Raw genomic sequence first — 48,967 nt, forward strand, 5'->3', positions numbered from 1 at the left:
CCCCTGGCCGGCCGCGCAGTCCCCCGCGCCCCTTTTCGGTCGGGCTTCGCCCCTGGCAGGGGCGAAGCCCGACCGAAAAGGGGCGCGGGGAACGGCGCGAGCGACCACCGACCGCGGACGGTCCGGACACAACAGAACCCACCGCCCCGTACGGGGACGGAACCCGCGCCCCCGACGGGGCGAGGGGGTACCGGCGGCGGGGGCCCCGCGCCGTACGGGGTGGGCCCCTGCCGTGGCCGGGCCGCTACGGGTTCAGGGCCTGGCCCTAGCCTTGGCGGGCCAGGTCGGCGGCGCCGACCAAGCCCGCCTTGCCGCCGAGCTGGGCGGCGAGGACCTGGGCGTGGGGCCGCCACTGGCCCCCGATCAGCCAGCGCCGGAACGACTTGCGGATGGGGTCCAGGACCAGTTCGCCCTCGTCCGACACCCCACCGCCGACGATGAACGCGGACGGGTCGAACAGCGAGGCCAGGTCCGCCAGACCGGCTCCGGCCCAGCGGGCCAGCTCCCGGAAGGAGTCGATCGCCACGGGGTCGCCGGCGCGAGCGGCCTGGCTGATGTGCTTGCCCTCGATGCCGTCCACGGTCCCGTCACCGAGCCCGAGCAGCACCTGGGCCCGCTCCGGCGTGGCATTGGCCCGCTGCTTGGCGTAGCGGACCAGCGCCCGGCCGGAGGCGTACTGCTCCCAGCAGCCCTGGCTGCCGCAGCCGCACAGCAGCCCGTCGGGCACCACCCGGATGTGGCCGAACTCGGCGGCCACGCCGAACCGTCCGCGCCGCAGCTTGTTGCCGATGATGATGCCGCCGCCCAGGCCGGTGCCGAGCGTGATGCAGATGACGTCCTCGTGGCCCTGCCCGGCACCGAAGCGGTACTCGCCCCAGGCGGCCGCGTTGGCGTCGTTCTCGACGACCACGGGGAGGCCGATGCGCTGCTCGACCTTGTCCTTGAGCGGCTCGTGCCGCCAGTTGATGTTCGGCGCGAACAGCACGGTGGCGCGCTTGTCGTCCACGTAGCCGGCCGCGCCGATGCCCACGGCCTCGATGCTGTGGTTCTTGCCGACTTCGGAGACGGCGGAGCAGATCGCCTCCGTGACGCCGTCCGCGGTCGGCGGGGTGGGCACCTTGTACGTCTCAAGGATGGTGCCCTCTTCGTCGACCACGCCGGCCGCGATCTTCGTGCCGCCGATGTCGACGCCGATGGTGAGTCCCATTAGTCCCTCGGTTTCGGTCGAACCCCGCCACGGCCAACGGTACCCGAGGGCGGAGGCGGTTCAGTCGAGGTCGATGCGCTCCGAGGGCCCCGGACCGCCGTCGTCGTCCCTCGGGTCCCGGGCGTCGCCCGACGCGGGCCCGTCGGGCCCGGACCGCGGCTCCGGCCCGGCGGCCCCGCCGGAACCGGCCGGTCCGCCGCCGGTCCAGCGGCGTTCGTGGCCGGCGACGGCCGAACGGTAGGCGGCCAGCAGCTCGGAGCCGGCCGCGGCGAGGTGGTCGAAGACCTCGGGATTGCGCTCGATGACGGGCTTGGCGGCGCTCTTCGCCTGGTTGACGAACTGCCGTACGGCGCCCTGCGCGGCGGCCCCGAGCAGCGGATTGTTCAGCTCCGCGACCTTGTCCGCGACGGCCCCGAAGAGCTTGAACAGTTCCTCGGCGGCGGTCCCGGTACCGCCCCCGGACGCCCCCTGCGTCCGGGCCCGGCGGCGCTCCTGCTCGGCGGCAAGGTCCTCGGCACAGGCGTCGGCCCAGGCGTCGTCGTCGAAGGGACGGTCGGTGGCCTCGCTCATGGCGGCCTCTCCTGGAGCGGTGGTGCGGGGCGGGTCACCTTCGACGTTACCCGAACGGGCGCACGGCGTTCAGGGGGTACGGGCACCACGGGGCCACAGGGCGGGGTCGGGGGTGAACCGGATGCGCAGCTCGTCGTCCTGGAGGGCGGCCCCGGAGACGGTGCAGCGGCGCAGGGCGGACGGCAGCGGAACGATCCTGCGGTACGGCCCGGCCGTCAGCAGCAGCTCGTCCCCGCGCCGGACCAGGTCCAGGTCCGGCTTCTCGGCGCCGGGCAGCGGCACCCTCCACACCAGCACCCCGTCCTCGGCGAGCCGGTCCTCGACGGGCCACTCCGGGCGGGCCGGGGCCGCCGCGGCGGGGGCGCCCGGGTCGAGCAGCGCGAGGTCGTCCCGGCCCTGCGGGGCCCGGCCCAGGTGGGGCAGGGTGCGGGCGCCGGGCCACCGGTCGAGGTAGTCGGCCTGGTGGGCGGCGAGCCCGGCCAGCCACGGATCGGCGGAGTCGGCGGGCAGCAGGCGGTTGGCGACGACGGACTCGACGGGGACCTGGTGCAGGGCGAGCCCGAGCCGGGCCAGCCGCAGGGCGTCGTGCCCGGCCGGGCCGGGTTCGGCGACCAGCCGGACGGCGGTGGTGGGGGCCTCGACGACGGCCTGGACGGCGGCCAGCTCCACGTCCCAGCGCGCGGCGGCCTCGTAGAGCCACTGGGCGGGCATCGGCACCCCGGCGAGCTGGGCCAGTACGGGGCGCAGCGCGCGGGCGGCCTGCCGTTCGGCGGGCAGCAGCCGGGCGAGGTAGCGGCGGAGCTGGGCGGGCAGGGCGAGGGCGGACAGCGCCTGGTGCGCGGCCGGCAGGTCCACCACGACCAGGTCGAACCCGGGGGCGGTGGCGGCCCGGCGCAGGGCGCGCAGCAGGGCGAACTGTTCGGCGCCGGGCAGTTCGGTCAGCTCGTCGCGGCCCAGCGGGCGGGCGCCGAGCAGGCCGAGGACGGTGGTGCCGCGGTCCTGGAGGGCGGTCAGTTCCGTGCGGAACTCCTCGCCCGCCTCGATCCGCGCCACCCAGGGCCCGTCCGGGCCGGCCGGGACCGCGGTGAGCCCCTCGGCCACCGTCACGGCCTGGCCGGCGGGGACCGCGGGGACGCCGAGCAGCGCGCCGAGCGGGTCACCGGGGTCGCCGGACAGGAGCAGGACCCGCTGCCCGGAGCGGGCCGCGGCCAGGGCGGTGGCGGCGGCCACGGTGGTGCGCCCGGCGCCGCCGGGGCCGGTCACGAGGAGGGTGTGCATGAGGCAGGCCGTGGGGTGGGGGGTGGGGTCCGGGAGATCGGCGGTCAGACCGACTCGACGCGCTTCTTCAGGCCGGCCAGCGCCCGGTCGATGATGACCTTCTCGGCCTTGCGCTTGATCATGCCGAGCATGGGGATCTTGACGTCGACGGTCAGCTGGTAGGTGACCTCGGTGCGGGTGCCGCCGTCCACCGGGGCGAGCCGGTAGGAGCCGTCGAGCTGGCGCAGCATCTGGGAGGTGGCGAGGGTCCAGCTGACCTCGTCGGAGCCCTTCCAGGTGTAGGCGAGGGTGTGGTCGTCGCGGATCGCGCCGGCGTCCAGCAGCAGGCGGACCTTCTCGGCGCGGCCCTGGGCGTCGGTGGCCAGCACCTCGGCCTCCTTCACCTCGCCGGTCCACTCGGGGTAGCGGGCGAAGTCGGCGATCACGGCCATGACCGCGGCCGGGGCCGCGTCGATCATGATGGTCGAGCTGGTGTGTTCCGCCATCGCGGTGGCTCCTCCGGGGTGTGTTCGGCGAGGAAGGGCGGATCCTCGCGGCCGCCGCGTGCAGGCTACCGTGCGTGCGGACCTCACCACTCCAGGGCCCAGGGGCTTCCGGTCGCCGCGAAGTGTCCGACGTTCACGCACTCGGTCCCGGCGATCCGCATCCGCCGGGCGAGCGGCTGGTGGACGTGCCCGAACAGGGCGTACCGGGGCCGGGTGCGGTGGATGGCGGCGAGCAGGGCGGAGCTGCCGCGCTCGAAGCGGCGGGCGACGGTGTCGTAGCAGAGCTCGGGGACCTCCGGCGGGATGTGCGAGCACAGCACGTCGACCTCGCCGAGGGCCTCGACCTTGGCCGCGTACTCCTCCTCGTCGACCTCGTAGGGGGTGCGCATGGGCGAGGGGAGGCCGCCGCCGACGAAGCCGAAGACGCGGCCGCCGATCTCGATCCGCTCGCCGTCCAGGACGGTGGTCCCGTCCCCTGCGTACTCGGGCCACAGCTTCGGGATGTCGACATTGCCGTAGGTGGCGTAGGTGGGGGTGGGGAAGGCGGCGAACATCTCGGCGTACTGCCGGCGTACCGCGTCCTCGATCATCCGCTCGCGGTCCAGGCCGTCCCACAGCCGCCGGCCGAACTCGCGCGCCTCGGCGAACCGGCGCGCGGTGCGCAGCTCGACGATCTGGTCGGCGTTCTCGACGCCGAACAGGTCGGGGAAGATGCCGCGCGCGTGGTCGGCGTAGTCGAGGAAGAGGACCAGGTCGCCGAGGCAGATCAGGGCGTCGGCGCCCTCCCCGGCCCGGGCGAGGGCCTCGGTGTTGCCGTGGACGTCGCTGACGACGTGGACCCTGGTCCGGCTTCGCGTGCCGGTTTTCGTACCACCCATGCGGCTCACCCTAGGAGAGCGGCGTCGGCCGGGCCAGAGCCGGGCGTAGGCCACGGACCTGCGGTTACTTCCGAGTCATGGAGGGGGTGAACTAGTGTCGATGCGCTACGGACGCGTCATGTGACGCACGGAACATCTGGCCGGTTCCCTCTATCGGGAACCGTCTACCGGTGGGTAACGTCCGGTCGGTCCGCACCGTGGCGATGGCGCCCCAGAGGAGCAGCAGTCTTGCGCGAGTTCAGCCTTCCGGCCCTGTACGAGGTCCCGTCGGACGGGAACCTGACGGATCTCATCCGCCGCAATGCCGCGCAGCATCCGGACGCCGCCGTCATGGCCCGCAAGGTCGACGGCGCCTGGCAGGACGTGACCGCGACCGAGTTCCTGGCGGAGGTCCGGGCCGCGGCCAAGGGCCTGATCGCGGCCGGCGTGCGGCCGGGCGACCGGGTCGCGCTGATCTCGCGGACCCGCTACGAGTGGGTGCTCGTCGACTTCGCGATCTGGAGCGCCGGCGCGGTCACCGTGCCGGTCTACGAGACCTCCTCCCCCGAGCAGATCCAGTGGATCCTCAGCGACTCCGGCGCGGTCGCCGCGATCGTCGAGAGCCCCGGGCACGGCGCGGCGGTGGCCTCCCTGCGGGAGTCGCTGCCCGAGCTGCGCGAGGTCTGGGAGATCGAGCAGGGCGGGATCGCGGCGCTGCGGGCGGCCGGCGAGGCCGTCACGGACGCCGAGGTGGACGAGCGCAGCGCGCTCGCCAACGCCGACGACCCGGCCACGATCGTCTACACCTCGGGCACCACGGGCCGTCCCAAGGGCTGTGTGCTGACCCACCGCAACTTCTTCGCCGAGTGCGGCAACGTCGTGGAGCGGCTGAAGCCGCTGTTCCGGACCGGCGAGTGCTCGGTGCTGCTCTTCCTCCCGGCGGCGCACGTCTTCGGCCGCCTGGTCGAGGTGGCCTCGGTGCTGGCGCCGATCCGGCTGGGCTGCGTCCCGGACATCAAGAACCTCACCGACGAACTGGCCTCGTTCCGTCCCACGCTGATCCTCGGCGTCCCGCGGGTGTTCGAGAAGGTCTACAACTCGGCGCGGGCCAAGGCGCAGGCCGACGGCAAGGGCAGGATCTTCGACATGGCGGCCGAGACCGCGATCGCCTACAGCCGGGCGCTGGACGCCCCGGGCGGTCCGTCGTTCGGGCTGCGGCTGAAGCACAAGATCTTCTCGAAGCTGGTCTACAGCAAGCTGCACGCGGTGCTCGGCGGGCGTGGCGAGTACGCGATCTCCGGCGGCGCGCCGCTGGGCGAGCGGCTCGGCCACTTCTTCCGCGGCATCGGCTTCACCGTGCTGGAGGGCTACGGCCTGACGGAGTCGTGCGCGGCCACCGCCTTCAACCCGTGGGACCGGCAGAAGATCGGCACGGTCGGCCAGCCGCTGCCGGGGTCCGTGGTGCGGATCGCGGACGACGGCGAGGTGCTGCTGCACGGCGAGCACGTCTTCCAGGGCTACTGGCAGAACGAGACCGCGACCGCCGAGGCGCTGTCGGACGGCTGGTTCCACACCGGTGACGTGGGCACCCTCGACGAGGACGGCTACCTGGCCATCACCGGCCGCAAGAAGGAGCTGATCGTCACCGCGGGCGGCAAGAACGTCGCCCCCGCGGTGATCGAGGACCGGATCCGGGCCCACGCGCTGGTCGCCGAGTGCATGGTGGTCGGCGACGGCCGGCCGTTCGTGGCGGCGCTGGTGACGCTGGACGAGGAGTTCCTCGGCCGGTGGGCGCAGGAGAACGGCAAGCCGGCCGGTGCGACGGCGGCGGCGCTGCGCGAGGACCCGGAGCTGCTGGCAGCCGTCCAGAAGGCCGTGGACGACGGCAACGCGGCGGTGTCGAAGGCGGAATCGGTGCGGAAGTTCCGCATTCTGGGCTCCCAGTTCACGGAGGAGTCCGGCCACATCACGCCCTCGCTCAAGCTCAAGCGGAACGTGGTGGCGAAGGACTTCGCGGACGAGATCGAGGCGCTGTACCGGGGCTAGCCTCCGCTCACCTGGGGTCCTCGGCGAGGATCCGGGCCATGGTGCGCTCGGCGAGCGCGGTGATGGTGACGAACGGGTTCACCCCGAGCGAGCCCGGCACCAGCGAGCCGTCGACCACGTACAGCCCCGGGTAGCCCTTGGCGCGCCCGTAGGTGTCGGTGGCCCTGCCGAGCACGCACCCGCCCAGCGGGTGGTAGGTGAAGGTGTCGGCGAAGGGCTTGTTGCCGCCGAACAGGTCGTAGCGGTAGATCGTCACGTTGCACCGGTTGATCCGGTCGAAGAGCTGCTTGGCGGCGGCCACCGCCGGCTGGTTCTGGCTGATGTGCCAGTTCAGCCGGGCCGAGTCGGTGGCCGGGTCGTACGTGAACGTGCCCCGCTCGGGGTTCTTGGTGATGGCCAGGTACATGCTCACCCAGTGCTCGATGCCCATGGGCAGGGGGGCGATCTCGGCGAACACCGGGTTCGCGGCGTTGTCCCAGTCGTCGATGCCGAGGGCCGGCATGGTGGCCTGGTGGGCGCCGACGGTGTCCCAGAGGTGGTTGGCCCGGGCGGTCATGACGTTGCCGTTGGTCCCCCAGCCGGTGCCGACGGCGGGACTGAGGTCGGGCAGGGCGCCGGTCTCGCGGGCGCGCAGCAGGATCTCGGTGGTGCCGAGGCTGCCGGCGCCGAGGAAGAGCTGGCGGCAGGCCAGTTCCCGGGTGCCGACGACCCGCCCGGCCAGGTCGATGCGGCGGACGGTGAGCACGTACCGCCCGTCGGGCTCGCGCCGTACGGCGACCACCCGTTGCAGGGTCTCGATGGTGACGTTGCCGGTGCCGAGGGCGGCGGCGAGGTAGCTCCTGTCGAGGCTGCGCTTGCCGTGGTTGTTCCCGTAGATGACCTCCCCGGCCAGGGCCGACCTGGGCACCTGTCCGGCGGCTTCGCGCTGCATGTAGCCGAAGTCGTAGACGTTGGGCACGAACGTGGTCCGCAGGCCGGTGTTCCGGGCGTGCTTGCGGGAGATCCGGGCGAAGCGGTACCACTCGGTGGACTCGAACCAGGCCGGGTCGATGTCGTTGACGCCGAGCATCTGGCGGGCGCGGGGGAAGTAGGTGCCGTACATCTCGTCGGCGTCGACCTCGGGGAGCACCTCGGAGAAGTACGAGCGGCGGGGCGTGGGCGCCATGCCCCCGTTGACGAGGGAGCCGCCGCCGACGCCGCGGCCGACGTAGACGGACATGTCGCCGAAGTTCACCCGGTCCAGGACGCCGGGGTACGGGCTGATGTCACGGTTGACGACGTCCAGCCAGAGGAAGGTGGCGAGCGGGGCCTCGGTGCGGGTGCGGAACCACATGGAGCGCTGGTCGGGGGCGCTGGTGGAGGGGAAGACCTTGCCGTCGGACCCGGCGGTGTCCCACAGCCGGCCCATCTCGACGACGGTCGTCCGCACCCCGGCCTGCCCGAGCCGGAGCGCCGCCACGGCGGCCCCGTACCCGGAGCCGACGACCACGGCCGGGCTGTAGTCGACGGCGGGCGGCTCGGCGGCTCGGGCCGAGTCCAGGCCGATCCGGGTGAACCCCAGAGCGGCGGCGGTCTGCAGGGCGCCGAGACCCAGGAGGTGACGGCGCGTCAGGTGAGGTGTCATGCGCGCATGATGGGCGGAATCCAGCCGTCCGCCCAGATGCGGTGTTGACAGACATCTGAGTGACAGTCAGACGAGCGTACGCCGGTCGCGCGGGGCGCGGGCCGCCGCGCGGCGGAGTCAGAGCAGGGTGCGCAGGTGCTCGGCCAGGAGGTCCCAGCGCCATTTCTCCTCGACCCAGGCCCGGCCGCGTTCGCCCATGCGGGCGCGCAGGGACGGGTCCTGGAGGAGGGCGGTGATGCGGTCGGCGGAGTCCTCCGGGGAGCCGCCGCGGACCACCCAGCCCGTCTCGCCGTCCAGGACGGCGTCCGGGGCGCCGCCGGAGTCGCCCGCCACCACCGGCAGGCCGGTCGCGGAGGCCTCCAGGTAGACGATGCCCAGACCCTCCACGTCCAGGCCGCCGCGCCGGGTCCGGCACGGCATGGCGAAGACGTCACCGGCGCCGTAGTGCGCGGGCAGCTCCGCCCAGGGGACCGCGCCCGTGAAGACGACCGAGTCCCTCACACCGGTCTGCGCGGCCAGCTTGCGCAGCTCCGCCTCGTACGGGCCGCCGCCCACGATCAGCAGCGCCGCGTCCGGGACCTCCGCCAGGATCCGCGGCATCGCCAGGATCAGCGTGTCCTGGCCCTTGCGCGGCACCAGCCGCGACACGCACACCACGACCGGCCGGTCGGCGAGCCCGAGCCGGGCCCGGACCTCCTCGCCGCCCGAGCCGGGGTGGAAGGTCTTCTCGTCCACGCCGGGCGGCAGCTGCACCATCCGGGCCGCCGCGGCCGGGGTCAGCGCCGAGGCGATCCGGCTGCGGGTGTACTCGCCGAGGTACGTCAGCGTGTCCGTGCCCTCGCCGATCCGCCGCAGCAGCTGCCGCGCGGCGGGCAGCTGGGCCCATCCCGCCTCGTGCCCGTGCGTGGTCGCCACCAGCCGGCGCGCGCCGGCCCGCCGCAGCGCCGGGGCCATCAGCCCGAGCGGCGCCGCCGCGCCGAACCACACCGACTCGCAGCCGTGCTCCCGCAGCAGCTCCACCGCCCGGCGGGTCACCCGCGGGGTCGGCAGCAGCATGGTCGTACGGTCCCGCACCACCGTGAACGGCTGCTCGGCGTCGAACGCGGCCGTGGCCTCGCGGCCCTGCGCACCGTGCTTCCAGGTGGAGGCGTAGACGACGACCCGGTCGGGGTCCAGCCGCAGCGCCATGTTGTGCAGGAAGGCCTGGATCCCGCCGGGGCGCGGGGGGAAGTCGTTGGTGACGATCAGCGTCTTGTGCATCGTCAGCCGACAGTACCCGACGCCCCTGGCACGGACCCGCCCGCGGCCGCCCCGGCCCGGCAGGACCGGGACGACCGGTCGGAGGACCGGCCTAGGCTCCCGGCGGCCCCAGGTCGGTGCGCAGGGCCGTATGCCAGGTGTGGAGCAGGTCGGGCAGGTCCGTGTGCAGGGTCCGGGACACCGCCGCGGGCAGGTCCTGGCCGCCCGCCGCCCCGTACAGCCGGACCAGTGCCGCGTCGCCCCAGCGGGCGGCGATGCTCCGGCAGGCCAGCCAGGCGCCCTCGTAGGCCCGGGCCAGGGCGTCCGGGTCGGCTCCGGTCGCGGAGAACTCCGCGTCGGCGGGCAGTGCGGCCGGGACCCGGCCCCCGCGGACCTCCCGGGCCAGCGCCGGCGCGGCCGCGGCCGGCGGCCGGTCGCCGCCCCGGTACGCCGCCCAGTCCGCGAAGCCCTCCGACAGCCACAGCGGGGTCCGCGCGGTGGTCGCGATCCGGGTGGCGACATGGGTGACCTCGTGGGTGAGCACGATCCGCCGTCCGTCCGGGGAGAGCTGGGCCCAGCCCTCCGGGTTGACCACCACCCGGTCGGCGGGGGCCGCGCCACCGCCGACCTTGGCGGTGGTGACCGCCGCCAGGCCCCGGAACTCCGCGGCCGGCCGGCCCAGCAGCGCCGCCATGGCCTCCAGCGAGCCCGGCACCAGCACCACCACCCGGCCCGGCCACGGGCCCGGCCAGGCCGCCGAGACGTCGGGGACGGCACGGTCGGCGAGCTCGGCGACGGCCTCCAGCAGCGGGCGGTCCTGCCCGGTGCCCAGCACCAGGGCGTGCGCCCCGCGCACCACGGTGACCGGCCCCTGGTCCCACGGCTGGGCGGGGGCGCCCGGCGCGGGCCGGTCGGCGGTCACCCGCCACCGGCCGCCGTCCTCGGCCAGGTCGAGCGCACGGGCGCCGCCGTCCGGTACGGCGTCGTAGCCGGCCAGCCGGTAGCGCAGCCGGGCCGCCGCCACCGCGCCCGGGCCGCTCCGCCGGACCGACGTGACCTCGTACGACCACTCCTCCAGCGGGATCCCGGCCGGCCGCCCGGCCGGGGACGCCGCCCAGTCGGCCACCGCGCGGCGCACGGCCGGCCCGGCGTCGGCGGGCGGGGCGGCGGGCACGGCGCAGCCGGCCACCGCCGCGGCGCACAGCAGCGCCGCGAGCAGCAGCCGTACGCAGGACAGCCGGGCCCGGACCATCAGGCGATGGTACGGCCGCGCGCCGCCGCGCCGCGGCGGCCGGCAGCGGCCGGCGGCGGTCTCAGGGCCGGGTGACCGCCGACACGGGCATCATGCCGACCGGGTCGTAGCGCACCCGCGCCCCGGGGTACGGCGCGTGCACGACCTGGCCGTTGCCGACGTACATGCCGACGTGGCTGGCGTCGGACCGGTAGGTGACCAGGTCCCCGGGCCGGGCCTGGGACAGCGGGACCTGGTGGCCGGCGTGCCGCTGGGCCTGGGAGGTGCGCGGCAGGGCGACCCCGGCGTGCCGGTAGGACCACACCATCAGCCCGGAGCAGTCGAAGCCCGAGGGGCCGGTGGCGCCCCACACGTACGGCCGGCCGACGGCCGACCGGGCCGCCGCGACGGCCGCGGCCGCCCGGCCGGAGACGGGGACGGCGGCGTCGGGCCCGGGCAGCTCGGGCAGGCCGCCGGGGCGGCCGCCCGAGCGGGAGGCCCGTTCGAAGGCGGCCCGCTCCTCGGTGGGCATCGCGTTCAGCAGCCGCCGGGCGGCGGCCAGCTTGGCGGTGACGACCCGCTTGTGCGCGGCCACGTCGGAGCGGAGCACGTCGAGCTCGGCGAGCTTGCGGGAGGCCTCCTGGCGCTGCTGGCCCAGCCGGCGCTGCTCGGCGCGCAGTTCGGCCAGCCGCAGGGTCTGGCGCTCGGTGAGCCGGTTGAGGGTGGCGGCCTGGTCGAGGTAGGCGTCCGGGTCCTCGGAGAGCATGAGCTGGACGGCCGGGTCGAGCCCGCCGGAGCGGTACTGCGCCCCGGCGAAGGCGCCGAGCACCCCGCGCATGGCGTTGATCCGGTCCTGGCCGCGGGCGACCGAGTCCTGGGCCCGGCGCACCTCGTCGCGCAGCTTCGCGGCCCGCTCCCCCGCCTTGTTGAAGGCCTCGGTCGCCTGCTCGGCCTCCTCGAAGAGCCGGTCGACCTGGGCCCGGGCGCCGGAGGGCGGGTCCGCCGGTGCGGCCGGGGCGGCGACGGCGGGGACCGCCGTCATGGCGGCGGCCGCGGTGGCCGCCGCGGCGGTCAGGACCGTGGCCCTGCCGGTCCGTTCGAGGCCCAGGCCCGCCGCCGCGAGCCTGCGATGGGATGCCACGTGACGCCGCTCCCTTCCGCTGCGCGGCGCCCGGGTCCGCCCGGGGTGGAGGACCGCCTGCCGGGGACCGCGCGGGCAGACAGTAGCCGCGCGACGGGGGGCCGACCAACGACCTCCGTAGGGGCGCGCACCGGCACACCCGGCCTCAGACGCAGGTCATCGGCGGGGCGTTCGGTCGTGGACGGTCCGCGCAATTCCCCCGGATGGGCGGTGTGCGGCGCGCCCCGCGCGGGGATCCGGACGGGGGACACGCGGACCTTCGTCCCCCGCGCTCCCCCGCTGACCGCTCGCCTGCTCCCCGGAGCTCAGATGCGCACGCCGAACTGGAACGGCATGTTGTTGATCGACTCGTACTTGACGCCGCCGCGCGGATTGGAGGCGTGCAGCACCATGCCGTTGCCCGCGTAGAGGGCGACGTGGTGCAGATCCCCGTAGAACAGCACCAGGTCACCGGGCTGGAGCTGGCTGCGGCCGATGCGCGTGCCGTCGTTCGCCTGGGTCCAGGTGGTGCGGGAGATGGAGACACCGGCCTGCCGGTACGCCCACTGGGTCAGGCCCGAGCAGTCGAAGGCGCTGGGGCCCTCGGCGCCGGAGATGTAGGCGCTGCCCACCTTGGTCTTGGCGGCGGCCAGCGCGGCGGCGGCGCGGCCGGAGCCCTTCTCGTTGCCGAGGTCGACGCGCTGGCCGTCGGCGCGGCTGGCCCGGGTCTCCTCGTCCTTGAGCTGGGCCCGTTCCTGCGCGGTGAGGGTGTTCAGCAGCCGCTGGGCCTCGGCGAGCTTGTCCTGGGAGGCCTTCTTCTTCTCGGCGAGCTCCTTGCGGGTCGCGGCGAGGTCGGCGAGCTTGACCGAGGCCTGCTGCCGCTGCTGCGCGAGGGTGCGCTGCTTGGCCTGGATCCGCTGGACGGCGTCCACCTGGCGGCCGCTCAGCTGCTGCATCATGGCGGCCTTGGCGAGGTAGTCGTCGGGGTCGTCGGACAGCAGCAGGGCGAGCGAGGGGTCGAGGGCCCCGCTGCGGTACTGGGCGCTGGCCATCGAACCGAGCACCGAGCGCAGCTCGTTGAGTTCCGACTGGCCGCGGGCCACCTGGTCCTGGAGCTGGCCGATCTCCTTCTCCAGCGTGCCCTGGCGGTCCTGGGCCCCGTTGAACTTCTCGGTGGCCTGCTCGGCCTCCTCGTAGAGCTTCTCCACCTGCGCCTTGACCTCGTCCTTGCCCGGCTTGGCCGGGGCGGCGGAGGCGCCCTGCGCGGAGAGGGCGACGGCTGCGGCGGCGGTCGCGGTGAGGACGGTGACGCGCGCGCGGGCCGGCTGCTTGGATCGACGGTGGGACGCCACGGAGACGAGCTCCTTCTTCCTCTGGCCGCCGGGCACCCGGCAGGGCACGCACGGCGGACGGGACCTCCGCCGTCACCCCGAACGGGTGAAGCGCCGAACGAAGGTGTGGCCAGACCCTAGTGACACCGTCATGATCACTTCAAATGTCGGTGGGCAAAAAATCTCGCCGCGACCAGCGTTTTTACCTCCGGTCCACGCTCCGTGGCGGCGACTTGACCCTACGTCCCCCACACGTCCGATCAATTCGGGCATTGCACACAGGAGTTACGAGACGCGCGAAAGCCGCTTCAGCAACAAGGCGGACGCCACCGGCCGGGCCCCGGCCTGGGCCACGCCGTCGGCGACCTCGCGGTCGGTGGAGACCACCACCACCGGCCGGCCCGGCGGCTCGGCGCGCACCAGCTGGCGGATCAGCTCGTCCGCGGTCACCCCCGGCTTGGAGAACAGCACCCGCACCCCGCGCGGCGGCGCGAGCAGCACCGGCGCGGCCAGCTCCGCCCCGTCGAACACACAGGTCATCTCCGCGCCCGTCTGGGCGGCGAGCATCGACAGCCCGCCCAGCAGCCGCAGCCGCTGCTTCTCCAGCGGCATCGTCGGATAGCCCGTCTTGGTGACGTTGTAGCCGTCCACCACCAGGTGGGCCTGCGGGAGCGCCAGGAGCTGGTCCAGCAACGCCGGATCGGTCTCCGACAGCGCCCGGTTGGCGATGTCCTTGGGGGTCATCCGGCCCGGCTCGACCGCGTCCACGGTGTCCGCCGGGCGGGTCGACACCGGCGGCAGCGCCAGCTCCCGGCGCAGCCCCTGGGCCGCGTCCAGCACGGTGTCCAGCAGCAGCCGCAGCCGCATGTCCTCGACGCTGCGGCCCTCGCGGGCAGCCCGGCGGGAGGCCTCCAGCGCCGCCTCGGTCTCCGCCAGGCGGGACTTCAGCCGCCGGCTCTCGCTCTCGGCCGCACCGACCCGCGCCGCCGCCTCCGCCTTGATCCCGTCGATCTCGGCGGTGGTCTTGCGCAGCGCCGCCTCGCCACGCTTGACGTCGTTGAGGGCGCTGCGCAGCTTGCGCTGAAGCGATTCCGCTTCCTTGCGGGCCGCCTCCAGCTCGGTGCGCAACTGCTCGCCGCCGGAGCGCTGCTGCTCCCGTACGTGCGCCAGCTCCTCGCGCAGCCGCTCCAGTTCGCGGCGGCTCTCCTCGCCGATCCGCTCGGCGTCGGCGCGCTGGGCCTCCTCGCCCGCGGCGGCCACCAGCTTGACCCAACCGGCGGGCCGCAGCACGTAGGCCGCGGCCGCCACGTCCAGCGGGTCCGCGGCGGCCGGCGGCGCTCCGGACTCCAGCGCCGCGGTCAGTTCCGGCTGGGCCTCGCGGAGCTTGTCGGCGACCCGGCCGCGGAAGACCGCGTCGGTCTCGACGGCCGCGGCCATCGCGTTGCCCGCGAACTTGGCCCGGCGGGTGGGGGTGAACCGGGCGTACTGGCGCAGCTGCGCCGGGAGGTCCGCGACGGTCAGGCCGCCGAACGCGTCCGAGACGAGCGTGACGACCTTGCGCCGTACGCCTTCCGGCAGCGGGCGGTCGAGCACCTCGGCGGCGTCGCCGGCGTCGGCCGGCTCAGCGCCGCTTGCTGGCTCCACGATCCGTCACCCCTACCGTCAGTTCGATCTGCTTTCAATTAAAGCCTTCACGGCTGGCCAGCAGGTAACCCTACGGCCTGACGGCGCCGCGGTGTCCCGGTCCGTCCCGCTTCCGGGCCCCCGGCGAGGCGAACCGACCGTGTCCCTCCGCTTACGCCATGCTCTGTCCCATGATCGTAAGACCCGCGGACCTCCGGGCGCTGGCCACGGTCACCCATGCGCTGATCGCCGCCTGCGGCCTGGTCTTCCTCCTCGGCCCCGCGTCGGGCCTCGATCCCGGCTACGGCACCGGCGACGCGCTCATGGTCGCCGGCACCGAGTACTTCCGCCGGTGGGGGGTGGTGCCCGCCGAACTGTTCTCGGGCTCGGGCCGCGCCCTGCTCACCCCGTTGACGGCGCTGTTCGTGCACGGGAGCTGGCTGCACCTGCTCGGGAACATGCTGTTCCTGCACGTCTTCGGCACCATGACCGAGGAACGGATGGGCCGGGCCCGGTTCCTCGGCTTCTACGTCACCACCGGCTGCCTGGCCCTGGCGGCGTACGCGGGGGCCAACGCCTCCTCCACCCAGACCCTGGTGGGCGCCTCGGGGGCGGTCTCGGCGGTGCTGGGCGCGTTCCTGTGCCTCTTCCCCCGGGTCCGGGTGACCAGCCTGCTCCCGTTCCTGTTCTTCGTGCCGCTGCGCTTCCCGGCCTGGATCGTGCTGCTGTTCTGGTTCGCGCTCCAGTGGGTCGCCGCCCAGCGCGCCGGCAGCGGCCCCGGCGTGGCCTACCTCGCCCACCTGGTCGGCTTCTCGCTCGGCTTCTGCTACGCCTGGGTCCGCTTCCGCCGTACGACTAGAGTGAGGCGACCAGCGACGGCCACCGAGGGAGACAGCCAGCCGTGATCACCGCGATCGTGCTCATCAAGACCAGCGTGGACCGCATCCCCGAGATCGCCGAGTCGATCGCCGCGCTGGACAACGTCAGCGAGGTCTACTCCGTCACCGGCACCTACGACCTCATCGCCCTGGTCCGCGTGGCCCGCCACGACGACCTGGCGGACATCATCCCGGGCAGCATCAGCAAGATCCCCGGCGTCGAGGCCACCGACACCCACGTGGCGTTCCGCACCTACTCCCAGCACGACCTGGAAGCCGCCTTCGCCATCGGCCTCGACGCCTGACCGTCCTTCCCGTCCGTACCCGGCGGTGTCACACCGCCGGGACGCAGCGGCCCTGCTCCGTGCGGTACTGCCAGCGGGCGCCCTCGGTGACCAGTTCGCGGACCGCGCGGACGAAGCGGTCCACGTGCTCGTCGGGAGTGCCGGCGCCGAAGCTGACGCGGATCGCGTTCAGGCTGCGCTCACCGGGGGCCGCCGGCTCCGGGGCGCCGCACGCGCCCGGCTCCTGGGGCGCGCTGCCCAGCAGGGTGCGCACCAGCGGGTGGGCGCAGAACAGGCCGTCGCGGACGCCGATGCCGTACTCGGCCGAGAGGGCCGCGGCGAAGTGGGAGCTGTTCCAGCCGTCCACGACGAACGAGATCACGCCCACCCGGGGGGCCTCGTCCCCGAACAGGGAGAGGATCCGCACCGCCGGGACCTCGGCCAGGCCGGCGCGGACCTTGGCGATCAGCTCCTGCTCCCGGGCGACCAGGGAGTCGAAGCCGGCCTCGGTGAGGGCCTTGCAGGCGGAGGCGATGGCGTAGACCCCGATGACGTTCGGGGAACCGGCCTCGTGGCGGGCCGCCGTGGCGTGCCACTCCACGTCCACGCCGCCGTCGGCGCGCCGGGACACCGTACGGGAGGCACCGCCGCCCGCCAGGTACGGCTCGGCGCGCCGGAGCCAGTCGGCGCGGCCGGCGAGCACGCCGGAGCCGAAGGGCGCGTACAGCTTGTGGCCGGAGAAGGCCACCCAGTCCACGTCGAGTTCGGTGACCGACACCGGGTGGTGCGGAGCGAGCTGGGCGGCGTCGAGGACGATCCGGGCGCCGTGCGCGTGGGCGGCCGCGGCGAGCTCCCGGACGGGCCACAGCTCGCCCGTGACGTTCGAGGCGCCGGTCACGCACACCAGGGCGTCGCCGTAGGGCTCGCGGGCGGCGAGCGCCCGCTCCAGGGTGGCGACGGCCTCGGCCGGGGTGCGGGGGGCGTCGAGGTAGGTGACGTGGGCGTCCCGCCAGGGCAGCAGGGAGGCGTGGTGCTCGGTCTCGAAGACGAAGACCTGGCAGCCGGCGGGCAGGGCCTGGGCGAGCAGGTTCAGGGAGTCCGTGGTCGAACGGGTGAAGACGACCTGGTCCTCGGGGCGGCAGCCGAGGAACTCGGCGACGGTGGCCCGGCTCTGCTCGAACAGGTCGGTCGAGAGCTGCGAGAGGTAGCCGGCGCCGCGGTGCACGCTGCCGTAGTAGGGCGCGTAGGCCGCCACGTCGTCCCACACCCGCTGCAGGGCCGGGGCGCTGGCCGCGTAGTCGAGCGCCGCGTAGGTCACCTCGCCGCCGGTGACGAGCGGGACGGTGACGTCGCGGCCGAGCACCGCGAGCGGCTCGGCACAGCAGACGCCGTCCTCGGCGGAGGCGGCGGGGGCGGGCGGGGCGGCGGGGGCGGGGGTGTGCGGGTACGCGGACATGGCGGGATCTCCCGGGGGTGACGGAGGAATGGCTTCGTACGACCCGTACGCGCGGGCGGACGCCGGCCGACCGGCACCGGGTGGAGACAGCGGGTGCAGCAGGCACGGCGGGTGCAGCAGGTACGGGAAATGCCTCGACGCGGGCCTCAGGACGGCCGGGCGGAGGGTGAAGAAAGGGCGCTACGCGCCTATCGCATTCGCTTGCTCACGAAAGATCGCTCCTCGAGGACCAGGACCCCTGGCGTTCGAGGGGTCCGCGCTTGCCGCAGACCTCGCTGCCTGCGGCCTGGTCATCACCCGGGGCACCCCGCCACGGACGGAGGGTTGCCGGACAGCAAGCCGGGGCTAGAACGCTGTCACTCGTGACCTGACAGGAATCCTGCCACAAGATCCACCGAACGCACGACCCCGGTCCAGCATCTGGACCGGGGTCGTGCCGTCGTCAGGCGTTGGTGGCCTTCACCCATCGCTCCAGCGCCGCGCGGGCCGCCCCCGAGTCGATGGACTCCGCGGCCCTGGCCATGCCGGTGCGGATCTGCTCCTCCAGCGAGCCCGTACCGGGGTCCAGGGCCACCAGGGCGGCGGCGGAGTTCAGCAGGACGGCGTCCCGGACCGGGCCGGTCTCGCCGGCCAGCAGGCGCCGGGCCACGTCCGCGTTGTACGAGGCGTCCGCGCCGCGCAGGGCGGAGATGTCGATCAGCTCGATGCCGACGTCCCGCGGGTCGAAGGGGTGCTCGGTGACCTTCCCGTCCCGGACCCACCAGACCCGGGAGGTGCCCGTGGTGGTCAGTTCGTCGAGGCCGTCGTCGCCGCGGAAGACCAGCGCGGAGGAACCCCGTTCGGCCAGGACGCCCGCCATGATGGGCGCCATCCGCGCGTCCGCGACCCCGGTGGCCTGGGCGCCGACCCGCGCAGGGTTGGTCAGCGGCCCGAGGAAGTTGAACGAGGTGCGGATACCGACGTCCTTGCGCGCGGACGCGGCGTAGCGCAGGGCCGGGTGGAAGACCACGGCGAAGCAGAAGGTGATGCCCGCCTCCTCGGCCACCTCGGCCACCCGGGCCGGGGTCAGCGCGAGGTTGACCCCGAGCTTCTCCAGCACGTCCGAGGAGCCGGAGGCGGAGGACGCCGCCCGGTTGCCGTGCTTGACCACCTTGGCGCCGGTGCCGGCCACCACGATCGAGGACATGGTGGAGATGTTCACCGTCTTGGCGCCGTCGCCGCCGGTGCCGACGATGTCCACCGTGCGCCCGGGCACCTCGATCAGCTTGGCGTAGGAGTACATCGTCCGGACCAGGCCGGTGTACTCCTCGACGGTCTCGCCCTTGGCCCGCAGGAGCACGGCGAAGGCCGAGATCTGGGCGTCGGTGGCCTCGCCCCGCATGATGCGGTCCATCGCCCACGCCGTGTCCTCGCTGGAGAGGTCCTGCCGGGAGACGAGGGCTTCGAGGACGGCCGGCCAGGACCGGGCCGCCACGCTGTCGCCGCCTGCCGGGGTCACAACGTTCATGGTCCGCTCCAGGGTCCACAGGTTCGGTCAGAGAGGCCCCCAGCCTATCCAGCCCGGAGCACGGCAAAGAGCCCCGTCCAGCGACTGGACGGGGCTCTTGCCGTGGCGATCGTTTTCGGCCGGCCGTGTGGCCGGCGGATCAGGGATCAGTGGTGGCCGTGGCCCGCCTGGATCTCCTTGTACTCCTCGACCGTGGCCTTCGGGATCTGGTTGCCCTCGGCGTAGAAGCCCTTGCTGAGCTTCGCGCGGAGCTTCTCCGTCCGGCCGATCTTGCGCTCGACACCGTTCTCGTCGACGGCCGGGCCCAGCTCCAGCGGCGCGTACTGCTCGTGCGCCGTGAGGGTGTGCAGCTTGCCCTGCGGCAGCGGCTCGTGGACCTCGACGAACTCACCGTGCGGCAGGCGCTTGATGATGCCGGTCTCGCGACCGTGCAGCACCTTGTCCCGGTCCCGGCGCTGGAGGCCGAGGCAGATCCGCTTGGTGACGATGAACGCGAGGACCGGCACGGCGAAGAAGCCGATCCGCACGAACCACGTGATCGAGTTGATCGACAGGTGGAAGTACTGCGCGAACATGTCGTTGCCACCGCCGATGAGGAGCACGATGTACTCCGCGATCCAGGCGACACCGAACGCGGTACGGGTCGGGACGTTGCGCGGGCGGTCCAGGATGTGGTGCTCGCGCTTGTCGCCGGTGACCCAGGACTCGATGAACGGCCACACCGCGATCGCGCCGAGGACCAGCGGGAAGAGCACCAGCGGGATGAACACGCCGAGCACCAGCGTGTGGCCCCACAGGTTGATCTCCCAGCCGGGCATGGCACGGATCAGGCCTTCCGGCATGCCCATGTACCAGTCGGGCTGCGCACCGGTGGACACGTGGTCCGGGCGGTACGGGCCGAGCGCCCAGATCGGGTTGATCGAGGCGATGGCCGCGATGGCCGCGATGACACCGAAGACCAGGAAGAAGAAGCCTCCGGCCTTGGCCATGTAGACCGGCAGCAGCGGCATGCCGACGACGTTGTTGTTCGTCTTGCCGGGACCCGCGAACTGGGTGTGCTTGTGGTAGAAGACCAGGATCAGGTGGGCCACCAGCAGGCCCATCATGATGCCGGGCAGCAGCAGGATGTGGATCGAGTAGAACCGGGCGACGAAGTCGCCGCCGGGGAACTCGCCGCCGAAGAGGAAGAACGACAGGTACGTGCCGACGACCGGCACGGACAGGATCGCGCCCTCCATGAAGCGGACACCGGTGCCCGAGAGCAGGTCGTCCGGCAGGGAGTAACCGGTGAAGCCGGTGAACATGCCGAGGACCAGCAGCAGGAAGCCGAAGACCCAGTTGACCTCACGCGGCTTGCGGAACGCGCCGGTGAAGAAGACGCGCATCATGTGCACGACCATGCCGGCGACGAAGATCAGCGCGGCCCAGTGGTGGATCTGGCGGATCAGCAGACCACCGCGGACGTCGAAGCTGATGTCGAGCGTCGAGGCGAAGGCCTCGGACATCATGACGCCCTGCATCGGCACGTACGAGCCGTGGTAGACGACCTCGTTCATGCTCGGGTGGAAGAACAGCGTCAGGTACACACCCGTGAGGATGATGATGATGAAGCTGTAGAGGCAGATCTCACCCAGCATGAAGGACCAGTGGTCCGGGAAGATCTTGCGCATGTTGGCCTTGGCGAGGCTGTAGATGCCCAGCCGGCCGTCCGCCCAGTCGGCCACGCGCTCGCCGCGCGGGGCCTTGCGCTCGGTGTTGACACTGGTGCTCATCCGCGCTCCCAGAATGCAGGACCGACGGGCTCCTCGAAGTCGCCGAGCGCTTCGAGGAATCCTTCAGCGTTCACGCCGATGCGCAGCTGCGGAAGGGCGTGACCGGCCGGGCCGAAGATGACACGGGCGCCGTCGGAGAGGTCGAAGGTGGACTGGTGGCACGGGCACAGCACGTGGTGCGTCTGCTGCTCGTACAGGCTGATCGGGCAGCCGACGTGGGTGCAGATCTTGGAGTAGGCCACGATGCCCTCGTGGGACCACTCCAGTTCCTTCTTGTCCTTGATGTCGGCCGGCTGGATCCGGACGATCATCAGGGCCGCCTTGGCGATCTGGTTCTGGAAGTCGTGCTGCTCCTCCTCCAGGCCCTCGGGCATGGCGAAGGTCAGCGAACCGACGGCGACGTCCTCGGGACGCAGCGGCTCCATCGTGTTCTGATTGATGAGCAGCTTGCCCTTGGCCCAGACGGTGTGGCGCAGCTTGTCCTCGGGCAGCGGGCCCAGGTCGCGCAGCAGGACCACGCCGGAGAGCGGCACCAGGGCCAGCGCGCCGAACATGGTGTTGCGGATCAGCTTGCGCCGGCCGATGACGGACTCGGCCGCACCGTCGGCGAAGTCCTGCATGACCTTCGCCTTGACCTCCGGCGGAGCGGCGATCGGGTGGCGCTCGTCGGCGACCTCGACGTCGGACATCAGGGTGCGGGCCCAGTGGACCGCGCCCGCGCCGATGCAGAAGAGGGCCGCGCCCAGGGTCAGGCCCAGGGCGAAGTTGAGCGCGCTCACCTTCCCCAGCGGGAAGATGTACACGATCTTGTCGACCGGAATGGTCACGTAGGCGGCGATGAAGCAGACCGTCGCCAGCATCGAGATCGTGAAGAGCATCGCGACGGTGCGCTCGGAGCGCTTGGCCGCCCGCTCGTCGATGTCCTGGATGCGCGGCTTGTGGGCCGGCAGGCCGGGGTCGGCGAACGGGTCGTCCGCGACCGCTACACCACCGTGGTGGGCGTCGCCCTGCTCGCTCGGCAGGTGCTTGTCTTCGGGAATGTCTTGGCTACTCATGACTTCTTGGCCTTAGCGGTGTGGGCCGCGACCCAGACGGCGACAGCGATCAGCGCACCCAGACCGAAGATCCAGCCGAACAGACCCTCGGAGACGGGGCCCAGGCCACCGAGCTTCAGGCCGCCGGGGTTGTCCGAGTACGGGCCGTTCACGTGCTGGAGGTACGCGATGATGTCCTTCTTCTGCTTCTCCGGCATCGTGCTGTCGGGGAAGGAGGGCATGTTCTGCGGGCCGGTGATCATGGCCTCGTAGATGTGCTTCGGCTCGACGTCCTCAAGGTTGGGGGCGTACTTGCCGTGCGTCAGCGCACCGCCCTCACCCGTGAAGTTGTGGCACTGGGCGCAGTTGTTGCGGAACAGCTCGCCACCGTTGGCGACGTCGGCGCCCGCCGGGTCGTACTGCTTGGCGGTCGGCGTGATCGGGCCGGCGCCGAGGGAGGCGATGTACGCGGCCAGCTGGTCGATCTGCGCCTGGTTGTAGACGACCGGCTTCTTCGGCACCTGGGCGCCGGGCTGCTGGGCGGGCATGCGGCCCGTGCTCACCTGGAAGTCGACGGCGGCGGAGCCGACGCCCACCAGGCTCGGGCCGTCAGAGGACCCCTGACCGCCGGTTCCGTGGCAGCTTGCGCAGCCCACGGCGTAGAGCTTCTTGCCCTCCTCGATGGCGAGGGACTGGGCGGTTTCATCGGCCTGCGCCTTGCCCGCGGGGGCGAAGGCGGCGTACAGCCCCCCAGTGGCCGCCAGCGCGAGGAGTAGAACGACGACCGCCGCCAGCGGATGGCGTCGTCGTGCGGAGAGCTTTTTCACGGATTACCCCGGTGTCAGGATCTTCTGCGTCGGTGTTTCTGGATGGAGTGCCGGGCCGGGCCCGGCGACGTGTTCGCTACTTGATCAGGTAGATCGTGGCGAAGAGGCCGATCCAGACGACATCGACGAAGTGCCAGTAGTAGGACACGACGATGGCCGACGTGGCCTGTTCGTGGGTGAACCTCTTGGCCGCGTACGTCCGGCCGAGGACCAGCAGGAAGGCGATGAGACCGCCCGTCACGTGCAGACCGTGGAAGCCGGTGGTCAGGTAGAACACCGTGCCGTACGGGCCGGACGAGAGGGAGATGCCCTCGTGCTTGACCAGCTCGGTGTACTCGAACACCTGGCCGCCGATGAAGATCGCACCCATGACGAACGTGATGATGAACCACGTCCGGAGCTTCTTCACGTCACCGCGCTCGGCGGCGAAGACGCCGAGCTGGCAGGTGAGGGAGGAGAGCACCAGGATCGTGGTGTTCGTCGCCGAGAACGGAAGGTTCAGGAAGTCCGCCTGACTCTTCCAGTACTCGGCGCCCGTCACGGATCGCAGGGTGAAGTACATCGCGAAGAGGGCCGCGAAGAACATCAGCTCGGAACTCAACCAGATGATGGTTCCGACGCTGACGAGGTTCGGCCGGTTGACCGTCGGGTGCGCGTGCCCGGTATCTACTGTCGTTGCTGTCGCCACGACCGACATTATGTCGGTCGCTTATCCCGCCCTCACCCCGGGGGGTGCCGTTCGGAGTGTCCGGGGGGTGTGCACTGCCCGAACGGCCCATCAGCAGGGTGGACGCGAGGGTGGCCGAACCGATGTTGACAGCGCGTCGGGAGGAGTAGCATCCCGCGCAAGATTTCCTGACGCGTGGAGGAAACGATGCGGGCGACGGCGAGGGTTCTGGTCTACAGCGACGACGCGAACACCCGGGAGCAGGTGCGGCTCGCGTCCGGGCGCAGGCCCGCCGCGGACGTGCCGCCGGTGGAGTTCGTGGAGTGCGCGACTCTGCCCGCCGTGCTGAAGGAGCTGGAGCTGGGCGGGATCGACCTGTGCGTGCTGGACGGGGAGGCCGTCCCGGCGGGCGGCATGGGCGTGTGCCGGCAGATCAAGGACGAGGTCTTCCGCTGTCCTCCGGTGCTGCTGCTGATGGGGCGCCCCCAGGACGCCTGGCTGGCCACCTGGAGCCGTGCGGACGCCGCGGTGACCCTTCCGGTGGACCCGGTGGAGTTCGCGGACGCCCTGGCGGGGCTGCTGCGCAAGCGGCTGACGGACGCGGCCTGACCCACCCGGGAAGGGGTACGGGCGCCGGGTACGTACGGGCCGGGCAGAGGGCCCGGTACGGCGCACACGGGCCGGGCGGCCGGGCCGGGGTCTCCCCCGGCCCGGCCGCCCGGGGCCGGCTCAGATCTGCGGGCGCAGCCGGGTGACGTCGACCGGGCTGCGGCCTTCCTGGGTGCCCTTGAGCAGGGCGCTTCCCTCGCGCCAGTCCTTCCAGTCGAGGTTCCAGTCGCCGTAGCCGTTGCCGAACGGGTCCATCTCCTCGCCGATGCTGTTGATCACGGTGACGAGGTCGCCCTCGGTGATGTTCTCGTAGAACCAGGCGGCGTTGCCGGTGCTCATGCCGGTGCAGCCGTGGCTGACGTTCGCGTAGCCGTGGGAGTCGATGGACCAGGGCGCGGCGTGCACGTATTCACCACTCCAGGTGACCCGGGTCGCGTAGTAGACGGGCAGGTTGTAGTACTCGCTGCCGCCGATGCCGACGGTGTCGCCGCGCATCTGGACGTAGTACTGCTTGCCGAGCACCACCTTGACGCCGTTGCGGGTGGAGAAGCCGGGCTTGCCGGTGGTCACCGGAATGGTGTTGATCACTTCTCCGTTCCGCTTGAACGTGAGGTAGTGCGCGGAGGCGTCGGTGATGACCTCGACCCGGTCGCCGATCTCCAGGGTGAGCGGCTTGGCCGCGGCGCCGTAGAGGTGGTCGCCGACCCGGATGCCCTCCAGATTGCTCCGTACGGAGACGGTGGAGTGCGCGGGCCAGTAGTCCTTCGGGCGGAAATGCAGCCGGGTGTCGTCGACCCAGTACCAGGAGCCCTCCACGGGGTTCGGTTTGGCGTCCACCACCAGGGCGCGCTCGACCACCGCGCGGGCGGCCTTGTCGTGGACGGGCTCGTTGAGTTCCGCCGTGAGGGGCTGTCCGACGCCGTATTTGCCCGCGTCCGGGCCGAATTCGACGTTGAGGACCTTGTGGGCCGGGGCGGTCTCGAACGTCAGCGTGCGCTGCCCTGGGGCGCCCCGCTCGTTCTCGGTGCTCACGGTGACGGTGTAGCGGACACCGGCGGCCAGGGGGGCCGTGCTGTGCCAGCGGTCGCCCCGGGCCGAGAGTTCACCTGCCAGGCGCCGTCCGTGGGTGTCCACGGCGGTGACGTCCGTGATACGGGTCCCGGTCCCGGTGCCCTTCACGGAGACTTCCAGCGGCCGGTCGGGGTCGACGGGGCGGGACCCCGCGGCCTGGTTGAAGGCGACCTGATCGGCCGCGTCGTACGGACGGGCGGACAGCGGGTGGTCACCGGACCCGCATGCGGTGGCGCCGGCCCCGAGGGACGCGACCAGCATGGCGCAGCTGAGTACCGTCCAAAGACGCGGAGTGTGCTTCATACGGGCAACGCTAAGAACGTATGACGATTACTGCGCGCGGGGTGACTGCAAACGAGGGGCCCGGACTCCTCCGAAGAGGTGTCCGGGCCCCTGTCTCACTGCTCGGCCGCGGCCGTCCTACTGGTTCTGGTTCTCACCGCGGTAGTACTCGTACACCCAGCCCCACAGGCCGATCAGGATGATCGGGGCCGAGAAGTACATCAGCCACCAGCCGAAGATGACGGCCATGAAGGCGAGCGCGCCACCGACCGCCAGCGAGAGCGGCTGCCAGCTGTGCGGGGAGAAGAACCCCAGCTCGCCCGCCTCGTCGGCGACGTCGGCCTCCAGGTTGTCCTGGGCCATCTCGTCCACACGCGCGGCCGTGAAGGCCAGGTAGTAGCCGATCATGGCGCTCAGGCCGAAGGCCAGCGCGAGCGCGGTGGTTCCGACCGGCTCCTTCGACCAGACGCCGTACACGACGGTCATGATCAGGATGAAGACGGAGAGCCAGAGGAACATCCTGCCCTGGATCTTCACTTGCCGGCCTCCTTGCCACCGGTGACGGCCTGGGTCTCAGCGCCGTGGTCCAACAGGTGGTCCAGCGCGGCGATCTCCGGGTGGTGGAGGTCGAACGCCGGGGATTCCGAACGGATGCGCGGCAGGGTGAGGAAGTTGTGCCGCGGCGGCGGGCAGGACGTCGCCCACTCCAGCGAGCGGCCGTAGCCCCACGGGTCGTCGACCTCGATCTTCTTGCCGTACTTGGCGGTCTTCCACACGTTGTAGAAGAACGGCAGCATCGACAGGCCGAGGAGGAACGAGCTGATCGTGGAGATGGTGTTCAGCGTGGTGAAGCCGTCCGCGGCGAGGTAGTCCGCGTAACGACGCGGCATGCCTTCGACACCCAGCCAGTGCTGCACCAGGAACGTGCCGTGGAAGCCCACGAACAGCGTCCAGAAGGTGATCTTGCCGAGGCGCTCGTCCAGCATCTTGCCCGTCATCTTCGGCCACCAGAAGTGGAAGCCGGAGAACATCGCGAAGACCACGGTGCCGAAGATGACGTAGTGGAAGTGCGCGACGACGAAGTACGAGTCGGAGACGTGGAAGTCCAGCGGGGGCGAGGCCAGGATGACGCCGGTCAGACCACCGAAGGTGAAGGTGATCAGGAAGCCGACGGCCCAGAGCATCGGGGTCTCGAAGGACAGCGAGCCCTTCCACATGGTGCCGATCCAGTTGAAGAACTTCACACCGGTCGGGACCGCGATCAGGAAGGTCATGAAGGAGAAGAACGGCAGCAGCACACCACCGGTGACGTACATGTGGTGGGCCCACACGGTCACGGAGAGGCCGGCGATCGAGATCGTCGCGGCGATCAGACCGATGTAACCGAACATCGGCTTGCGCGAGAAGACCGGGATGACCTCGGAGATGATGCCGAAGAACGGTAGCGCGATGATGTACACCTCTGGGTGTCCGAAGAACCAGAAGAGGTGTTGCCAGAGCAGCGCTCCACCGTTGGCCGCGTCGAAGACGTGGGCACCGAACTTGCGGTCGGCCTCCAGCGCGAAGAGCGCGGCGGCGAGCACCGGGAAGGCGAGCAGGACCAGGACACCGGTCAGCAGCACGTTCCAGGTGAAGATCGGCATGCGGAACATCGTCATGCCCGGAGCGCGCATGCAGATGATCGTGGTGATGAAGTTGACCGAGCCGAGGATCGTACCGAAGCCCGAGAAGGCCAGACCCATGATCCACATGTCGGCGCCGATGCCCGGCGAACGGACCGCGTCCGACAGCGGGGAGTAGGCGAACCAGCCGAAGTCGGCGGCACCGTTCGGCGTCACGAAGCCGGCCACCGCGATGGTCGAGCCGAAGAGGTACAGCCAGTACGCGAACATGTTCAGCCGCGGGAACGCCACGTCGGGCGCGCCGATCTGCAGCGGCATGATCCAGTTCGCGAATCCGGCGAACAGCGGCGTCGCGAACATCAGCAGCATGACGGTGCCGTGCATCGTGAACGCCTGGTTGAACTGCTCGTTCGACATGATCTGCGTGCCCGGACGGGCAAGCTCGGCGCGCATGAACAGAGCCATGATGCCGCCGATGATGAAGAACACGAACGAGGTGACCAGGTAGAGCGTGCCGATCGTCTTGTGGTCGGTGGTGGTCAGCCACTTCACGACCACGTTGCCGGGCTGCTTGCGCCGTACCGGCAGCTCGTTCTCGTAAGAGGCTTCAGCTGCCGCGGCACCCTGAGGTTCGTTGAGGATGCTCACAGTTTGTTCGTCTCCGCGTTACGGGCCGGGTCGGTCTGCTTGATGCCGGCCGGGAGGAAGCCGGTCTGCCCCTTCTCGGCCAGCTCCTTGAGGTGCTTCTGGTACTCCTCGGGAGAGACGACCTTGACGTTGAAGAGCATCCGGGAGTGGTCCACGCCGCACAGCTCGGCGCACTTGCCCATGAAGACGCCTTCTTCGTTCGGGGTGACCTCGAAGACGTTGGTGTGGCCCGGGATGACGTCCTGCTTGAACAGGAAGGGGACCACCCAGAAGGAGTGGATGACGTCGTTGGACGACAGGATGAAGCGGACCTTCTCCCCCTTGGGGAGGTAGAGGGTCGGGCCGGGCCAGCCCTTCTCGGCGTTCACATCGGCCGGGGTGCCCTTCTCGTAGACGCCCTCGGCGCCCGCCGGGAAGTCCTTGGTGAACCGGTCCGGGATGGACTCCAGACCCTTCGGGGCCGCGCCGGCCTTCGGGGTCGCCGCGTCACCGTCGACGTTCTCGATGTAGTTGAAGCCCCAGCTCCACTGGAAGCCCACCACGTTGATGGTGTGCTGCGGCTTCGCGGAGAGGGACAGCAGCTTCGACTCGTCGCGCGCGGTGAAGTAGAAGAGCACCGAGACGATGATGAGCGGGACCACGGTGTACAGCGCCTCGATGGGCATGTTGTACCGGGTCTGCGGAGGGACCTCCACCTTCGTGCGGCTGCGCCGGTGGAAGATGACGCTCCAGATGATCAGGCCCCAGACCAGGATGCCCGTGACCAGGGCGGCAGCCCACGACCCCTGCCACAGGGAGAGGATGCGCGGCGCCTCCTCGGTGACCGGGTCGGGCATTCCGAGGCGGGGGAAGTCTTTATATGTGCAACCAGTGGCGGTCGCCAGGACCGCGCCCGCAGTCAGCGCCTGCAGCAGCTTCCGCCGCATCGGGCGCCGCGGCGAGCGGTCGGAGCCGTAGGGACTCACGTAGCGCCTTCCCGAGAGTCTCGGCCCGCGCGACCGGCTGCGGCCGTCTTGCGTGTCGGTCGCCGGCCCTGACGCGGGCAGGGGTTTGGATGTTTATGCGGACCAAACCCTACTGGACGCTATTTGGGGCCGCGCGGGGAGGGTGCCCAACGCGCCGCTACTGCCCCCGAAGGGGTGGCTCGGCCGTACGGGGGACGGCCCGACCGCCCCGGAACGGCGGGCTCCGGCAGCCGTCTGACGCCCCCTGACCTGCCGTACGGCGCAGGCCCGGAGAGCCCGCGGCGGTGGCCGGCCGCGGGCCGCCCGGCGGTCCCGGGCCGGGGGTGCCCTACGGTGACGGGATGCCGTACTTCGACGTCGCGTCCGCCGCCCCGCTCCACCCGGTCGCCCGACAGGCGCTGCTCGCCTCGCTGGACGAGGGCTGGGCCGACCCCGTACGGCTCTACCGGGAGGGCCGGCGGGCCCGGCTGCTGCTGGACGCGGCGCGGGAGGCGGCGGCGGAGGCGGTGGGCTGCCGTCCGGACGAACTCGTCTTCACTCCTTCGGGGACGCACGCGGTTCACTCCGGCATCGCCGGGGCGCTGGCGGGGCGCCGGCGGGTGGGCGGCCACCTGGTGGTCTCGGCCGTCGAACACAGTGCGGTGCTGCACGCGGCCGAGGCCCACGCGGCGGCCGGCGGGAGCGTGAGCACGGTCGGGGTGTCCCGGGCGGGCGCCGTCTCGGCCGAGGACTGGCAGGAGGCACTGCGGGAGGACACCGCCCTGGCCTGCCTGCAGTCGGCCAACCACGAGGTGGGCACCGTCCAGCCGGTGGCGGAGGTGGCCGCGGTGTGCGCGGCGGCCGGGGTGCCGCTGCTGGTGGACGCGGCGCAGTCGCTGCCGTGGGAGCGGGTGCCGGAAGGCTGGTCGCTGGCGACGGCCAGCGCCCACAAGTGGGGCGGCCCGCCCGGGGTCGGGCTGCTGGCGGTCCGCAAGGGCGTCCGGTTCTCCCCCCAAGGCCCCGCCGACGAGAGGGAGTCGGGCCGCTCCCCCGGCTTCCCCAACCTGCCGGCCGTGGTCGCCGCGGCGGCCTCGCTGCGGGCGGTACGGGCCGAGGCGGAGGAGGAGGCGCGCCGGCTGCGGGTCCTGGTGGACCGGTTGCGGCGGCGGGTGGCCCGCCTGGTCCCGGACGTGGAGGTGGTCGGCGACCCGGACCGGCGGCTGCCGCACCTGATGACGTTCTCCTGCCTGTACGTGGACGGCGAGACCCTGCTGCACGAACTGGACCGGGCGGGCTTCTCGGTCTCCTCCGGCTCCTCGTGCACGAGCTCGACGCTGACGCCGAGCCATGTGCTGCGGGCGATGGGGGTGCTGTCGGAGGGGAACGTCCGGGTGTCCCTGCCGACGGGCACGACGGCGGCGGAGGTGAACGCGTTCCTGGAGGTACTGCCGGGGGTGGTGGCCGGGGTACGCGAACGCCTGGGCGTCCACCCGGCCCCGCAGGTGGCCCCGGTGGCGGAGTCGGTGGAGGTCGACGCGGTGGGGCTGCGGTGCCCGCAGCCGGTGATCGAGCTGGCGAAGGCGATCGGCACCGTGGCGGTGGGCGGCGTGGTCACGGTCCTGTCGGACGACGAGGTGGCCCGCCTGGACATCCCGGCGTGGTGCACCCTGCGGGGCCACGAGTACCTCGGCGAGGCGGAGGCGGAAGCGGGCGGCGGGGCCGTGGCCTACCGGGTACGCCGGGCGGCGTGAGCGGCTTATCGCTCAGCTCCGCCGGGGATGCGGGGGCGCAGCCCCCGTCAAGAGGGGGTCAGCCTCGGACGCCGATCAGGTGGAGGAGGGCGGCCACGCCGCGGTACGGGTCGGTGCGTCCGGCCCGTTCCTCGGCGGCCAGCAGCCGCTCCAGCTCCTGCTCCGGCGGCAGCTCGCGGCCGGCCTCGGTGCCGTCCGTGAACACCCGCACCCCGTACCAGGTGTGCAGCGGCGCCCCGATGCCCGACAGCGTCGAGGTCAGGTCGGCGAGCCGGTCCGCGCGGACGTCCAGGCCCAGCCGGTTGCGGTAGGCCACGGTGTCGAACGCCGCCAGCGTCGACGACCAGTCCCCGGCCAGGCCGGGCCGCATGGCCAGGGCGTCACCGTTGCGCACGAGCAGCGACAGCAGGCCTCCGGGCGCCAGCATCCGGGCCAGGCCGGCGAGCATGGCGTCCGGTTCGGGGACGTACATCAGCACGCCGTGGCACAGCACCACGTCGAAGCTGCCCGGCGTGAAGTGGGCGCCGGTCTCGCGGCCGTCGCCCTCCAGCAGCCGGACCCGGTCCTGGATGCCGGCCGGCTCCCGCTCCAGCGCCTCGCGCGCCACGGTGAGCATGCCCGCGTCGACCTCCAGGCCGGTCACCTGGTGCCCGGCCCGTGCCAGCCGAAGGGCCTGGGTGCCCTGGCCCATGCCGACGTCGAGCACCCTCAGCCGCTGTCCCACCGGGAAGCGGTGGGCGATCTGCTCCTCGACCTGGCGGCCGACGAGCTCCTGCCGGACGGCGTTCCGCAGCCCTCCCAGCCCCTCCAGCCAGAGCCGGGCGCCCCCCGCGAAGCTCTCGGTCAGGGCCGTTCCCCGCGCTTGACCTGCGGCTTCGGCAGGCGCAGCCGGCGCATCTGGAGGGTGCGCATCAGGCCGTACGCGACGGCGCCGCGCTTGGGCTGGTCCGGGAACCGCTCGTTCAGGGCCTTGCGCAGGCGGATGAACAGGCCGATCGAGTCGAGGATGATCAGCGCGATGACACCGAGCCAGAGCAGCAGCGCGACGTTCTGGATGGCCGGCTGGCGGATCATGCTCAGCACCAGGATGACCACCGCGAGCGGCAGGAACATCTCGGCGACCGAGAAACGGGAGTCCACGTAGTCGCGGACGAACTTGCGCACGGGGCCCTTGTCCCGGGCCGGCAGGTAGCGCTCGTCGCCGTTGGCCAGCGCCTCGCGCTGCTTGGCGAGCTCCACACGGCGGCGCTCGCGCGCCCGCTTGGCGTCCTCCTTGCGGTCGCCCGTCGAGGCCACCACGGCCTTGCGCTGCGACTGGGCGACGGCGCGCTTCGGCGTCGGGCGGCCCTTGGGGGCCTGGGGGTCACGGGGCTGCTTCGAGGCCTCGGCGCTCACCTTGTCGGCAGCGGCCGGCTTCTCTTCCTTGGAGGAACGGCTACCAAACACAGACGCAAGCCTACGTGCTCACCGGCATGCGCCCCACCCCGGCGGGGAACGATCCGGCAACGGCGGGCGTCTTGCTGGGTGACAGGTTTTCCACAGGATCCGGCCCTCGGGGTCCTCTCCTGGGACCACCTACTCCTCAGGCCTGACCGGGGCGCGGGTGTAGTCGTCCTGGAGGAGGAGCGCATCCGCACTCGAACAGTGCGGTAATGGAAGCAGGGCCCTTACTGTGGGTCCTGAGGTCGACCTGGAGTCGTAGTCCGTCAGAAGGGGGCGCGCGAAGCCCATGAGCGGTGTCATGAAGCGTATGGGGATGATCTTCCGCGCGAAGGCGAACAAGGCCCTTGACCGGGCCGAGGACCCGCGCGAGACCCTCGACTACTCGTACCAGAAGCAGCTGGAGCTGCTGCAGAAGGTCCGCCGGGGGGTCGCCGACGTCGCGACCTCCCGCAAGCGCCTGGAGCTCCAGCTCAACCAGCTCCAGGGCCAGTCCGCCAAGCTGGAGGAGCAGGGCCGCAAGGCGCTGGCGCTGGGCCGGGAGGACCTGGCCCGCGAGGCGCTGACCCGCCGGGCCTCGCTCCAGCAGCAGGTCAGCGACCTGGAGGTGCAGCACCAGACCCTCCAGGGCGAGGAGGAGAAGCTCACCCTCGCCGCGCAGCGGCTCCAGGCCAAGGTCGACGCCTTCCGGACGAAGAAGGAGACCATCAAGGCCACCTACACCGCCGCCCAGGCCCAGACCCGGATCGCGGAGTCCTTCTCCGGCATCTCGGAGGAGATGAGCGACGTCGGCCTGGCCATCCAGCGGGCCGAGGACAGGACGGCCCAGCTCCAGGCCCGTGCCGGTGCCATCGACGAGCTGCTGGCCTCCGGCGCGCTCGACGACCAGTCGGGCCTGGCCAAGGACGACATCCAGGCCGAGCTGGACCGGCTCTCCGGCGGCACGGACGTGGAGCTGGAGCTCCAGCGGATGAAGGCCGAGCTGGCCGGCGGCCCGTCGGCGCAGCAGCAGGCGATCGAGGGCGGCACCCCGGGCGCCGCGCAGCCGCAGCAGCAGACCCAGCACCGGTTCGACAAGCAGTAGGACGAGGACAGGGGCCCGTCATGATTGTCCGCATCATGGGGGAAGGCCAGGTCGAGCTGGCCGACAGCTACTTCGCCGAGCTGAACGGCCTGGACGACGAGCTCCTGGCCGAGCTGGAGGCCGGCGACGGGCCCGGCTTCCGCCGGACGCTGGGCGCTCTGCTGGACGCCGTACGGCGTCTGGGGACGCCCCTTCCCGACGATGCGCTGGAGCCGAGCGAGCTGATCCTGCCGGGGCCGGACGCCACCCTGGAGGAGGTCAGGGAGCTGCTCGGCGACGACGGGCTCATTCCCGGCTGACCGGCCGACGTCCCCGCCCCCGGCCCCGGCCCTACGTCAGCGGGGGCCGGGGCCGGGGGCGGTGTCGTCCTCCGGCGCCGTGCCCGGCCCGGGCGGCGGCGCCGTCGCCGGCGCCCCGGCCGGGTCCGGGGCGCCACCGATCCAGTCCTGGAACTTGCGCCGGGGCACCGCCCACCGCCGGTCGTGGTGGAAGGCACGCAGCCCGGCCTTGGCCCGGGCCTTGGGGCGGTTGGCGTAGAAGCGGCGGGCGTACGGGGAGCCGGGCCGGGCCAGCCGGACCGCCCCGATCAGGGCCACGAACGGGATCACCGTGCCCAGCAGGGCGGTGCGCGGTTTGCCCTTCCACAGGGCGACCAGGGCGATGAAGAAGTTGAGGGCGGTGTTGATGACCACCAGGCCCCGGTTCTGCCGTTCCTCCAGGGTCAGGTCGTTGACCCCGAAGGGCAGGAAGCCGCCGAGGACGAGCGCCACCAGGGCGGCGGTGAGCACCACGATCTCCACGCTCTTGCGGCCCTGCTCGCTCCAGTAGACGTCGTCCAGGTGCAGGATCAGCGCGAACTCGTCCAGCACCAGGCCCGCGCCGAGCCCGAACAGGACGGCCGAGATCAGCCCGCCGATGCTGTGATTGGTGCTGCCGATGGCGCCGAAGCCGCCGACGATCACCAGGACCACGCCGGGGACGACGTGGTGGACGTGGACGCCGCCGGGGGTGACGTTCCGGAAGGGGCCCCGGCCGGCCCGGATCAGCCGGGTGATGGTCCGGGTGACCAGGAACGACAGGACGAACGAGATCAGGGCGAGCAGCATCGGGAGCTTCCCGGGCTCCACGATGTTCCGGTACCACCAGTGACCCATAACGCCATCTCCCCATTGGGCAGGATATGGGTAATTTACCGGTACGGATGATCTGCTGATCGGCCCGACCCGGTACCGTTCGCGGCGATGACCGCCACACCCTCCGCCCCGACCCCGGACCCGAGCGACGACCCGGCCCCGGGCCCGGGCCCGGATCCGGCCCCGGACCCGAGCTCCGGCGGCGCCCTCGCGGCCCCGCTCGCCGACGGTCTGCGCTTCGCCTTCGGCACCCTCACCGTGCTGCCGGTGCGGCTCACGCGCTGGGACCGCCCGGCCGCGCGCACGGGCATGCTCTGCGCCCCGCTGGCCGGCCTGGTCGTGGGGCTGACCGCCGCGGCCCTCGGCGCGGCCCTGCTCCTGCTGGGCGCCGGGCCGCTGCTGGCCGCCGTCGCCACCGTGTCCGTGCCGGCCGCCCTCACCCGGGGCCTGCACCTGGACGGGCTGGCCGACACCGCCGACGGGCTGGGCAGCGGCAAACCGGCCGAGGCCGCGCTGCGGATCATGAAGCAGTCGGACATCGGCCCCTTCGGGGTGCTGGTGCTGCTGCTCTCGCTGCTGGCCCAGGTGGCCGCCCTCGCCGACGCCTGGGCCACCGGCTGGGCCCACGGCGCCCTGGCCGCCGTCACCGCCGCGGCCACCGCCCGGCTGGCCATGACCCTGGCCTCCCGTACCGGCGTCCCCCCGGCCCGGCCCGACGGCCTCGGCGCCGCCGTGGCCGGGGTGGTCCCGCGCCCCGGCGCACTCACCGTCGCCGTGCTCGCCCTCGCCGTGGCCGCCGGGCTCGCCGCGTCCGAACTGCTGCTGCGCCGCTGCGTCCGCCGGTTCGGCGGTGTCACCGGGGACGTGTTCGGCGCCCTCGCCGAGGTGTCCGCGGGCACCGTCCTGGTCGTCCTCGCCCTCGGCTGACCGCCGGGACCGCCCGCCCCGGGCCGGGACCGGGGTCGTACGCTCTGGTGCCGTGGAAGGGACCTCCGTGGAACAGACGGCCGAGGCCGGGGCGCCGGCGCCCATCAGGGTGCTGCTCGCCGACGACCAGGCGCTGCTGCGCAGTGCCTTCAAGGTGCTGGTCGACTCCGAGCCCGACATGCAGGTCGTCGGGGAGGCCTCCGACGGTGCGCAGGCGCTGGTGCTGGCGCGGGAGCGGCGGGCCGACGTGGTGCTCATGGACATCCGGATGCCCGGCACCGACGGCCTGGCCGCCACCCGGCTGATCAGCGCCGATCCGGAACTGGCCGGGGTCCGCGTGGTGATGCTGACGACCTTCGAGGTGGACGAGTACGTCGTCCAGGCGCTGCGTGCCGGGGCGTCCGGGTTCCTCGGCAAGGGCGCCGAGCCGGAGGAGCTGCTGAACGCCATCCGGATCGCGGCGGCCGGCGACGCACTGCTCTCCCCGGCCGCCACCAAGGGCCTGATCGCCAGCTTCCTCGCCCAGGGCGGCGGCGGGGCCGAGGACGGGCCGGTGGCCGGGGCCCTGCACGCCGAGCGGCTGGCCGGCCTGACCGGCCGGGAGCGCGAGGTGCTCGTCCTGGTGGCCGCCGGGCTGTCCAACGACGAGATCGCCGGCCGGCTGGAGGTCAGCCCGCTCACGGTCAAGACGCACGTGAACCGGGCCATGGCCAAGCTCGGCGCCCGCGACCGGGCGCAATTGGTGGTCATCGCCTACGAATCGGGACTGGTGCGCCCGCGCGGGGAGGACGGGCGGGCCCGCGCGCAGTAGTCCGGGCCCCTGCGGCGTACTGCGAACGCGGTATGCGCCGCGTGAGGACGGGACCTGGGGGCGAGGACCCGGCGGTGCCCGGTGGGATGGGATGGCGGGGCCACCATTTCCAGCCACAGCAGAGAGATCCCGCCCATGTCCTGGCTGTCTCGATTCAGCCTCGCCCAACGGGCCCTGATCGGCCTGGTGTCGATCGTCGCGCTCCTCTTCGGCGCCATAGCCGTCCCCCAGCTCAAGCAGCAGCTCTTCCCCTCGCTGGAACTGCCCATGGTCTCGGTGCTCGCGCCGTACCCGGGGGCCTCGCCCGACGTGGTCGAGAAGCAGGTCGTCGAACCGATCGAGGCCATGCTCAAGGGAGTGGACGGCATCACCGGCGTCACCTCCACCGCGACCGAGGGCAACGCGCTGATCCGCGCCGGCTTCGACTACGGCGACGCCGGCACCGAGCAGCTCGTCGCCGACGTCCAGCAGGCCGTCAACCGGGCCCGGGCGAAGCTGCCCGCCGAGGTCGACCCGCAGGTCGTGGCCGGCTCCACCGACGACATGCCCACCGTCGTCCTCGCCGTGACCGCCGACAAGGACCAGCAGGCCCTGGCCGACCAGCTCCGGCGCACCGTGGTCCCGGTCCTGGAGGGCATCGACGGCGTCGGCCGGGTGAGCGTCGACGGCGTCCAGGAGCTCCAGGTCACCGTCACCCCGGACGAGGCCGCGCTCGCCTCGGCCGGCCTGGACACCGGCAAGCTCGGTGAGGCCCTCAAGGCGGGCGGCGTCACCCTGCCGGCCGGCGCCTTCGACGAGGGCGGCAAGAACCGGACCGTCCGCGTCGGCGGCGGCTACACCTCCCTCGCCCAGATCCAGGACCTGCGCCTGAGCTCCGGCCCGGGCCGCCCGGTGGTCCGCCTGGGCGACGTCGCGGCCGTGGAGCAGAAGCCGGCCAGGCCGGTCTCGCTCACCCGCACCGACGGCAGGCCCAGCCTGGCCGTGGTCGTGACCATGGACAAGGACGGCAGCGCCGTCGCCATCTCGGACGCCGTCCAGGACAAGCTGCCGCAGCTGCGGGCCGACCTCGGCTCCGGCGCCCGGCTGACCGTGGTCAGCGACCAGGGCCCGGCCGTGGCCACCGCCATCTCCAGCCTCACCACCGAGGGCCTGCTGGGCCTGGCCTTCGCGGTGATCGTGATCCTGGTCTTCCTGGCCTCCCTGCGCTCCACGCTGGTCACCGCGGTCTCCATCCCGCTCTCGGTGGTCCTCGCGCTGATCGTGCTGTGGACCCGTGACCTGTCGCTGAACATGCTCACCCTCGGCGCGCTCACCATCGCCGTCGGCCGGGTCGTCGACGACTCGATCGTGGTGCTGGAGAACATCGAGCGCCACCTCGGCTACGGCGAGGAGCGCGAGGCCGCGATCCTGACCGCGGTCAAGGAGGTCGCCGGCGCGGTCACCTCCTCCACCCTGACCACCGTCGCCGTCTTCCTGCCGATCGGCCTGGTCGGCGGCATGGTGGGCGAGCTGTTCGGCTCGTTCTCGCTGACCGTCACCGCCGCCCTGCTGGCGTCGCTGCTGGTCTCGCTGACCGTCGTACCCGTCCTGTCGTACTGGTTCCTGCGCGCGCCCGAGGGCACCGCGCGGGACCCGGAGCAGGTGCGGCGGGGGGCCGAGGAGAAGGAGGCCCGCAGCCGGCTCCAGCGCGGCTACGTCCGTGTGCTGGGCTTCGCCACCCGGCGCCGCCTGACCAGTGTGGGCGTCGCGGTGGTGGTGCTGCTGGGCACCTTCGGGATGACCCCGCTGCTGAAGACCAACTTCTTCGACCCGGGCGAGCAGAAGGTCCTCACCCTCAAGCAGCAGCTGGCCCCCGGCACCTCGCTGGGTGCGACCGACGCCGCGGCCCGCAAGGTGGAGGCCGTCCTGGCCGGGGCGGACGGGGTCAAGGACTACCAGGTCACCGTCGGCTCCCAGGGCTTCCTCGCGGCCTTCGGCGGCGGTACGGGCGCGAACCAGGCCACGTACCAGATCACCCTGGACGACTCCGCGGACGCCGACAGGACCCGCAAGGGCATCGAGGCGGGCCTGGCCGGCCTGGACGGCATCGGCGAGACCCATGTCGTGGTCGGCGCCGCATTCGGCAACCAGGACCTCAGCGTGGTCGTCAAGGCCGGCGACGCCCAGGTGCTGGCCCGGGCCGCCGAGCAGGTGCGGGCCGAGGTCGCGAAGCTCAAGGACGTCTCCGACGTCCGGAGCGACCTGTCGCAGTCCGTGCCGCGGATCTCCGTCACGGCCACGCCGAAGGCCGCCGAGCTGGGCCTGAACCAGGCCGCCCTCGGCGGGATCGTCGCCGGGTCCGTGCACGGCGTGCCCGCCGGCAAGGCGGTCCTGGACAACACCGAGCGGGACGTCCTGGTCACCTCCGCCCACCCGGCCACCACCCTGGCCGAGCTCCGGGCGCTGAAGGTCGGCCCGGTCCGGCTCGGTGACATCGCCGAGGTCGAGGTCGTGCCCGGCCCGGTCGGGACGACCCGGATCGACGGCGCCCGCGCCGCGACGATCACGGCCAAGCCGGTCGGCGACAACACCGGTGCGGTCAGCTCGGCCCTGCAGACCACGCTGAAGTCCCTGGACCTGCCCACCGGGGCCACCGCCACCGTCGGCGGGGTCTCGCAGGACCAGGACGAGGCCTTCGGCAACCTGGGGCTGGCCATGCTCGCGGCCCTCGCGATCGTGTTCATGCTGCTGGTGGCGACCTTCCGGTCGCTGGTCCAGCCGCTGATCCTGCTGGTGTCCGTCCCGTTCGCGGCGACGGGTGCGCTGGGCCTGCTCATCGCCACCGGCACCCCGATGGGCGTGCCCGCGATGATCGGCATGCTGATGCTGATCGGCATCGTGGTGACCAACGCGATCGTCCTGATCGACCTGGTCAACCAGTACCGGGCGCAGGGGCTCGGGGTGGTCGAGGCCGTGATCGAGGGGGGCCGGCACCGGCTGCGCCCGATCCTGATGACGGCCCTGGCGACGATCTTCGCGCTGCTGCCGATGGCCCTCGGGGTCACCGGTGAGGGCGGTTTCATCTCGCAGCCGCTGGCCGTGGTGGTGATCGGCGGCCTGGTCTCCTCGACCCTGCTGACGCTGCTGCTGGTGCCGACGCTGTACACGATGGTCGAACTCCGCAAGGAGCGCCGCCGCGCCCGGCGCGCGGCCAAGCGCTCCACCGCTCCCCTGACCGTGGTCCCGCCCCGGCCGGACCAGGACCAGGCGCCGGCGGAGGTCTGACCCCTGGCGTGCAAAGGGCCCGGTGGGCGCCCCCTCGGGGGCGCCCACCGGGCCCGGCCTCTCGTCGGCCTCTTGCCGGTCTCGCGCCGGCGTTCCGCCTGGTCCCCTACGGGAGGGCCAGCATCCGTTCCAGGGCCAGCTTGGCGAAGGCCTCGGTCTCCTTGTCGACCTGGATCTGGTTGACCAGGGTGCCCTCGGCGAGGGACTCCAGGGTCCAGACGAGGTGGGGGAGGTCGATGCGGTTCATGGTCGAGCAGAAGCAGACCGTGCGGTCGAGGAAGACCACTTCCTTGTCCTCGGCAGCGAAACGATTCGCCAGCCGCTTGACCAGGTTCAGCTCGGTGCCGATGGCCCACTTCGAGCCGGCCGGGGCCGCCTCCAGCGTCTTGATGATGTACTCGGTCGAGCCGACGTAGTCCGCGGCGGCGACCACCTCGTGCTTGCACTCGGGGTGCACCAGCACGTTGACGCCCGGGATCCGCTCGCGCACGTCGTTGACCGAGTCCAGGTTGAACCGGCCGTGCACCGAGCAGTGGCCCCGCCACAGGATCATCTTCGCGCCGCGCAGCTGCTCCGCGGTCAGGCCGCCGTCGGGCTTGTGCGGGTTGTAGACCACGCAGTCGTCCAGGGACATGCCCATGTCGCGCACCGCGGTGTTGCGGCCCAGGTGCTGGTCCGGCAGGAAGAGCACCTTCTCGCCCTGCTCGAAGGCCCAGTCCAGGGCCTTCTTCGCGTTGGACGACGTACAGATCGTGCCGCCGTGCTTGCCGGTGAAGGCCTTGATGTCGGCGGAGGAGTTCATGTACGAGACGGGCACGGTGACGTCGGCGATGCCGGCCTCGGCCAGGACGTCCCAGCACTCGGCGACCTGCTCGGCGGTGGCCATGTCGGCCATCGAGCAGCCGGCGGCCAGGTCGGGCAGGACCACCTTCTGGTCGTCGGAGGTCAGGATGTCCGCCGACTCGGCCATGAAGTGCACACCGCAGAAGACGATGTACTCGGCCTCGGGCCGGGCGGCGGCGTCCCGGGCGAGCTTGAAGGAGTCACCGGTGACGTCCGCGAACTCGATGACCTCGTCGCGCTGGTAGTGGTGGCCCAGGATGAAGACCTTGTCCCCGAGCTTCTCCTTGGCCGCACGGGCGCGCGCCACCAGGTCCGGGTCGGACGGCGAGGGCAGGTCGCCGGGGCACTCCACGCCCCGCTCGCTCTTGGGGTCGGCCTCCCGGCCGAGCAGCAGCAGGGCGAGGGGCGTCGGCTGGACGTCCAAAGGCTGGGCGGTGGTCACGACACGCACCCTTTCTGTTCCGCGACTACGAGACTTCGGTCCTGGCCGGTCCAGGAAGAGGTCGACTTCTCGTCTATTTGACGTTATCTATGATAGCCGCTTCACGTCAGTTTGACGATGCCCGATCGTGTCGATGTGACGAATTCGCCCGCCCTCCCAGCGAGGCTCCACCGCCCCGCCCCGGTGTGCGAGCATGAATGTCTGAAACAAGCGTCAGGCCCGGAATGAATCCGCGGCCGCGTCGGTTGCAGCCGACGGCAAGAGTCCGACGTTTCCCTGCCCCGGCGGGGAGCCGCCCCACTTCGGGAGTGAATGCAGATGTCCGTTCAGGACGACAAGACCACTGTGAGCGACGGCATCCTCCTGTCCGACGCCGCCGCCGCCAAGGTCAAGGCCCTGCTGGAGCAGGAGGGCCGGGACGACCTGGCGCTGCGTGTCGCCGTTCAGCCCGGCGGCTGCTCGGGCCTGCGCTACCAGCTCTTCTTCGACGAGCGGTCCCTCGACGGTGACGTGGTCAAGGACTTCGACGGCGTGAAGGTCGTCACCGACCGGATGAGCGCCCCGTACCTGGGCGGCGCCTCGATCGACTTCGTCGACACCATCGAGAAGCAGGGCTTCACCATCGACAACCCGAACGCCACGGGCTCCTGCGCCTGCGGCGACTCCTTCAGCTGAGCCGTAGCCGGGGCCGCAGCGGGTACTGACCGCCCGGCGGCCACCGGGCACGGCAGAGGGGCCCCGACCGGACGACACCGTCCGGCCGGGGCCCCTCGCGCGTCCCGGAGGCCCTCGCTCGTCCCGGGCCCCTTTGCGGGCGCCTACGACTGCCGGGGCAGCTCCTGCCCGCTCTTGACGTCGATCACCTTCCGGTCGCCCAACGGCTGCTCCAGCTTGGCCGTCAGGGACATGTCCTCGGCGATCAGGATGCACGCCCGGCCCGGCTGCCGCGGGGTGTCAATGATCTTGACGAGCACCGACTGCGCGCTCTCCCGCACCTCCAGGCCGTAGTCGCTGCACGCCCCGCCCCAGAAGTTCACCGTCAGTTTCCGGTCACCTTCGCTGTACGAGAACCCGGGCACGGTCCCCGCCCCGCCGTCCCCCTTTGGCTCCTCGACCGCCGGCTGCGCCACGGTGTGCGCCGGGCCGCCGCCCTTGCCCGCCACCTCGAACAGCCAAGCCGGCACCAGACCGCGGACCCCGTCCACGGTCCCCGGGGCCAGGCCCACCACCGCCGCACGCACCTGCTCGGTCCGCGGCGGCTTGATCGGACGCGGCTCCGGGTTGCAGGGCAGCGGGTCGCCGGAGTGCACCGGGGTGTCCGGCTCCAGCGGCACCGAGGTCGCACAGCCGCTCGGCGCGGGGCTCCGACCCGGGCCGGAGCGGGCGTTCAGCCGCTTCAGCGCCTCCTCGGCCGGGACGATCACGGCCTCGCCGGCCTGGACCGGGGCCTTCAACTCGCCGCTGCCGCCCACCACCTGGCCGTCCGCGCCCACGTTCACCTTGGTGGTCCAGCCCTGCGTGGGCAGGCCGCCGACCACCGGGTCCGCCGCGACCACCCGGACCGCGCCCTGGGTGAGCCGGGCGTCCAGTGCCGCGCCGTTCTGCCCGACCGCGGCCAGCACCGGGCCGGCGGCCTTCTTGGCGGCCTCCTCCGACACCGCCTTGCCGGGGTCACCTTCCGGCGGCGCGATCGCCCCGCAACTGTCCTTGCCCTTCTGGCAGTTGTCCCCGCCGCCGAGCTGGAAGTGGGTGTACGTCCAGGTGCCCGGCGCCTTGCGGGTCACCGTCAGGCGCGGCCCCGAGGAGTCCCGTACCTCGCCGGCCTGCCACTGCTCGCCCGACAGCCGCGGCTCGCCCTCGATCCCGAGCGCCGCCGCGAGCCGGGCCACCTCCTCCTTGGTGACCTCCCCGTCCGCCTTGAACCGCGGGGAGCTCTTCGGCCCCTGCGGGAGCGGCCCGGTCGCCTCGTACGTCACCCCGCCGCCGGACGGGTCGGGCTCGCCCGGCGCGATCCCGGGCGCCGAGGGCTCCGTGGACTGCGGGCTCCCGGGCGCGCGCAACGAGGCCGAGGCCCGGTCGGCGTCCGTACGCCCGCCGCCGCTGCCGCCGTACGCCGAGGACGCCCAGTACGCCGTACCGCCCCCGGCCAACAGCACGGCCGCCGCGATCGAGCCGACCGCCCAGTTCCGCCGCCGCCGGTGGTGGGGATGGGGGCTGGTGTGCTGCTGCTCGCTGGTCACCGCATCGCTCCTTCGCTGCCTCGCCCGTTGTGCGTGACGCGGGTGTGACGTGGCGACGGCGCGACCGGTTCCCCCCGGACCGACGCGAGCTAGCCGACACCCCCCTGACCGTCCTTCTGACCGTCCTGGTCGCCGTACTGCGCCGTGCCCGCGATCAACCGGACCGAGGCCGCGGGAACGCGGACCCCGTGGATCTGCGAGGGCTCCACACGGGGCGGGCGGGGGCCGGCCGGGACCGTCCAGTGGGGTGCCATGCGGGCGCAGTCACCGAGAAGTCCCTGGAACCCTGAGTAGCCGAAACCGTCGGTATAGGTCATGAGGGCACCGTAGGCAGCGGGGAGGTGCGAAGAAAGACCTACTACGGGGTAGTTTCTGGTGGTCGGACGAAGGGCCCCGGACCGGGTAGCGTGGAATGTCCTTTCGCCGCCCCTCGCAGGAGCATCCACGCCGTGCGTATCGCAGTCACCGGCTCCATCGCCACCGACCACCTCATGACCTTCCCCGGCCGCTTCGCCGACCAGCTGGTCGCGGACCAGCTGCACACGGTCTCCCTCTCCTTCCTGGTCGACAACCTCGACGTGCGCCGGGGCGGTGTCGGCCCGAACATCTGCTTCGGCATGGGCCAGCTCGGCGTCCGGCCCATCCTGGTCGGCGCGGCCGGCTACGACTTCGACGAGTACCGCGCCTGGCTGGACCGGCACGGCGTGGACACCGCGTCCGTGCGGATCTCCGAGGTGCTGCACACCGCCCGGTTCGTGTGCACCACCGACCGGGACCACAACCAGATCGGCTCCTTCTACACCGGCGCCATGAGCGAGGCCCGGCTGATCGAGCTGAAGGCGGTCGCGGACCGGGTCGGCGGGCTGGACCTCGTCCTGATCGGCGCGGACGACCCCGAGGCGATGCTGCGCCACACGGAGGAGTGCCGGACGCGGGGCATCCCGTTCGCCGCCGACTTCTCGCAGCAGATCGCCCGCATGGACGGCGACAACATCCGCACCCTGATGGAGGGCGCGACGTACCTCTTCTCGAACGAGTACGAGAAGGGCCTGATCGAGACGAAGTCCGGCTGGACCGACGAGGAGATCCTCGGCAAGGTCGGCACCCGGGTGACCACGCTGGGCTCGCGCGGCGTGAAGATCGAGCGGCAGGGCGAGGAGCCGATCGTGGTCGGCTGCCCGGAGGAGACCGCGAAGGTCGACCCGACCGGTGTCGGCGACGCGTTCCGCGCCGGCTTCCTGACCGGCCTGGGCTGGGGCGTCGGCCTGGAGCGGGCCGCGCAGGTCGGCTGCATGCTGGCGACCCTGGTCATCGAGACCCTGGGCACCCAGGAGTACACCCTGGCCCGCGCCCACTTCATGGAGCGCTTCACCAAGGCCTACGGCGACACCGCCGCGGCCGAGGTCCAGTCCCACCTCCCGGCCTGACCCACGGGGGCCCCGCCCCCGCACCCCGGCACACGAAACCCCGGCGGGGCCGGCGCGTCCGGCCCCGCCGGGGTGTGCCACGCGCGGGGGCCCGGCCCGGGTGGGTCGGGCCCTCCGCCCGGGTCAGGCGTCCAGGGCCTCGCGCAAGCTCATTGCGTACAGTTCCGTGCCGGTGTCGTCCGAGAGCTTCACCCGCTCCGCGCCGCCCTCCAGCAGGTCGCGCCAGTACTCGCCGATCCAGGACTCGGCATCGCCCTGGGTGGTGAACTCCTCCGGGGTCACCGCCGGGGCCACCTCGGTGCCGTCCGCCTGCTCGAACCGCCACGTCCACGCCATGTCCGCCTCCGCTGCTCGTCCGGTGTTCCCTGGTGAGTCTGCCCCGCAGACTAGCCGGGCGCGCACCACTCGCGGTGGCGCGGGAGGATCTTCCTGTGGAACTGACTCTCCTGGGCACCGGAACGCCCGAAGGACTGCCCCGCCCCGGCTGTCCCTGCGCCGCCTGCGCGGTCTCCGTCGGCACCCGTGCCCGGGCCGCGACCGCGGTGCTCGTCGACGGGGCGCTGCTGCTGGACCTCACGCCCGGGGCGGTGTTCGCCGCGGCCCGGGCCGGGCGTTCGCTGAGCGGGGTGCGGCAGGTGCTGCTGACCCATCCGCACGACGGGCCGGCCCTGGAGCTGCCGCCAGGGCTGCCGGCGGCCGGGCGGGTGCCCGACGGGCGGGAGCTCGCCGTGATCAGCGGCCACCGGGTGCGGGCCGTGGCGATGGACGCGCCCGGGACCGGGTACGAGGTGACCGGGCCGGACGGGGAACGGGTGCTGTACCTGCCGCCCGGCGGGGCGCCCGCCGGGGTCGACGGCCACCGGACGGGGCAGCCCCCGTACGACGTGGTGCTCGCGGACGTGCTCGGCCGGCCCGAGGCGCTGGCCCGGCTCCGGGCCTCCGGCGCGGTCGGCCCGGCCACCGACGTGATCGTCGTGCACCTGGACCACGACACCGCGCCCGGCAAGGAGCTGCGGCGCCGCTGCGCCGCGGCCGGGGCCCGGGCGGTGCCGGACGGGACCACGGTGGTGGTGGGCGACGCCCGGTCGGTGCCGGACGTGCCGCGCCGCACCCTGGTGCTCGGCGGGGCCCGCTCGGGCAAGTCCGTCGAGGCCGAGCGCCGGCTGGAGTCGTTCCCCGCGGTGCACTACGTGGCTACCGGCGGGACCCGCGACGGGGACCAGGAGTGGGCGCAGCGGGTGGGGCTGCACCGGGAGCGGCGGCCGGCCGGCTGGCGGACGCTGGAGACCTGCGACCTGGTGCCGCTGCTCGCCGAGGACGGGCCGCCGCTGCTGATCGACTGTCTGGCGCTGTGGCTGACCGACGCCATGGACCAGGTCGGGGCCTGGGACGACGAGGTCTGGGCGAACGGCGGGCAGAAGGAGCTGCGGGAGCGGACCGGCGCCCTCACCGCGGCCCTGCGGGCGAGCCGGCGCACGGTGGTGGCGGTGAGCAACGAGGTCGGTTCCGGGGTCGTGCCGGCCACCGCCGCGGGGCGGCGGTTCCGGGACGAACTGGGGCGGCTCAACGCCGGTGTCGCCGACGAGTGCGAGCACGTCCTGCTCGTCGTCGCCGGGCAGGCGCTCCCCCTCAAGGGATGAGCCGTTCCCCCGTTGCCGGGGCGGCTGCGGCCGTGCCCTTGCCGCTCGTCCGGCGCCTGTACCCTTCGGCAGATGACCACGCTGAATCTCGACGACTTCTCCGATCTGATCGAGCGCCCCGACGGCGGCGTCCGGCGGGACGCCGAGGACCGCCGTCAGCGGCTGACCGTGCCGCCGGGCGCGCTCGGCCGGCTCGACGAGCTCGCCGAGTGGCTGGCGGCGGCCCAGGGGCAGGTCCCGGTCCGGCCGATCGAGCGCCCCAAGGTGGTGCTGTTCGCCGCCGACCACGGCGTGGCCGGGATCGGGGTGTCGGCCCGGCCCGCCGGGGGTGCGCACGCGCTCGTGCGGGAGGTGCTCGACGGGCGCAGCCCGGTGTCGATCCTCGCGGACCGGCTGGGCGCCGGGATCCGGGTGGTCGACGCGGGCCTGGACTGCGCGCCGGAGCTGCTGCCCGAGGACGTGGTACGCCACCGGGTGCGGCGCGGCAGCGGCCGGATCGACGTCGAGGACGCGCTGACGCCGCAGGAGGCGGAGGCCGCGCTGCGCCTGGGCATCGCGGTCGCCGACGAGGAGGCCGACGCCGGCACCGACCTGGTGGTGCTCGGTGACCTCAGCGTCGGCGGGACCACGGTCGCCGCGACCCTGGTGGCCGCGCTGTGCGGCACGGACGCCTCGGTCGTCACCGGCCGGGGCGGGGTGCCCATCGACGACCTGACCTGGATGCGCAAGTGCGCGGCGATCCGTGACGCGCTGCGCCGGGCCCGCCCGGTGCTGGGCGACCAGGTGGCCCTGCTGGCGGCGGTCGGCGGTGCGGACGTGGCCGCGATCACCGGTTTCCTCCTGCAGTGCGCGGTCCGCCGTACCCCGGTCATCCTCGACGGGATCGTCTCGGCCGCGTGCGGCCTGGTCGCGCAGCGGGCCGCGTTCCGGGCGCCGGACTGGTGGCTGGCGGGACAGGCGAGCGGGGAGCCGGGTCAGGCCAAGGCACTTGACCGAATGGCACTCAACCCCGTCCTCGATCACGGCGTCACAGTAGGTGAAGGTACCGGGGCATTGCTGGCCCTTCCGCTGGTCCAGGCGGCCGCCGCGCTCGCGGCGGACCTCCCGGAGCGGGCGGAGGAGCCGACGGGGTGAGCTGCGGTGGACGACGGCCCTGACCAGGTCGTCGTTCCCCACTCCGTACGAGAAGCGATGCCCCATATGATCGCTTTTCATGGGAGAGGTCCTTTTGGCCAGCGCAGAGACCGACCGCAGGACCGACCGCACGCCGGTCGCGGGAACGGGCGGAAACAAGAGGGGGAGTGCCGGCCGGGGCAGCGCGCGCTCGCGCCGCGCCGCCGGGTTCGCGGTCTGGTACCTGCGCCTCGTCACCTTCGTCAACTTCCTCAGCGCCGTGTGGGTGTCGCTCGGGCAGGACCTGCGGGCCCACAACACCGACGACTACTACACGCCGTACCTGCTCACCGCGGGCTTCGGCTCCGGCCTGTTCACGCTGCTGCTGGCGGTCACCATGGGCCGCCGCAAGCGGGCCGCCTGGATCCTGAACCTGGCGCTGAGCGGCATGATGCTGGTGCTGTTCCTCGCCGCGTTCTGCCTCCCGCACGGCGGTGACATCCGCGCCCACGCCCAGAACTGGGTCTCGCTGGTGCTCACGGCCGCCTTCGTCGGCGCCCTGCTGCTGGGCCGCCACGAGTTCTACGCCAAGGGCGACCGCTCCAACCCCAAGCTGGCCACCGCCGTGGCCGGTGTCGGGCTGCTGGTGACCTCGCTGGTCGCGGCGCTGCTGGTCGGGCTCACCAACAGCGCGCCCGACGCCGCCGAGGTCTCGTTCCCGACCCGCTGGCGCTACGGCGTGATGCGTCTGATCACGCTCGACGAGAGCGGCTCCCTGGGCATCGTCACCCCCGGCTGGGTGGACGTGTTCATCAACGTCATGTCGTTCGTGCTGCTGCTGGCGGTGCTGCTCGCGGCGTTCCGTTCCCGGCGCGCCGTCGACCCGCTGACCGAGGAGGACGAGGAGCGGCTGCGCGCCCTGCTCGACCGGCAGGGCGACCGGGACTCCCTGGGCTACTTCGCGCTGCGCCGCGAGAAGAGCGTCGTGTGGTCCCCCACCGGCAAGGCCGCCATCGCCTACCGCGTCGTCGGCGGGGTCTCGCTGGCCTCCGGCGACCCGATCGGCGACCCCGAGGCCTGGCCCGGCGCCATCGAGCCGTGGCTGGCCGAGGCCCGCGAGCACGGCTGGGTGCCCGCGGTCATGGGCGCCGGCGAGGAGGCCGGCACCGTCTACGCCCGGCACGGCCTGGACGCCCTGGAACTGGGCGACGAGGCGATCGTGGAGACCGCCGAGTTCACGCTGGAGGGCCGCGCCATGCGCACCGTCCGGCAGGCCTACAACCGGATCGGACGCGCCGGGTACCAGGTCCGCATCCGCCGGCACGCCGACATCCCGGCCGAGGAGATGGACGAGCTGCTGCGGCGCGCCGACGACTGGCGCGACGGCGCCACCGAGCGCGGCTTCTCGATGGCCCTGGGCCGCCTCGGCGACCCGGCCGACGGCCGGTGCGTGATGCTGGAGTGCACCGACGCCCAGGGTGAACTGCGCGCCCTGCTGTCCTTCGTCCCGTGGGGCGCCAAGGGCCTGTCGCTGGACCTGATGCGCCGTGACCGGGACTCCGACAACGGCCTGATGGAGTTCATGGTCATCGAACTCCTCCAGCGCGCCGAGGAGATCGGGGTCACCCAGGTCTCGCTGAACTTCGCCATGTTCCGGTCCGTCTTCGAACGCGGCTCCCGGCTCGGCGCCGGCCCGGTGCTGCGGATGTGGCGTTCGCTGCTGAGCTTCTTCTCCCGCTGGTGGCAGATCGAGTCCCTCTACCGCGCCAACGCCAAGTACCGGCCCATCTGGGAACCGCGGTTCATGCTCTTCGAGAAGAGCTCCGACCTGCTGCGCATCGGTATCGCGGCCGGCCGGGCCGAGGGCTTCCTGGAGGCGCCCGGGCTGCCGAAGTGGGTGCACCGCAGACACCTGGAGAGCAAGCGTTGACGCGACCCGCACTGCGGCGGTTCGCCCGCCGCGAATGGGGGCCGCTCCACTGGACCGTGCGGGACGCGCTCGTCGGGAAGGGGTGGCGGGCCGTCCCGATGACCCTGGGCGCGGTCTGCCTCACCTCGGTGTTCCAGATCGTGCAGAACCAGCCGTGGGGGTTCCAGCCGGTGCAGGACCTCGGGTCGGTGAAGGCCGCCGACCCGCTGTGGCTGGCACTGCTGCGCACCCCGCTGTCGCTGTTCGTCCCCGCCCTGGACCTGCCGGTCTGGGGCGCGCTGGCGCAGATCCTGCTGGTGTTCGGCATCGCCGAGATCTGCATCGGCTGGTGGCGCACGCTGCTGATCGGCTACGTCGCGACCGTCGCCGGCACCAGCTACGCCCGGATCGGCCTGGCCCTGAGCCCGGACCATCCGTTCGGCCTGCCCCTGTCGGACCGGGTGGTCAACGACACCGGGCCGTCGGCGGCGGTGGTGGGCCTGGCCGTGTACGTGTGCTGGCGCTACCGGGCGTACCTCACCGGCTGTCTGGTCGTCGTCGTGATGATCGTGGAAGTGCTGGTCAAGAACAATCTCGCGGGCAAGGAGCACCTGGCCGCCATGGCGGCGGTGATGGCCGTCTGCGCGGTCCGGGCCAAGTGGGGCCCGCAGCGCTCCCGGGAGCCGCTGGGCCGCAGGCCCCCTCCCCCTCCCCCGCCGTCGCCCGGAGCT

The 48,967-nt window shown here is 72.6% G+C and carries 44 protein-coding genes and 1 riboswitch; of the genes, 16 read left to right on the forward strand and 28 right to left on the reverse strand.

The window, feature by feature from the left end; genetic code table 11:
• Positions 1–265: 265 nt before the first annotated feature.
• The 5 genes from EF918_RS03545 to EF918_RS03565 all read right to left on the reverse strand — a co-directional run bounded on the left by EF918_RS03545 (position 266) and on the right by EF918_RS03565 (position 4,418).
• Positions 266–1,207, reverse strand: coding sequence for an ROK family glucokinase (locus EF918_RS03545; RefSeq protein ID WP_125640443.1), 942 nt, complete (start codon positions 1,205–1,207; stop codon positions 266–268).
• Positions 1,208–1,267: 60 nt separating this feature from the next.
• Positions 1,268–1,777 (reverse strand): DUF5304 domain-containing protein, encoded by a 510-nt coding sequence (locus EF918_RS03550; protein ID WP_125640446.1) that lies wholly within the window; start codon positions 1,775–1,777, stop codon positions 1,268–1,270.
• Positions 1,778–1,846: 69 nt separating this feature from the next.
• The gene (locus EF918_RS03555; RefSeq protein ID WP_125640450.1) at positions 1,847–3,055 is read right to left on the reverse strand and encodes an ArsA family ATPase; all 1,209 of its coding nucleotides are present in this window, start codon (positions 3,053–3,055) and stop codon (positions 1,847–1,849) included.
• A gap of 44 nt (positions 3,056–3,099) precedes the next feature.
• Complete coding sequence (locus tag EF918_RS03560; RefSeq protein WP_125640453.1) at positions 3,100–3,540, reverse strand: SRPBCC family protein; 441 nt, start codon at positions 3,538–3,540, stop codon at positions 3,100–3,102.
• A gap of 83 nt (positions 3,541–3,623) precedes the next feature.
• Positions 3,624–4,418, reverse strand: a complete 795-nt coding sequence (locus EF918_RS03565; protein ID WP_125640457.1) for a metallophosphoesterase — start codon at positions 4,416–4,418, stop codon at positions 3,624–3,626.
• Between the two features lie 228 nt (positions 4,419–4,646).
• Between EF918_RS03565 and EF918_RS03570 the strand changes: the two genes are divergently transcribed.
• Complete coding sequence (locus EF918_RS03570; RefSeq protein WP_125640460.1) at positions 4,647–6,443, forward strand: long-chain fatty acid--CoA ligase; 1,797 nt, start codon at positions 4,647–4,649, stop codon at positions 6,441–6,443.
• A 7-nt stretch (positions 6,444–6,450) separates the two neighbouring features.
• Here the strand turns inward: EF918_RS03570 and EF918_RS03575 are convergent, their stop codons facing one another.
• The 6 genes from EF918_RS03575 to EF918_RS03600 form a co-directional block, all read right to left on the reverse strand.
• The gene (locus tag EF918_RS03575; RefSeq protein WP_125640463.1) at positions 6,451–8,067 is read right to left on the reverse strand and encodes a GMC oxidoreductase; all 1,617 of its coding nucleotides are present in this window, start codon (positions 8,065–8,067) and stop codon (positions 6,451–6,453) included.
• 117 nt (positions 8,068–8,184) lie between these two features.
• Complete coding sequence (locus EF918_RS03580; RefSeq protein ID WP_125640466.1) at positions 8,185–9,327, reverse strand: glycosyltransferase family 4 protein; 1,143 nt, start codon at positions 9,325–9,327, stop codon at positions 8,185–8,187.
• A gap of 91 nt (positions 9,328–9,418) precedes the next feature.
• Positions 9,419–10,558, reverse strand: coding sequence for a hypothetical protein (locus EF918_RS03585; protein WP_125640470.1), 1,140 nt, complete (start codon positions 10,556–10,558; stop codon positions 9,419–9,421).
• 61 nt (positions 10,559–10,619) lie between these two features.
• Positions 10,620–11,678 carry an NlpC/P60 family protein gene (locus tag EF918_RS03590; RefSeq protein WP_125640473.1) on the reverse strand — a complete coding sequence of 353 codons (1,059 nt, stop codon included), beginning with the start codon at positions 11,676–11,678 and terminating at the stop codon, positions 10,620–10,622.
• 305 nt (positions 11,679–11,983) lie between these two features.
• Positions 11,984–13,009 (reverse strand): C40 family peptidase, encoded by a 1,026-nt coding sequence (locus tag EF918_RS03595; protein ID WP_125640476.1) that lies wholly within the window; start codon positions 13,007–13,009, stop codon positions 11,984–11,986.
• Between the two features lie 264 nt (positions 13,010–13,273).
• Entirely contained in the window at positions 13,274–14,635 is a 1,362-nt protein-coding gene (locus EF918_RS03600) for an NYN domain-containing protein (protein ID WP_125640479.1), read from the reverse strand.
• A gap of 155 nt (positions 14,636–14,790) precedes the next feature.
• Between EF918_RS03600 and EF918_RS03605 the strand changes: the two genes are divergently transcribed.
• Complete coding sequence (locus EF918_RS03605; RefSeq protein WP_125640482.1) at positions 14,791–15,516, forward strand: rhomboid family intramembrane serine protease; 726 nt, start codon at positions 14,791–14,793, stop codon at positions 15,514–15,516.
• Positions 15,513–15,794, forward strand: coding sequence for an Lrp/AsnC ligand binding domain-containing protein (locus tag EF918_RS03610; RefSeq protein ID WP_125640485.1), 282 nt, complete (start codon positions 15,513–15,515; stop codon positions 15,792–15,794). Before EF918_RS03605 ends, EF918_RS03610 begins: the two co-directional genes overlap by 4 nt.
• Positions 15,795–15,822: 28 nt before the next feature.
• On the opposite strand, the gene EF918_RS03615 is transcribed toward EF918_RS03610, so the two are convergent.
• The 6 genes from EF918_RS03615 to EF918_RS03645 form a co-directional block, all read right to left on the reverse strand.
• Positions 15,823–17,229 (reverse strand): aminotransferase class V-fold PLP-dependent enzyme, encoded by a 1,407-nt coding sequence (locus EF918_RS03615; RefSeq protein ID WP_260609735.1) that lies wholly within the window; start codon positions 17,227–17,229, stop codon positions 15,823–15,825.
• 251 nt (positions 17,230–17,480) lie between these two features.
• Positions 17,481–17,597: riboswitch (SAM riboswitch) on the reverse strand.
• A gap of 74 nt (positions 17,598–17,671) precedes the next feature.
• Positions 17,672–18,736 (reverse strand): anthranilate phosphoribosyltransferase, encoded by a 1,065-nt coding sequence (trpD, locus tag EF918_RS03625; protein ID WP_125640492.1) that lies wholly within the window; start codon positions 18,734–18,736, stop codon positions 17,672–17,674.
• A gap of 146 nt (positions 18,737–18,882) precedes the next feature.
• Positions 18,883–20,508 carry a cytochrome bc complex cytochrome b subunit gene (locus EF918_RS03630; protein WP_125640496.1) on the reverse strand — a complete coding sequence of 542 codons (1,626 nt, stop codon included), beginning with the start codon at positions 20,506–20,508 and terminating at the stop codon, positions 18,883–18,885.
• A complete protein-coding gene (locus EF918_RS03635; protein ID WP_125640500.1) occupies positions 20,505–21,563 on the reverse strand; it encodes a ubiquinol-cytochrome c reductase iron-sulfur subunit in 1,059 nt (352 codons plus the stop codon). The genes EF918_RS03630 and EF918_RS03635 overlap by 4 nt, the downstream gene beginning before the upstream one ends.
• Entirely contained in the window at positions 21,560–22,369 is an 810-nt protein-coding gene (locus tag EF918_RS03640) for a c-type cytochrome (protein WP_125640502.1), read from the reverse strand. The genes EF918_RS03635 and EF918_RS03640 overlap by 4 nt, the downstream gene beginning before the upstream one ends.
• A gap of 76 nt (positions 22,370–22,445) precedes the next feature.
• Entirely contained in the window at positions 22,446–23,066 is a 621-nt protein-coding gene (locus EF918_RS03645) for a heme-copper oxidase subunit III (protein WP_125640505.1), read from the reverse strand.
• Between the two features lie 177 nt (positions 23,067–23,243).
• Between EF918_RS03645 and EF918_RS03650 the strand changes: the two genes are divergently transcribed.
• Entirely contained in the window at positions 23,244–23,645 is a 402-nt protein-coding gene (locus EF918_RS03650; protein WP_125640567.1) for a response regulator transcription factor, read from the forward strand.
• Positions 23,646–23,765: 120 nt separating this feature from the next.
• Here EF918_RS03650 and EF918_RS03655 read toward each other — a convergent pair whose 3' ends face one another.
• From EF918_RS03655 to coxB, 4 genes are all read right to left on the reverse strand, one after another.
• Positions 23,766–25,019 (reverse strand): Ig-like domain-containing protein, encoded by a 1,254-nt coding sequence (locus EF918_RS03655; RefSeq protein WP_125640508.1) that lies wholly within the window; start codon positions 25,017–25,019, stop codon positions 23,766–23,768.
• A 117-nt stretch (positions 25,020–25,136) separates the two neighbouring features.
• Complete coding sequence (locus EF918_RS03660) at positions 25,137–25,535, reverse strand: cytochrome c oxidase subunit 4 (RefSeq protein ID WP_125640511.1); 399 nt, start codon at positions 25,533–25,535, stop codon at positions 25,137–25,139.
• The gene (gene ctaD / locus EF918_RS03665) at positions 25,532–27,268 is read right to left on the reverse strand and encodes a cytochrome c oxidase subunit I (RefSeq protein WP_125640514.1); all 1,737 of its coding nucleotides are present in this window, start codon (positions 27,266–27,268) and stop codon (positions 25,532–25,534) included. The genes EF918_RS03660 and ctaD overlap by 4 nt, the downstream gene beginning before the upstream one ends.
• Complete coding sequence (gene coxB / locus EF918_RS03670) at positions 27,265–28,233, reverse strand: cytochrome c oxidase subunit II (RefSeq protein WP_125640517.1); 969 nt, start codon at positions 28,231–28,233, stop codon at positions 27,265–27,267. Before coxB ends, ctaD begins: the two co-directional genes overlap by 4 nt.
• A gap of 341 nt (positions 28,234–28,574) precedes the next feature.
• Between coxB and EF918_RS03675 the strand changes: the two genes are divergently transcribed.
• Positions 28,575–29,963, forward strand: a complete 1,389-nt coding sequence (locus tag EF918_RS03675; protein ID WP_125640520.1) for an aminotransferase class V-fold PLP-dependent enzyme — start codon at positions 28,575–28,577, stop codon at positions 29,961–29,963.
• 58 nt (positions 29,964–30,021) lie between these two features.
• On the opposite strand, the gene EF918_RS03680 is transcribed toward EF918_RS03675, so the two are convergent.
• Positions 30,022–30,765, reverse strand: coding sequence for a bifunctional 2-polyprenyl-6-hydroxyphenol methylase/3-demethylubiquinol 3-O-methyltransferase UbiG (locus EF918_RS03680; RefSeq protein WP_185921583.1), 744 nt, complete (start codon positions 30,763–30,765; stop codon positions 30,022–30,024).
• A 41-nt stretch (positions 30,766–30,806) separates the two neighbouring features.
• Positions 30,807–31,409 carry a DUF3043 domain-containing protein gene (locus EF918_RS03685; RefSeq protein WP_125640526.1) on the reverse strand — a complete coding sequence of 201 codons (603 nt, stop codon included), beginning with the start codon at positions 31,407–31,409 and terminating at the stop codon, positions 30,807–30,809.
• Positions 31,410–31,692: 283 nt separating this feature from the next.
• On the opposite strand from EF918_RS03685, the gene EF918_RS03690 reads away from it, so the two are divergent.
• Both EF918_RS03690 and EF918_RS03695 read left to right on the forward strand, forming a co-directional pair.
• On the forward strand, positions 31,693–32,487 hold the full coding sequence (locus EF918_RS03690) for a PspA/IM30 family protein (RefSeq protein WP_125640530.1): 795 nt from the start codon (positions 31,693–31,695) through the stop codon (positions 32,485–32,487).
• 20 nt (positions 32,488–32,507) lie between these two features.
• Positions 32,508–32,786, forward strand: a complete 279-nt coding sequence (locus EF918_RS03695; RefSeq protein ID WP_125640533.1) for a hypothetical protein — start codon at positions 32,508–32,510, stop codon at positions 32,784–32,786.
• 36 nt (positions 32,787–32,822) lie between these two features.
• Here EF918_RS03695 and EF918_RS03700 read toward each other — a convergent pair whose 3' ends face one another.
• Positions 32,823–33,641 (reverse strand): hypothetical protein, encoded by an 819-nt coding sequence (locus EF918_RS03700; protein ID WP_260609736.1) that lies wholly within the window; start codon positions 33,639–33,641, stop codon positions 32,823–32,825.
• 87 nt (positions 33,642–33,728) lie between these two features.
• Between EF918_RS03700 and EF918_RS03705 the strand changes: the two genes are divergently transcribed.
• The 3 genes from EF918_RS03705 (at position 33,729) to EF918_RS03715 (ending at position 38,622) form a co-directional block, all read left to right on the forward strand.
• Entirely contained in the window at positions 33,729–34,547 is an 819-nt protein-coding gene (locus tag EF918_RS03705; RefSeq protein WP_125640536.1) for an adenosylcobinamide-GDP ribazoletransferase, read from the forward strand.
• A 52-nt stretch (positions 34,548–34,599) separates the two neighbouring features.
• A complete protein-coding gene (locus EF918_RS03710; protein ID WP_260609739.1) occupies positions 34,600–35,358 on the forward strand; it encodes a response regulator transcription factor in 759 nt (252 codons plus the stop codon).
• 135 nt (positions 35,359–35,493) lie between these two features.
• Entirely contained in the window at positions 35,494–38,622 is a 3,129-nt protein-coding gene (locus tag EF918_RS03715) for an efflux RND transporter permease subunit (RefSeq protein WP_125640539.1), read from the forward strand.
• A gap of 106 nt (positions 38,623–38,728) precedes the next feature.
• Here the strand turns inward: EF918_RS03715 and nadA are convergent, their stop codons facing one another.
• On the reverse strand, positions 38,729–39,916 hold the full coding sequence (nadA, locus tag EF918_RS03720) for a quinolinate synthase NadA (RefSeq protein ID WP_185921581.1): 1,188 nt from the start codon (positions 39,914–39,916) through the stop codon (positions 38,729–38,731).
• Positions 39,917–40,225: 309 nt separating this feature from the next.
• Here nadA and EF918_RS03725 point away from each other — a divergent pair, with 309 nt between their 5' ends.
• Positions 40,226–40,582 (forward strand): iron-sulfur cluster assembly accessory protein, encoded by a 357-nt coding sequence (locus EF918_RS03725; RefSeq protein ID WP_125640545.1) that lies wholly within the window; start codon positions 40,226–40,228, stop codon positions 40,580–40,582.
• Positions 40,583–40,725: 143 nt separating this feature from the next.
• Here EF918_RS03725 and EF918_RS03730 read toward each other — a convergent pair whose 3' ends face one another.
• Positions 40,726–42,147, reverse strand: coding sequence for a hypothetical protein (locus EF918_RS03730; protein ID WP_125640548.1), 1,422 nt, complete (start codon positions 42,145–42,147; stop codon positions 40,726–40,728).
• 89 nt (positions 42,148–42,236) lie between these two features.
• The gene (locus tag EF918_RS03735; protein WP_125640551.1) at positions 42,237–42,464 is read right to left on the reverse strand and encodes a hypothetical protein; all 228 of its coding nucleotides are present in this window, start codon (positions 42,462–42,464) and stop codon (positions 42,237–42,239) included.
• A gap of 132 nt (positions 42,465–42,596) precedes the next feature.
• Between EF918_RS03735 and EF918_RS03740 the strand changes: the two genes are divergently transcribed.
• Positions 42,597–43,574, forward strand: coding sequence for a carbohydrate kinase family protein (locus EF918_RS03740; RefSeq protein ID WP_125640554.1), 978 nt, complete (start codon positions 42,597–42,599; stop codon positions 43,572–43,574).
• A 123-nt stretch (positions 43,575–43,697) separates the two neighbouring features.
• On the opposite strand, the gene EF918_RS03745 is transcribed toward EF918_RS03740, so the two are convergent.
• Positions 43,698–43,910: a hypothetical protein gene (locus EF918_RS03745; RefSeq protein WP_125640557.1), complete on the reverse strand. Its 213-nt coding sequence runs from the start codon at positions 43,908–43,910 to the stop codon at positions 43,698–43,700.
• Positions 43,911–44,005: 95 nt separating this feature from the next.
• Here EF918_RS03745 and EF918_RS03750 point away from each other — a divergent pair, with 95 nt between their 5' ends.
• The 4 genes from EF918_RS03750 to EF918_RS36730 form a co-directional block, all read left to right on the forward strand.
• The gene (locus EF918_RS03750) at positions 44,006–45,214 is read left to right on the forward strand and encodes a bifunctional adenosylcobinamide kinase/adenosylcobinamide-phosphate guanylyltransferase (protein WP_185921582.1); all 1,209 of its coding nucleotides are present in this window, start codon (positions 44,006–44,008) and stop codon (positions 45,212–45,214) included.
• 72 nt (positions 45,215–45,286) lie between these two features.
• Positions 45,287–46,348: a nicotinate-nucleotide--dimethylbenzimidazole phosphoribosyltransferase gene (gene cobT, locus EF918_RS03755; protein WP_125640560.1), complete on the forward strand. Its 1,062-nt coding sequence runs from the start codon at positions 45,287–45,289 to the stop codon at positions 46,346–46,348.
• Between the two features lie 79 nt (positions 46,349–46,427).
• A complete protein-coding gene (locus EF918_RS03760) occupies positions 46,428–48,257 on the forward strand; it encodes a phosphatidylglycerol lysyltransferase domain-containing protein (RefSeq protein WP_125640564.1) in 1,830 nt (609 codons plus the stop codon).
• The coding region (locus EF918_RS36730) for a hypothetical protein (protein ID WP_260609740.1) at positions 48,254–48,967 on the forward strand (714 nt) is incomplete at its 3' end. The genes EF918_RS03760 and EF918_RS36730, both read left to right, overlap by 4 nt.

The organism is Streptomyces sp. WAC06614 (genome assembly GCF_003949795.1).
In the GTDB taxonomy this organism is placed as follows: Bacteria; Actinomycetota; Actinomycetes; order Streptomycetales; family Streptomycetaceae; genus Streptomyces.

Excerpts from the sequence above, each read along its gene's own strand:
- EF918_RS03690 (WP_125640530.1), top strand. The coding sequence starts at position 31,693 with ATGAGCGGTGTCATGAAGCGTATGGGGATGATCTTCCGCGCGAAGGCG.
- EF918_RS03655 (WP_125640508.1), bottom strand. The coding sequence starts at position 25,019 with ATGAAGCACACTCCGCGTCTTTGGACGGTACTCAGCTGCGCCATGCTG.
- EF918_RS03760 (WP_125640564.1), top strand. The coding sequence starts at position 46,428 with ATGGGAGAGGTCCTTTTGGCCAGCGCAGAGACCGACCGCAGGACCGAC.
- trpD (WP_125640492.1), bottom strand. The coding sequence starts at position 18,736 with ATGAACGTTGTGACCCCGGCAGGCGGCGACAGCGTGGCGGCCCGGTCC.
- cobT (WP_125640560.1), top strand. The coding sequence starts at position 45,287 with ATGACCACGCTGAATCTCGACGACTTCTCCGATCTGATCGAGCGCCCC.
- EF918_RS03605 (WP_125640482.1), top strand. The coding sequence starts at position 14,791 with ATGCTCTGTCCCATGATCGTAAGACCCGCGGACCTCCGGGCGCTGGCC.
- EF918_RS03560 (WP_125640453.1), bottom strand. The coding sequence starts at position 3,540 with ATGGCGGAACACACCAGCTCGACCATCATGATCGACGCGGCCCCGGCC.
- EF918_RS03745 (WP_125640557.1), bottom strand. The coding sequence starts at position 43,910 with ATGGCGTGGACGTGGCGGTTCGAGCAGGCGGACGGCACCGAGGTGGCC.
- EF918_RS03565 (WP_125640457.1), bottom strand. The coding sequence starts at position 4,418 with ATGGGTGGTACGAAAACCGGCACGCGAAGCCGGACCAGGGTCCACGTC.
- EF918_RS03725 (WP_125640545.1), top strand. The coding sequence starts at position 40,226 with ATGTCCGTTCAGGACGACAAGACCACTGTGAGCGACGGCATCCTCCTG.
- EF918_RS03630 (WP_125640496.1), bottom strand. The coding sequence starts at position 20,508 with ATGAGCACCAGTGTCAACACCGAGCGCAAGGCCCCGCGCGGCGAGCGC.
- EF918_RS03715 (WP_125640539.1), top strand. The coding sequence starts at position 35,494 with ATGTCCTGGCTGTCTCGATTCAGCCTCGCCCAACGGGCCCTGATCGGC.
- EF918_RS03585 (WP_125640470.1), bottom strand. The coding sequence starts at position 10,558 with ATGGTCCGGGCCCGGCTGTCCTGCGTACGGCTGCTGCTCGCGGCGCTG.
- EF918_RS03735 (WP_125640551.1), bottom strand. The coding sequence starts at position 42,464 with ATGACCTATACCGACGGTTTCGGCTACTCAGGGTTCCAGGGACTTCTC.
- EF918_RS03575 (WP_125640463.1), bottom strand. The coding sequence starts at position 8,067 with ATGACACCTCACCTGACGCGCCGTCACCTCCTGGGTCTCGGCGCCCTG.
- EF918_RS03650 (WP_125640567.1), top strand. The coding sequence starts at position 23,244 with ATGCGGGCGACGGCGAGGGTTCTGGTCTACAGCGACGACGCGAACACC.
- EF918_RS03580 (WP_125640466.1), bottom strand. The coding sequence starts at position 9,327 with ATGCACAAGACGCTGATCGTCACCAACGACTTCCCCCCGCGCCCCGGC.
- EF918_RS03555 (WP_125640450.1), bottom strand. The coding sequence starts at position 3,055 with ATGCACACCCTCCTCGTGACCGGCCCCGGCGGCGCCGGGCGCACCACC.
- EF918_RS03550 (WP_125640446.1), bottom strand. The coding sequence starts at position 1,777 with ATGAGCGAGGCCACCGACCGTCCCTTCGACGACGACGCCTGGGCCGAC.
- EF918_RS03675 (WP_125640520.1), top strand. The coding sequence starts at position 28,575 with ATGCCGTACTTCGACGTCGCGTCCGCCGCCCCGCTCCACCCGGTCGCC.
- EF918_RS03645 (WP_125640505.1), bottom strand. The coding sequence starts at position 23,066 with ATGTCGGTCGTGGCGACAGCAACGACAGTAGATACCGGGCACGCGCAC.
- EF918_RS03705 (WP_125640536.1), top strand. The coding sequence starts at position 33,729 with ATGACCGCCACACCCTCCGCCCCGACCCCGGACCCGAGCGACGACCCG.
- EF918_RS03545 (WP_125640443.1), bottom strand. The coding sequence starts at position 1,207 with ATGGGACTCACCATCGGCGTCGACATCGGCGGCACGAAGATCGCGGCC.
- EF918_RS03695 (WP_125640533.1), top strand. The coding sequence starts at position 32,508 with ATGATTGTCCGCATCATGGGGGAAGGCCAGGTCGAGCTGGCCGACAGC.
- EF918_RS03615 (WP_260609735.1), bottom strand. The coding sequence starts at position 17,229 with ATGTCCGCGTACCCGCACACCCCCGCCCCCGCCGCCCCGCCCGCCCCC.
- EF918_RS03635 (WP_125640500.1), bottom strand. The coding sequence starts at position 21,563 with ATGAGTAGCCAAGACATTCCCGAAGACAAGCACCTGCCGAGCGAGCAG.
- EF918_RS03700 (WP_260609736.1), bottom strand. The coding sequence starts at position 33,641 with ATGGGTCACTGGTGGTACCGGAACATCGTGGAGCCCGGGAAGCTCCCG.